Genomic DNA, 57671 nt, shown 5'->3' with positions numbered 1-57671 from the left:
TACCGCGCATTAAATCGATACGCAAATCGCGGCTACCGGCAACAGAATAGCGCCATGCCGTTGATTCTACATTATCTTTTTGCGTCAGCGCGGGTGCCATCTGGCTCATAAAAGTAACCTGTTAAGTGCGGCAATAAAACAACAGGGAAATTATTTAGATAGCTTAAATACGCCTGACTGGCAATGTTAGCGAGGCGAAAAGCGCAGCGCGAAAAATCGTTCGAATTGATATTAAATTAACTGCAACGAATTATTCCGCGTTGCGCTTTGCTGGAAACTTTTAATCAGCCATCTACACTTACATTACTTTTTGTTTTACCGGGAAGTTATTACGCCAGGCCGCGAAACAGGTCCGCCTGGGTATTATCTGATTTCTTATTATTACGGAATAAAGATAACAACCGCTATGGGCTTCTACTTTTCCCGATTTGAAGATCGCAAACCGCCCGAACCGCTGAAAACGCCGCGCTGGGCGATGATTACCTGGCAGATATTAGCGGTTGCGGCGCTGATTCTGGGTGCGAATTATATCTACTGGCGCTGGACGGCGTCGCTGAATATGGATGCCCTGTGGTACGCCATTCCGCTGGTATTAGCGGAAACGCTGGCGTGGATTGGCACGGTGTTATTTACCATCAACCTGTGGAAAGAGGAGGATCCGCCGCAAGCGCCGCCGCCACAGGAGATCAATGACTGCCTGGGCGCGGATGAAGCGGTCGAACCGCGTCCGGTGAAAGTGGACCTCTTTATCGCTACCTACTCCGAAGATGTTGAGCTGGTCAGGCTCTCCATCCGCGATGCGATGAAAATGGCGTACCCCTTTCCCCTCGATTACCGCGTGCATGTGCTGGATGACGGGCGACGCCCGGAGATGAAAGCCGTCTGCGACGAAGAGGGGGTCAATTACATTACCCGGCAGACCAACATCGGCTACAAAGCGGGTAACCTGCGCAACGGCCTTGAGCAGACCGACGGCGATTTTCTGGTGATTTGCGATGCTGACACCCGCGTCTTCCCGACCCTGCTCGCCCATACCCTCGGCTACTTCCGCAACCCGGATGTGGCGTGGGTGCAGACGCCGCAATGGTTTTACGACCTGCCCGCCGGGGAGAACCTCTCGCGCTGGCTGGAGCGAAAAACCGGCAAAGTGGGTTATGCCTTCGGCTGGCTGGCGCAGAAAATCGTTGGCCCGGTGACGATGGGCCGCGATCCCTTTTTTAACGATCCGCGCATGTTTTACGATGTGATCCTGCGCCGCCGTAACTGGGCCAACGCCGCCTTCTGCTGCGGTGCGGCGTCGGTGCACCGGCGCGAAGCGGTGATGCAGGCAGCGCTGCGCAGTTATGTCTGGACGGTGGAGGAGGAGATCGACCGCCATACGCGCGATATCCGCGATCCCGCCACCCGCGAGGCGCTCCAGGAGGCGATGCGCCCCCATGTCGCTTTCGATACCGAACTGACGCCCTATAAATTTCACGTCTCGGAAGATATCTACACTTCGATCCTGCTGCATGGCGATGCGGCGCGAAACTGGCGCTCGGTGATGCACCCGCGTATCGAATCAAAAATGTTATCGCCGCAGGACATGCTGACGTGGATGATCCAGCGCTTTAAGTATGCCGCCGGATCGCTCGATATTCTGTTTCACGACAACATCTTCAGCCGCCGCCGCTTTAAGCTCTCGCTGCCGCAAACCCTGATGTACGCCACCACCTTCTGGTCCTATATGGCCTGCGTCTGGAACGCCATTTTCCTGATTTCGCCGATTATCTATCTCTTCACCGGCATTCCGCCGGTGTCGGCCTGGTCGACGCCCTTTTATCTCCACTTCCTGCCCTTTTTTATCCTCTCGGAGCTGGCATTTATGTTTGGCACATGGGGCATCTCCGCCTGGGATGGGCGCGCATCCTATCTGTCGTTCTTCTCGATGAATCTGCGGGCGCTGAATACGGTGCTGCGCGGGGAGCAGATCAAGTTTCACGTTACGCCGAAGGAGCGCCAGACCGGACGCTTTCTCTACCTGGTGAAACCGCAAATCGGCATCGTGCTGCTCACCCTGACCGGGCTGATTTGGGGCGGCATTCAGGTGGCACGCGGCCAGGTGGATGACCCTTCTGGCTATGTCATCAATATCTTTTGGGGTGCCGTCAACATCGCCGCGATGTTGCCGCTGATCCTCGCCGCCATCTGGACGCCGGACGAAGAGGAGGCGCGAACATGAGAACGCGCGACGCACTGCTTTCTGCACGCAGTTACATCACTATCCTGCTCGGTTTTCTGCTCGGCTTCGCCATCGTGGTGTGGGTGGAAAAACAGATGCCGACCCGCGTTGAGAGCAGCGGCGGCATGGCGCTCAGTAAAGATTTCCCGCCGCTGCCCACCTCGCGTGCGCTCACCTTTGAGGAGGCGATCTGGGCGCGCGTGGCCTGGCAATATTACGTCAACAATACACAACCCAACGGGCTGCCGAATGCGCAGGATGGGCAGGCGTGGTTCAGCTTATGGAGCGCGGGCAGCTATCTGCTGGCGGTGATCGCCGCACAGCAGTTGCACATTCTCAGCGAAGCAGAGAGCGATGCGCGCATCAGCAATGCGCTGGCAACCCTTGGCGGGCTGCCCCTTACGCCGCAGGGCGTGCCGGCGGCCTACTATCACTCCGACACTTTGAAAATTCTTGGCAAGCCGGAAAGCTCCGCCATCGGCATGGGCCGCCTGCTGGTAGCGCTGCAAACCCTGCTCTGGCGCTCGCCGCAGCACGCCGAGGCGGTGCGCGATCTCTTTAACCGCTGGCAGGTGGGCGCGCTTATCGTTACCAGCGGCGCAACGCAGGCCGCCGCGCCGCTGCATCACTGGGCGCTGGCAAGCGACGAGCCGCGCAACAGCTTTGGCTATCGACTTTATGCCAGCCATACGCTGCGGCTGATTGACAGCGCCGCCGGGCTGGCGGTGACCAACCCGCCGGAAGGGCAGCAGATGATCGATATCGACGGCATTATGGTGCCCGATGAGGGGCTGCGCACGCCGTGGGGACGCCAGCCTTCGCTGATTAGCCTCCCCTATCTGTTAACTGGCCTTGAGCTGGGGTTTGATGCACAGAGCGCCGAAATCGCCTTTCGTATCATGCAGATCCAGCAGCGCCGCCACAGCCTGCGGGTGCGTAAACCACCTATCAGCACCGACTATGCCGAACCCGCGCCGGACTTTATCAATGACCTGCCCAACCGCCAGCCTATCGACAACGAGGCGCTACGCGATGCGCCGCCGGAGCTGACGGCGATCACCTCTACCCGTTCGGCCTTCGCCTGGTATGCCCTGTTTCGCAACAGCTGGAGCGAGGCCCTGCGCCAGCAAGCGCAGGTGCTGCAAGTGCCGGGCAAAGGGTGGCAGCGCGGGCATAACCTCAATAACAGCGTGAACAGTGTGATTGATGCCGACACCAATGCCATCGTGCTGGAGAGCCTGGCCTATATCGCCCACGGCCAGATGCTGTGCCTGGCCTGTTTTAATCCCGTGCCCCGTTCCCCTTCGTCAGCAGGAGCTACGCCATGAAGCTGAAAGCACTTCTCTTTTTCCCCCTGTTGGCCGGGTTTATGGCGCTCTGGATGACGCTGAGCCAGGCGCGCGCCGGCGATCTTCCGGCATCGGACTACGCGCCGCGCAGCGGCAAGCTGACGGCGCAAGAGATGACGATGGCGAGAAACGCCTGGCAATACTTTGTCGCCAACTACCAGCCCACCACCGGGCTGGTTAACGCGGTAAACAAATACCCCTCCACCACCATGTGGGACAGCGGCTCCTACCTTGCTGCGCTGACGGCGGCACGCGAACTGGGGATTATCGATAAAGCGGAGTTTGACCGGCGGATGCTCAAGATCCTCGCCACCATCAACAAGCTGGATCTGTTTCGCAATGAACTGCCCAACAAAGCCTATAACACCCTCACCGCGCAGAAGGTGAACTACACCAACAAATCGGGCGAGATTGGCTTCTCGGCGCTGGATATCGGCCGCATGCTGATCTGGCTGAAGGTGATCAAAGAGCGCTACCCGGAGTATGGCAACAGTATCGATAACATCGTGCTGGGCTGGGATTTTAGCCATGCTGTTGACCCGTGCGGCACGCTCTACGGTGCTTACCTCGAAAACGGTCAGCCGAAGTATGTGCAGGAGGGGCGTCTCGGGTATGAGGAGTATGGCGCCGCCGGTTTCCAGCTGTGGGGTTTCAACACCTGCCAGGCGAGCCGACCGCAGCCCTACGAGCTGGCGGAAATTTACTGCGTACTGGTGCCGTATGACACGCGCGATCCGCGTGCCACCTCGCAGCACAACTATGTGGTGACTGAATCCTATCTGCTCTACGGCCTTGAGTTCGGCTTTGATAACCCGAACGATCGCAACAACAGCCCGCGCAACTACTCCCATCCGTGGATGAAAAACTTCGCCGACCGCGTCTACCAGGCGCAGGAGAACCGCTACACCATTACCGGCGTGCTCACCGCCCGCTCCGAGCACCAGCTCGATAAAGCCCCCTACTTCGTCTATGACACGGTCTACACCGATGGCTATGACTGGAACACCATCACCGATAAAGGGCAGTTTATGCCCAGCGCTGCCGCCGTCTCGCTGAAAGCGGCGCTCGGCATGTGGGTGCTGTGGGATTCCCCCTACACCGATCGCCTGATGAGCGCCATCGAGAACGCCAACGAAGAGGGCAAGGGTTACTACGAAGGGCTGTATGAGAATGGCGACGGCCCGATCAAAGAGTTCACCGCCAACAACAACGGCATCATGCTTGAGGCGCTGCTGTTCAAAAAAGAGGGCAAGCTGCTGCAGTTCAACACTGATAACCCGAAAAACCGCAACTTCGCCCCATCGCTGTGGGAGAAGAAGCTGGTCGATCTGTTTGAGGAGAATAACGCCCGCCGCAACCGACCGTTCCTTGAGAGCACGCCGTCGGTGAAAAACTGGTGTCAGCAGACCGGCACCACCCAGCGCACAAAACCTGCCTGCCAGGCGTGCCAGTGCGCCTCCTGTAATGCGGATGAGCCTGTGAAGCTGCCGCCGGTGACTGCGCAATGTCTAAAACCGTAGTTCGCTGGCTGGCGATCCCTCTACTGCTGCTCGCCGCCGCCTTTGCGCTATTTAGCGAGGGCGGCGCAGGCTGGCGCTGGCTGACGAAAGGGGCGTGGAACACCACCGCGCGCGTCAGCAGCCTGACGCCGCAGGAGCGCGAGTGGGCCACTATTGCCTGGCGCTACTTCGTCAATAACACCCAACCGCAAACCGGGCTGGTCAACGGCAGCGACAAGCAGCCGCGCGTTACGCTGTGGCAGATGGGCGACACGCTTATCGCCCTGCTGGCAGCGAAAGATCTCGATCTGGTTGACGATAAGGAGTTTGACGCGCGCCTCACCCGCCTGCTCGGCACCCTCAACAGGCTGATGCTCACCGATACCCGAACGCCAGGCAGGCTCTACTCCAGCCAGACGGCGACCATCGTTGATTTTAGCGGCAAGCCGGTGAAGAGCGGCTGGTCGGCAAAAGATATGGCGCGGCTGATGCTGGCGCTGCGCCTGACCGCCGAGCGCGCGCCGCAGTACCGCGAGTATCTCGACAAAGTGATCCTGCGCTGGAATTTCTGCCCGGTCATGGATGGTGAAGGCGAGCTGTGGTCCGCCTCGCTGCAAAACGGCCAGCCGGTGGTGCGCGAAGAGCTGCGCCTCGGCGAGAGCGAATATGCCGCCAGCGCCTTCCGCCTGTGGGGTTTCCCCGCCGGGAAAGCGCTCACGCCGCCGTCGAAAAACGTCATCATCTACCAGCGCAGCCTGCCGGTGGATGCCCGCGATCCGCGCACTACCTGGCAGCCGTCGATCCTCTCAACGGTGCCCGCGATGCTGCCGGGGTTGGAGTTTGGCTGGCAGCCGCCGGGGCTGAGTGACGAGGTGCAAACCCTGCTGCGCGATAGGGCGCAGGGCGTCTGGCTGACGCAGAAAACGCGCTGGGAAAAAGAGAAGACCCTCACCGCCCGCGCCGACTTCACCCTCGCGCAGGCACCGTGGCACGTGGAGGATAGCGTCTGGGGCAATGGCTATGCGTGGAACACCCTCGGCGATGATGGAAAATATTACCCGCGGCTGGCGCAGGTGACGACCAAAGCAGTGTTTGCCCTGTGGGTGTTGTGGGATACCGCCTACACCAACGCTCTGATGGCGGTGACGGAACACCTGAACGATCCCGAACGCGGCTGGTTTGAAGGGCGCGTTGAAGCGACAGGCGATATCAACAAAATGGTGACGCTCTCCACCAACGCGATGGTGCTGGAGGCGCTGCTCTACAAAGCCAACGGCGGGCCGCTCTTTCGCGACGGTTTAATCGACGATGAGAGCTATTTCGTGCGCCGCACGACAGATGAATTTAACAAACCCGGCCTCTGCCTGCCGGGTGAACGCACCCCGAGGGCCGCGCCATGAAATTCTACCGCGATCTCTTTGAAGCGAGTCTGAGCCGCGTCTTCCCTGATGATGAGAAGCGCGCCTTCTTTAACGCCTTCTACACCACCTTTATGCACATGTCGCCGGAGACGGAGCAGCACTTCGCCCGCTTCGGGAGTGAAGAGGGGCAACAGCTGGTTTATAAGAGCTTCTTTGCCATGCTGGCGGTCGACGGCGCGCTGTTTGTGCCCGATTTCCTTGAGCGGCTGGCGCGCGAGCAGAGCACCGACGGCCTGCGCTTGCCGCCGCGCTTTTTTGCCCTCTGGCGTGAAGCGATGTTAATTACCGTGCGCCAGCGCGACCCGCAGTGCGATGAAGAGACGCTGACCGCGTGGGCAATGGCGATTGCGCCGGGGCTGGAGTACCTGCGCCGCCAGGCGGAACTGCACTACCAGGCCGGGGAGGCGTCATGACAACAGCCTGCCATTTTGACCTCAACGCCCTGCCCGCGGCGGTGCTGATCTACGATCGCCACGAGCGGCTGCTGGCGTGGAATGCGCAGGTAGAGGCGTTTTATCCGGCACTGACCGGTGGGCTAAAGCCGGGGGCGACGCTGCAAAGCCTGGCAGAGAAGTTTATCGACGCGGCCTATAACACCGACCCGAGCCGCCGCCAGACGCTGCGCGAGGCGATCATTCGCAACTGCCGCCAGGATAGCCACCGCGAAGTGCGCCAGGCCGGGCAGCGCCGCCTGTTTGTTCAGCATCAACGCCTGGCGGATGGCAGCATCGTCAGCCTGCACAGCGACATCACGCAACTGGATGAAGCCCAGCGCTCGCGCCAGCAGCTGCACGATGATTTCCTGCTCACCGCCGACTCTATTCATATTGGCATCTGGGACTGGCAGATCTCGGCCGACAATTTGCAGGTCAACGATACGCTGCTGACGATGATCGGCCTTCCGCGCAGCCAGTGGCACCATCCGGCGCGCTTTCTGCTCAGTCTGGTACATGAAGAGGATCGTGCCCGCCTGCGCCAGGCGATGCAGGGTTCAACCCGCCACCACGTTCCGGTGTTTGAGTGTGAAATCCGCGTTCGCCATCAGAGCGAGGAGTGGCGCTGGATGCTGCTCTCCGGCCAGGTGGTAACGCTGACCATGCAGGGCGACGCGGAGCGGGTGGTCGGCACGTTGCAGGATATCACCCGCCGTAAAGAGGCGGAGCTGCTGGCGATTGAGGCGGCGAAGGTGGCGCGTGATGCCAACGAGGCGAAGAGCGCCTTTCTGGCGAATATGAGCCATGAAATTCGCACGCCGATGAACGGTATTCTCGGCATGACGCAACTCTGCCTCGACACGCAGCTCAGCAGCGAGCAGCGGGAGTACCTCTCGCTGGTGATGAGTTCGGCACAGTCGCTGCTGCATATCATCAATGACATTCTCGACTTTTCGAAAATCGAGGCGGGGAAAATTATTCTCGATGAGGAGCCGCTGGAGATCCGCCCCTTTATCCAGGCACTGATCCGCCCGCATATGCCCGCCGCCAGCGAAAAAGGCATTGAACTGCTGGTCGATATCGATCCCGCCGTGCCGGAGGTCGTCTCCATCGATGGCCCCCGGCTGCGGCAGATCCTCACCAATCTGCTCGGCAACGCGCTGAAATTTACCCATCAGGGGGAAGTGGTGCTCGCCATCTCGCCGGGCGAGGAATCTGGTAGCTGGCGTTTTGCGGTGCGCGACAGCGGCATTGGCATTCCCGCCGAAAAGCAGCAGGCGATCTTCGAAGCCTTCAGCCAGGCAGACAGCTCCACCACCCGCCGCTATGGCGGCACCGGGCTGGGGCTGACTATCTCCGCGCGGCTGGTGAAGATGATGGGCGGCGAGCTGGCTGTAACCAGTGAACCGGGCGTGGGCAGCGAGTTCGCGTTCAGCTTAACGCTGGTAAGCCAGCCTGCCGCACTGGCGGCAATGCAGATGACGCGTTTTAGCGGCGAGCGGGTGCTGGTGGTGGATGATAACAGCACCAACCTGCGCCTGCTGGAGACGATGCTGACGCAGATGGGGCTGGTGCCGCACTGCGTCGATAACGCTCACCAGGCGCTGCGCCTGACGGCAGAGAGCGAACCCTTTCCGCTGATCCTGCTTGATGCGCAGATGCCGGAGATGGACGGCATTTCGCTGGCGCTGGAGCTTTCGGTGCTGCCGCAGGCGAGCCAGAGCCGCATCATTATGCTCAGTTCCATGAACCGCCACTTCGATGCGCGGATGCTTAAACGCATCGGCATCGCCCACTACCTGCATAAACCGGTGGCGCAAAGCGAGCTAAACCAGGCGATCGCCAGCGTGCTGGCACCGGGTCGCCTGCCGGAGCCTGTTGCCGTCGAACAACCTGTCGCGCCGCAAGTGGCAGCCAGCGCGCTGCGTATTCTGCTGGCGGAAGATAATCTGGTGAACCAGAAGCTGGCGCTGCGTCTGCTGGAGCGGCTCGGCCACCACGCCGAGGTGGTTGATGACGGGCGCGCGGCGCTCGATCGCTGGCATGAAGGGGGCTGGGATCTGATCCTGATGGATCTGCAAATGCCCGGCATGGATGGCGAAACGGCGATCCGCCTGCTGCGCGAAGAGGAACGGATGCACACGCTCAGCCACCAGCCGGTGATCGCCATGACCGCGCACGCCATGCAGGGCGATAAAGAGCGCTGCCTGGCAATGGGGTTTGATGGCTATATCGCCAAGCCGGTAAGCCAGCAGGCGCTGCACGATGAGCTGACCCGCATTACGCAACAGGACGATGAGGGTTTGCCCACGCAGAGCGCCCTGCTCGCCCAGTGCGCCGACGATGCTGAACTGGTTAACGAGCTGCTGGTGCTGTTTGCCGACAGCGTCGGGACGATGCAGGCCGCGATTGCCGATGCCATCCACACCAACGATCGCGACGGCCTGCGGCGCGCGGCGCATAAACTGCGCGGTGAGGCGATCGCTCTCGACTTCACCCGCCTGAGCCAGCTGCTGCAACAGCTTGAGAGCCAGGCCATCAGCCTCGATCAGCAGGCACTGGATAACCTGCACACGGCGCTTCGCGAGGAGTTTGTGCGCGTTGAGGCGTGGCTGCAACGCCGGGAGGCAAACCATGATGCGTAACGCGCTGCTGCTGTCGCTCTTACTCTCACCCCAGGCTTTCGCCACTGCGCTGCCCGTCACCTGGTCCCTTGCCGGAGAGTGGCGCGTGCACGATGCCAACGATCCCGCTTTCGATGGCGTCAGCGCCTCCAGCGCCGACTGGCGCACCCTGCGGATGCCCGCCAACTGGTACAGCGACGGGCTGGATCACCAGGGTGCGCTCTGGTACCGCCACAGCTTTACCCTGCCTGCGCAGTCTGCCGATACGCTGGCAACGCTGGTGTTTGACGGCGTCGACTACCTGGCTGATGTGACGCTGAACGGCCAGCGCCTGGCGCACCATGAGGGCTACTATCAGCGCTTCCCGGTCGATATCAGCCAGGCGCTACGCCGCCATAACCAGCTGACGGTGCGCGTCGATAGCCCGTTTGAAGATCCAAAAACTATCTGGCCGCTGCATAAAACGATGGTCAAAGGGGTGCTGAACCAGCATGACACCCGCCCTGGCGGTGCCTGGTCGGCGCAGGGGCAGGATGCCAACTCCGGCGGCATCTGGGCACCGGTCCGGCTGCACCTTAGCCGCGGGGCGGCCATCGATGAGATTATCCTGCGCCCGCTGTGGCAACAGGGGCTGGCGAAGCCGATGCTGCGCGCCGAGATCCGCTACCGGGCGAAACAGGCCGGGCCGGTGACGCTGCGCCTGGCGGCGAAGCCGGATAATTTTTATGGTCGTGACTACCGTCAGGAGTTTCCCGTCACACTTGAGGCGGGCGACAGCAAGGTGCTGACGGTAACGCTGCCGATGGAAGCCGCCAGGCTCTGGTGGCCGGTGGGTCACGGTAAACCCAACCTCTACCGCGTTCGCGCCTCGCTGATCGATCGGCAAGGGGTGATGGATACCGCCGTCACCCGTACCGGCCTGCGCAAGATGGAGGAAGCGCCGGATAACAAAGGCTGGCGCATCAACGATAAGCGCCTGTTTGTGAAGGGCAGCAACTATATCGGCTCGCCGTGGCTCGGCACCATGACGCGCGCCAGGTATCGCCAGGACTTCGAACTGGTAACGGGGATGAACGCCAATGCGATACGCGTGCATGGTCATGTCGCCGGGCGCGCGCTGTATGACGTCGCCGATGAGATGGGGCTGATGATCTGGCAGGATGTGCCGTTGCAGTGGGGCTATAACAACAGCAGCGAGTTTGCCGATAACGCCGCGCGCCAGACGCGGGAGATGGTGGCGCAGTTCGGCAACTCCCCGGCGATTGTCGCCTGGGGTGGACACAACGAGCCGCCGTGGAACTCGCCGTGGATGGAGAAACGCTTTAAAGACTGGAATAAAGATCTTAACCGCGAGCTGACGCAGAAAGTGGCGGACGCGCTGGCCGAGGACACCTCGCGTATCGTGCACCGCTACTCCGCCGTGGAGGAGCACTACTGGCAGGGGTGGTACTTCGGCACCATGCGCGATGTGCTGGCTCCGGCGAAAACCGGCATCATCACCGAGTTTGGCGCGCAAGCACTGCCGCGCCTCTCCACCCTCAAGACCATTATTCCCGCCAGCGAGATGTGGCCGAAGAGTACCGATGCGAAAGATCCCGGCTGGGATCGCTGGAAGTACCACAACTTCCAGCCGTTCCAGACCTTTGGTTTTGCCAAAGTGCCGCGCGGCGAGAATATTCAGCAGACCATCGATAATACCCAGCGCTACCAGGCGGAGCTGGTTGCAATGGCGGCAGAGAGCTATCGCCGCCAGCGTTATCAACCGGTTACCGCCCTGTTCCACTTTATGTTTGTCGAGACCTGGCCGTCGATAAACTGGGGCGTTGTTGACTATCTGCGTCAGCCGAAAGCGGGCTATTACGCGCTGCAAACCGCCTATCAACCGCTGCTGCCCTCTATCGAGCCGGTCACGGCAAACTGGCAGACCAATAGAGCGAATATCCTGCGGCTGTGGGCAATTAACGATAGCTGGTCGGCCTGCGAAAAGTGCACGCTAAAGTGGCGCATCACGCAAAACGACAACAGCCTGGAGAGCGGTGAGCTGCCGCTGACCCTCGAAGCGGACTCCGGCCAGATGGTGAAAGAGGTTTCGGTAACCCCCACCGCGCCCGGCGAAGCCAGGATCGCTTACTGGATTGAAGACCAGCAGGGCAAAGTGGTCGGTAAAAATGCGCGCGTGGAAGCAGTGACGGCCGCACCGTGACAGGTGCGGTCATAACCTTTACTCTGCCCGTTATCGCCATGTCCTTACCGTGGAGCATCGATGACAACAGAGAATCTGGCGCAAATGGGCGCCGCCCGGGTGGTGAAGCGGGTTAACGCCTCCGGAATAGCCGTGATTGAGAAAGCGCCGGTCAGCAAGGTTGAGTACGCCTTCTACCACCAGGTTGCGCCCGAGCTAAACCGCGCGGAAATTTTTACTCCAGCCTTACTGGCAGCCGATGCCAGCACGCGCGTCCTCACCCTTGAAGCGATCCCCTACCCTGTTAGCCAGCAAAATGTCGCAAACGACGCCATCGTGTCGATGCTGGCGCGCTTACACCGCTTTGCGCCGGATAAAAACTGGCACTATCACCCCCATCGCTGGCCCGACGCGCAGCTGGCGCTGAGCCTGCACCTGCTCGCTTTGCCGGAAGCAGCCGCCAGAGCGCTGCGCCGCTGCCAGCGCGACAGCGACAGGCTGTTTGCTGAAGCGGGCCTGATTTCCGGCGACAGTAACGCCGGCAACTGGGGGCAGCGCGAGAACGGCGAGTTTGTGCTGTTTGACTGGGAGCGGTTCAGCACCGGTCACCCGGCCATTGATTTAGCCCCGCTGATTAAAGGCATGGGCACGCCTGAAGAGTATCGACACCTCGCGGCGCGCTACTGCCGATTTAATCCGCGGTCAGAAAACGATCTCACACGCGATATTGCCTTAGCGAAAGCGTGGATTGTCAGCGAAGTGATTACACTCCTTCACAAGCGACAGAAAGCGGATTTTCCGCGTTTTCAGCACTGGTATCGCAGCTATTTGCCCGACTGGCTGAGGGAAGTGGAAAAAATCATTTGAGTCAAGAATTGAGACTGCCTGCGGGGGTATTCGGATAATAAAAGCCTAATAGCGGCAAAATATCATACGTTTCTCCCAACGCAATTGTTTACTCCTTATTTCTGGTAGGTTGTATTTAAGATTATACTCATTACCCTTTCAGTCAAATGGGATAGTCACGTATGAATAACTGATAGCGTAATGATATAAATGATAAGAATAACAAGGATCGTTAAACCGTCAGTTGAATTAACCGATTATGCCACGTCATTTTCGCCTTTTCGTACGCTCCTCGAAACCTATTTACCCGCCTCTATCCAAAATTTATATGCCCGCCCGGTTATCGCCGATGATGGTGCCGTTGAGTGGTATAGCGATATTAATGGTCAGCCGCGCCGCTTACTCGATCTGAGTGAAACCGAGCAGAGCCGCGCCCGCGCGGTGCTGGAACAGCGTCTCGACAGCGTTCGGGCCCTGCATCAGAAGCTGGCGCAAAGCGGGAGCGAACCAGAAACAATGCTGCGCCTGCTACAGGCGGCTAGTCACTCTCCTGCACCTGAGCAGGTGTGGGTAATTGACGGTCACCCGGTGATTGTTCCGCCTGCGGAGGGCACGCCCCGCGCCGCTGCTGCCGCAACCACTGCCGCTGCCGTCTCAAGCCGTCGCTGGTGGCCATGGCTTTTACTTCTGGCACTGCTTATCGCCCTGATTCTGTTGCTGTTGTCACGCTGTTCGCCACTGCACGAAACAGCAGCACCCGTCACGCCCGCGCCACCAGCTGTAACGCCCGGCGAGCCGGTGAAACCTGAAACGGCACCTGCGCCGCAAGCGCCGGTAAAACCCACCAAAGCGGTCTGCCCGGCGCAGCGAACCCAACAGCAAGCCCCTGAAATGGTGGTGATTATGGACGCCTCCGGTTCGATGGCCATCACCATGGATGCCACGCAGGATGAGTTGGTCAGCTGGAACCAGGGGAAATATGTCGAGAATATCGAACGTGAACCGCGCCGTATCTCGCTGGCGCGTAACGCGGCCAAAGGCATTATTGACACTATCCCGCGCGATATGAACATCAGCCTGGTGGCGGCGGAAAACTGCCGTCAGGTCTCCCTGTCGCCCAGCTTCCCCTTTGCCCAGCGATCGGCGCTGAAAAAGCGGATTGAAGGTATTCAACCGGTCGGTAAAACGCCTCTCGCCGAAGCCTTAGCGCTGGCGGGCAAAAAGGTGGATGGCGTGAACCGCGATGCGATCATTTTGCTGGTCTCTGACGGAGATGAAACCTGCGGCGGCGATCCCTGCCAGGTTGCCCGCGAGCTGAAAAAGAGTAAACCGCGCCTGCAGGTGAATGTCGTCGATATTATGAGCACCGGCGCAGGAAATTGTATTGCCAGCAGCACCGGCGGCAAAGTTTTTGCTGTAAACAATACCCGGGAATTTAAGCAGATCATGAAAAAGGCGATGCAAGAATATATTCCTGAGGGCTGCGAATAATATTCACCAGGAGAAACTATTAGGCACGCTGGTATTTTTTTGGCGCAATAAATGGCCGCGAAAAATTTCCCTTAGTGCTAAATAAAATGCGCTTAACGCCGATAACGCTTTACCGTTTTCGCATTTTCCCATGCTGAGATGAGCAATTTAAACCTCGCTGAAATAGCGTAGCAAGGGTTAATTCTGCTCATTTTTATCTTTTAGAAAACACAGGACCTGCCAACGTGAAAGAGATGTTTCTGTGCAGTGACAAGCTCAATAAATATCAGTCGATGGGCGAAAACGGGCAGGCTGTCCATATTTCTGCGCTGCAGTTGCGCGAAACGCTTCGCCTGCGCAAACAGGGCGCGGCGGCCGATGTGCTCGCCATTCCGCAAATTAGTGAACACGGCGAACGTATTGACTGGTATGCCCCTTTTCCGGGCGATGTCATTCCCTGGTCAGCGGCCACGGAGAGCGAACGTCAAAGCGCCCTGGCGCAACTGGAAACCACGCAGGCCACGCTGCGCCAGCTCAGCCAGGATTTCGCCCAGAGCAACCAGCCGGAGCAGCAGCTGTTTGGTAAGTTGCTGGAAAAAACCCTGCAATTTCCCGATCCCGAGCATGTCTGGCTGGTCAACGGCAAGCCGGTGATCAGCTTCTGGGGATTCGTCAACGCCCGCCATCAGGCACGGATCGATCCGCTGGATTGCTTACGTCCGCCGAAACCCGTTACGCCCGCGGCCCCGCAGCACAGCGCGCCGCCGATCAACGAGCCGGTGGTAACGCCGCCGAAGCGTCGCGGATGGTGGATCCTGCCCGCGTGGTTATGTTGGCTGTTACCGCTGCTTCTTTTAGCACTTCTGCTGCTGTGGCTGCTGCGCGGCTGCGTACCCGGCGTAACTATTCCTGGCTTTAGCGTTGAGCAACCGGCACTGCCTGATGCGCACCTTCCGGTTGCGGAGAATGGCGCCACCCTGCCCGTCACCTCCTCTGAACGTGTTGTTGGCACTACCGAGGGCGTGACTGCGCCAGTGGTGAGCGGCAGCACGACGGGCATCGGCCCGTTGAGTGATGAAGAGCGCGCCACAGCTACCCCGGAAAACGCCGCCGCCCTTAACGATCCCGCCGTGCCGGTCGCGCCTGAAACAGGCAGCGAACCTGCGCAAGCTGGCGTTGAGCCCGTGACGCCAGAGGCGCAGGTGAACGACCCGGCGCTGGCGGAACCCAACGCTACCACGGGCAATGCTACCGCGCCGGTGGAGGTGAAAAACCCGTTAAGCCTGCCGCCGGAAGCGCTGGCGCAGGGGCGTACCGATTTCCTCAATGGCCAATGGCGCGCAGGCGCAGGCATCCAGGATCAGCGTACCGGCAAGCCGCTGAGCCTCAACTACCAGATTAAAGATGGCAAAGGTGAAGTGCAGATGGTGCGCGGCGATGGCGTCTCCTGCCGCGGTGCGGTCAATGCCGCCATCCAGGCCGGCAAGCTGGCCATTAATAACCAGGGTGAAGCGCAATGTACCGATGGCTCGGTTTACCAGATGCCGGAGATCGTCTGTGCGCCCGGTGCTAAGAGCGTTGCCGACTGTAAAGGCAGCTACGGCACCAGTACCCTTTTTCCCCTTTCGATGAAGCAGGAGGCAAGTAACTAAATGCTGGCTGAGCTCACTGATTTTAAAAAACAGGTCAAACTTATCCGTGACAGCGGGATTCAGTTCCTCGACTTCGCTTTCTCCCTGCCCGCGCGTAAAGCCTACGGCGAGTTTTTGCGCCAGCAGGGCGAAGGTGCGGTGCTGCGCCTTATCTACAACGAGCGTGACGACAAGTTTCAGGTCCCGACGCCAGACGGCGAAACGCCGCGCAACGCCGAGCCGGAGTATGCGCTGGCGATTGAAGATTCCCTGAACCTTTATGCGGGGATCTGGTTGCCGCTGCCCTTCTTTCGCTTCAACCCACCGGGCGGCTTTTCTCACGGGCCGACTAACTGGTCGCGCGTGCAGTTTCATCAACTGCCGGAGCCGGATGAGAAAGGCAACACCTGGCGTGCAACGCTGATTTTCGATACCAAAATCTTTCCTGACCGCGAACATACACAATACCTGGCACCCGGCGAAGATGATGTCCGTTCCGGGGCCGGTTTTGCGCTGGCCTGCTTACCGCACCAGATGGGCGACTTCCTGACTCTTCCATGGATTGAGGAGTGGCTGAACGATGTCTATACCAGGCAGGCACACGCTGTGCTGCGTCAGCACCCTGAAGACACCGAAGAGAAGCTGGGGCTGAAAGAGCATCAGGCGCACTTCCTTAACCTGCTCGAGGTGCTGAAAAAGACCATCGCCATTCCAGAAGTACAGCTCAATGACGTGAAAATTCGTGATACCGCGATCCCCGTCGACCTGGTGCTGGATATTGGCAACTCACGCAGCTGCGGCGTGCTAATTGAGGACCATGCGGCGGATAACAAAGGCCTCTCCCAGCTTTATCAGCTGCAATTGCGCGATCTGAGCCAGCCGCAGTTTGTCTATAACGAGCCATTTGAGAGCCGACTGGAGTTCGCGCAGGCGGAGTTTGGCAAGCAGGACTTCTCGTCGAAAAGTGGGCGCAGCGACGCCTTTACCTGGCCGACCATCGGCCGTGTCGGCGGTGAGGCTTTCCGCATGGCGGCGCAGCGTTTAGGCACCGAAGGCTCAACCGGCCTCTCCAGCCCGAAACGCTATCTGTGGGACGATCAGCCCTACTCTCCGGGCTGGCGTTTCAGCCAGGCGTTTGTCAAATCGGATCGTGAACCGCTGGCAACCGCCGCACCGCTGCTCTATATGCTCAACGATCATGGCAAGCTGTTGATTCGCCTCAATGAAGATGAGCGGATGCCGGTCTTCTCGCCGGTTTACAGCCGCAGTTCATTGATGACCATGATGCTCTCAGAAGTGCTGAGCCAGGCGTTAATGCAGATCAACAGCCCGGCGCAGCGCCTGAAGATGAGCCACGCCAGCCATCCGCGTCGTTTACGCAACGTGATCCTGACCGTACCGCCGGCGATGCCGAAACCAGAGCGCGCCATTTTTGAAGCCTGCATGCATGACGCTATCCGCCTGGTGTGGAAATCGCTGGAGTGGGAAGAGATGGATTACGACGGCGAAGAGAGCGGCAATGCGAAGCAGCCGCACCCCGGCGTTCATGTGAAGTGGGATGAAGCGACCTGCGGACAGCTGGTCTATCTCTATAACGAAACGCAGACCAATTTCGGTGGCCGCACCGATGAGTTTTTTGCCGCCACCCGTCGCCCCGATAATCAGCAGGCGGAAGGGGAACAACGCAGCCTGAAGATCGCCTCCATCGACATTGGCGGCGGCACCACCGATCTGGTGATCACCCGCTATACGCTGGATGACGGTAAAGGCATTAACGTGCGTATTACACCGAAACAGCTCTTCCGTGAAGGCTTCAAAGTGGCGGGCGACGACATTCTGCTGGATGTCATCCGTCTCTATCTCCAGCCAGCCGTAAAAGCGGCGATGATGAAAGTCGGCCACAGCGATATCGCGGCAGAGTCGATGATGTCGCAGCTGTTCGGCAGCGAAGCGATCGAAGCGGGCAAGCAGGTGCTGCGCCAGCAGTTGACGCTGCAAATCTTCTCGCCGCTGGCGCTGGCCATTCTTCATCGATATGAAGAGTACAAGCCGGAGAGTGGCCGCGAAGTCCTCAACTATACCTTCCGCGAACTGCTCACCGGCACTACACCTACCGCCAAAGTGCAGGATTACGTTAACGACGTGGTGCGCACCGGCCAACTGGCGAATGAAGCGCCCTTCTCACTGCTCGATGTGCCGTTAGAGGTCGATCTCGCCCGTCTGCATAATGAGTTTATCGATCCACGCAGCGGCCGGATGAACATCTGCCATAGCCTGCGCGCCCTGTGTGAAGTGCTCTGGCACTACAACTGCGATGTGCTGCTGTTAACGGGACGCCCTTCACGCCTGCCGGGCATCCAGGCGCTGATTCGCCAGCTCCAGCCGGTGCCGCCGACGCGGGTTCTGCCGCTGCACGGGTATGAAACCGGCGGCTGGTATCCCTTCAACAAAAAAGGGTGCATTGACGATCCGAAATCCACCGCGGTGGTCGGCGCGATGCTCTGCCTGCTGGCGGAGAAGTCGCGTCTCAACAACTTCTATTTCCGCGCGGCAAACTTTACCGCCTACTCGACGATCCGCTACCTCGGCATGCTGGATGGCAACAACGTCATCAAAGACAGCAACGTCTTTTACAGCGATATCGACCTCGATGCCGCTGACTTCCAGCTCCCTCAGGGCCTGCCATTTGAGGCGCGCGGTGAAGTGCGTATCGGTTTCCGCCAGCTGGATAACGAGCGGTGGCCGGCCTCGTCGCTCTATACCCTGAAAATCAACAATCCGAACCTTGCCAGCGAACTTGCCGGCGATGCGGTGATGCGTATTGAGCTGATGGCGGAACAGGGCCGCGCGCGAAACGGCGAAGAGGCTGTGAGCCCGGAGCGTTTCCGTATTGAATCGCTGGAGATGGAGAACGCCAGACGAAACTACAGCCGCAAGGATGTGACCTTCCAGTTAAACACGATGGTTGGCAATGGCATGGGCGAAAGCCAGTACTGGCTGGATAGCGGGAGCATTAAGAGCTAATGAACAGCATCAATTCGAAGCAAATTATCCAGGGCTGGCAGGGCGTTGAACGCGGTGCCGGTGAAGCGATTGAGTGGATCAACGCGGTGCGCCAGGATGCGCCGCGTCTTAATACCGAAGCCGACCGTCTGACGATTAACCTCCGCCGCAGCCGTAACAAGGCACGCCGTCTGGCGCTGGCAGCGGCAAAACCGATGACCATCGGCTTCTTTGGCCTGTCGCAGGCGGGCAAATCCTACCTGATTTCCGCGCTGGCGGCGGGTGAAAACGGCAAGCTGGAGACCCGCCTCGGCGGTAAGCAGCTCGATTTTCTGACCCACATCAACCCGCCGGGCGGCGGCAAAGAGGCAACCGGCCTGGTGACGCGCTTTAGCCGCCGTCAGGTTGGCGGCGACGAGCGCTGGCCGGTGACGCTGCAACTGTTTAGCGAAATCGAGATGGGCAAAATTCTCGCCAACGCCTTTATCCATGATTTTAATCAGGAAAAATTTGACTGGCAGTATGACGAAGGGCGCATCAACGATCTGCTGGCCTCGCTGACCAAACGACGTCGCCCAACCCGCGTGGCGGGCATCAGTGAAGATGATGTCGTCTCGCTGTGGGATTACCTGAGCCGCCATGCGGAAAAAAGCCAGAGCCGCTTAGCGCTGCACTACTGGCCGCAGGCGATTACGCTGGCGCCGTGGCTGACGCCGGAGGATCGCGGCCAGCTCTTCTCCGTGTTATGGGGCGAGGTGGCAGAGCTGACCGAAGCCTATATCCGTTTTGCGCAAACCCTGCATCGGCTGGGCGGCGCGCAGGAAGTGTGGGCACCGTTAAGCACGCTGGTCAGTGAAGAGAATGGCCTGCTGGTGCAGCGCGACAGCATTATGAATGTCGACATGCTGGAGCGGCTGAATAAAGAGACCGATATCCGCATTGAGGTCTGCCCGGTGGTGGAAGGCCTGGCCGCAGCGCCCGTTACCCTGTCGCTGGCAGAATTAACGGCATTAACCGTTGAGTTGCATATCCCGCTGGTCGCCTCGACCCGCGAGCCTCTGTTTGAAACCGTCGATCTGCTCGATTTCCCCGGTTATCGCGGACGCCTCGGCGTTGAGTCGATGGATGACATTCGCCGCGCGGTTAATAGCGAAGAGAGCAACCCGCTGGCGCAGCTGATTTTACGTGGCAAAGTCGCTTATCTCTTTGAGCGCTATACCGAAAACCAGGAGATGAACGTCCTGGTGGTCTGTACAGCCTCGACCAAGCAGTCGGATGTGAAAGAGGTGGGCGGCGTGCTCGATGAGTGGATCCGCTACACCCAGGGTGCCGACGCCGAGGCGCGCGGCCGCCGTCTGCCGGGGCTAATTTGGGCACTGACCATGTTCGATCTGCGCATCAGCCAGGGGCTGTCGCAAGAGGAGGCAATCCTGCGACAGTCCTGGGGGCTGGGCGGGATGATCAAAATGGCGATGACCGAGCGCTTCGGTCAGTACAAATGGATGCAGGAGTGGCAGCGCGGCCAGGCGTTTAACAACACCTTCCTCGTGCGCAAGCCGCGCCAGCAGACGCCGTTTATTCGTATTAGCGACGGTAACGAAGCGGCGTTTAGCGAAGAGAACCTTCCGCAGTTACAGCTGATGCGCAAAACCTTCCTCGAAGATGAAGCGGTCAATCGCTATATCGCCTCGCCGGACGAAGCCTGGGACGCCATGCTCGAGCTTAACGACGGCGGGATGCGCCGCATGGCTGATTACCTCTCAACCGTTGCGCGCCCGGAAGTGAAGCTTGAGCGCATCGCCGAGCAGTTGCAGGAGATCCGCGATGAGCTGATCGAGGGCGGGTTAGGCAACTGGTATAAGCCAGACGGCGAAGAGGATGCGGCGAAAAAGGCGCAGATTGCCCGCGACATTCTGGATGTGCTGAAAAAACGCAGCGGTATGCACGGCGAGCTGTTGCTGCGCCTGGTGCCGACGCGCCGCGATTTGCAGGCACTCTATCTGCAACAAACCACACTGCCGGTGCAGGAAGAGACGCCTGAAGAGCTGGATATATTCGATATCGGTGTTGGCGCTGCCTTTGGGGCTGAAGCACCTGCGGCAACGACCTATAGCCACGAAATTGCCTTCGCGCATCAGAGCGTACAGCACTGGATCAACCATCTGCGCGGCTTGTCGGAAAGCCCGGCGTTGCTCAACTACATCAATTTACCGCGCCCGATTATCGACGCGCTGGCCGATGAACTGATTACCGCCCTGCTCCGTCTGCGCATCGAAGAGAAGCTCGTTGAGGTGATGACCAATACCGAGCAGGCCGGCGTGCTGCTGGAGCAGATGGTGGACCGCCAGGTGTCGCGCATCCTGCATGTGATGGGCGATTTTATTACCTGGCTTGGATACCTCGAGATGCCCGCAGCGAAACGCCCGACACGCTTGAATATGCCGGAGCAGCACATTTTCACCCGCCCCTCTCAGTGCGACAGCGTGGTGTGGAAAGACGACGAGCGTCTGGCGCGTTTAACGCCGCAACAACTGAACTACACCGCCATGTTCATTATCGACTGGCTGGTGGGGCTGGAGTCGCTGATTACCGAGAATGCGGGCCATTCGGCCGGTCGGGAGATCAGCGTGGCGCAGAACGAAAAACTGGGCGCCATCATCCGTCAGATTCAGACTTCACAGGAGTAATAGCAGGTGATCAAACCCGAACTTAAAGCCCTTCAGCCCGTCATCCCGGGCTATGCGCAACTACTGTTGAAAGCGTGGAAAGGGGGCATGGATGGCGTGATGATCTCGGTGCTGCGTAACCAGGATTCGCTCTATCTCGACAACGATGGCGGCTGGAGCAGCGCGGAAGTCTTTCTGGCGCTGCCGACGCTCACCCTTGACGAGGGCGTACCCACCGTGCAGGTCGGCCCGTCGCTGGTTGATCCCCTGCTGGCCAACCGCCAGGCAGCCTATCGCATCGCCATCAAAGATGACGCCTCGCGCGATATGGGGATCCTGATGATCAGCGAAGGCTTGCTCAGCTCCCAGGCGGGCGGCGAGAACCCGCTGCCGGTCAACACCCGTTCCCTGAATGACACCCCGCCGACGCCACCTGCCGTTGAGCCAACGCCGCCACCGGTACCGGAACCCGCACCGGTGGTTTCTGAGTCGCCTGCACCGCAGCCTGTCGAGGAGCCAAAAGCGAAGAGAGGTAAAGGGCTGATTATTGCACTGGTGGTGCTTCTGCTGCTGATCGCCGCCGCCGCTGCGGCATGGTGGTTTATGCGTAGCCCCGAAGCGCCAGCCGAAGAGACACCGCCACCTGCGGCAGCCCCTGCGGCCGCGGCGAAAGCCAGCGGCCCGTGCGGCGACGATCTGATGACCAAAGGCAATGAACTGGCATTTGTGAAAGGGTGCCTGCGCAGCCAGCCAAGCAGTGCGCAACTGCTGGAGGTGATCGCGAAAGCAAAAGCGGCGAAGCAGTGTGATGTCGCTCAACGCTTGTACGCCTATAAAGCGCAGTCTGGCGATACCCAGATGGCGATGCGTTATGCCGAAGAGTATGACCCAAAAACCGCACAGAGCGGGGGTTGCTTTAGCCCGGATGCGCAAACCGCCATCTACTGGTACGAGATTGTGGTCAACCAGGACTCACAAAACAGCGGGGCGAAAGCCCGTCTTGCCGAGCTGAAAAAATAGGATTAAAGGATGAAAACGAGAGTCTGGCTGGGCGGATTTCTGTGCTTAACGGCCACCACTATGGGCGCGCACGCCGCCGATCAAAAACCGCTGCTGCAGGAGGGGAAACATAGCCTTTATCAGCGTGTTCTCACCTACCCGGGCTGCCAGCTGGCACCGAAAGCGGGCGAGGCCGGTAAAGAGCAGCCGGCGTTTAGCCGCTTCTACGTTTATCAGCGCAGCAAGCAGGGCCAGGATGAGTGGCTGCAGGTCGGGCCGGATAGCTTCGGTCATGTTTCCGGCTGGCTTAAAGCCGCCTGTACCGTCGACTGGAAGATGCAGCTCACGCTGGCGTTTACCAACCCGGCGGGTCGCCACCCGATGCTCTTTTTCCGCGATAAGAGCGACGTCGAATCGTTGCTGAATAACCCAAAACCGGCTGCCGCGCTCGATCCGTTATTGGCCAATCTGAAGAGCAATAAACCCGTGCCGCAGGTGCTGGCGAAAGAGCCGGATTACATGGTCGATCAGCAGAAAAACTTCTATCTGCTGCCAGTGTTAGGCTCTGACGATGTCTTTACCGACAGCGGTTTCCAGGTGCGCGTGCTTAATGTCGCCTCGGTCAGTGAAAAAGCGCCGGAGAAAGCGGTAAAAGCGGCTGACGAGAAGAACATGATGAAGGGCTTTTCGGCGTCGGTAGTGTTTGTAATCGACTCCACCATTTCGATGGGCCCCTATATCGACCGCACCAAAGAGGCGATCGATAAGATCTATCAGCGCATTGAAAAGGAGCATCTCCAGGATCAGGTGAAGTTTGGTCTGGTGGCCTTCCGCTCCAATGTCAAAGCCGTGCCGGGGCTGGAGTATGACAGCAAGATGTACGTCGACCCCAACACGGTGAAAGATGGCAAAGATTTCCTCGCCAAAGTACACGATCTGAAGCAAGCCACGGTCTCCAGTAGCAAAGTGGAAGAGGATGCTTATGGCGGCGTGATGACGGCGCTTGATAAGGTCGACTGGACGCAGTTTGGCGCGCGTTACGTGATCCTGATTACCGACGCCGGCGCGCTGGAGGGCGGGGATAACCTCTCCTCCACGCATCTTGATGCCGCGCAGGTTCGCCAGGAAGCGGCCTACCGTGGTGTGGCGCTCTATACCCTGCATCTCAAAACCCCGAGCGGTAAGAAAAACCATGCCGCCGCCGAGGCGCAGTATCAGGATCTGACGCTCAACCCGTTCCTGCATAAACCGCTCTACTACCCGATCGACTCCGGCGATGTGAACAACTTCGGCGCTATGGTCGATAGCCTGGCGAATGCCATCACCGGCCAGATTAAAACCGCCTGGAGCGGCGAAGAGACGGCGGGCAGCGCGCTGGGTGCCAGCGAAGAGTATGCCGGTAAGAAAGCCGACCCGCTGCTGAGCGATGCGGACAAGCTGAGCAAAGCGATGCGCCTTGCCTATCTCGGCGAAAAACAGGGGACCCAGGCACCGCCGGTGTTTAAATCCTGGATCAGCGACCGCGATTTAGTGAACCAGAACATTCCCGCCACCGAAGTGCGTGTCCTGCTGACCAAAAGCGAGTTGAGCGATCTGAGTGATGTGATGAAGAAGATCGTCAATGCCGCCAACGAAGGGTTGATCTCGCCGGACGATATGTTCGCCAGCCTGCGTTCGCTGGCCGCAACGATGGGCAACGATCCGAACCAGGCGAAAAGCAAAAACGCCACACGTCTGGGTGAATTGGGTCTGCTGGGTGAATACATCGAAGGGCTGCCGTACCTGAGTGAAGTACTGAGCCTTGATGAAGAGACCTGGAAGAGCTGGGATGGCCTTGAGCAGGAGCGGTTTATTCGCCGTCTCAATACCAAACTGAACTACTACCAGCGCTATAACCAGGATGTTGACCGCTGGATCTCGCTGGCACCGGACAGCGATCCGCGTGACAACGTCTACCCTGTGCCGCTGGAAAACCTGCCGTAATGCTACACATACGCGAAATGGCGATCCGCCGCGGCGGCACGCAGGGCTACCGGGTCTCGCTACCGGAGCTGACGCTGGCGCCCGGTGAAGTAGTTGCGCTTACCGGCCCCAGCGGCTGCGGTAAGAGCACCCTGCTGGAGATGATGGGCGCGATCCTGCGCCCGGAACAGCTGTCGGAGTATCGCCTCGGCGAGCGGGATCTTACCCCGGCGCTGCTCGCGAATGATGAAGCCGCGCTGTCGGGTATTCGCGCGCGGGATCTCGGCTTTGTGCTCCAGCACGGCGGGCTGCTGCCGTGGCTGACGGTGCAGGAGAACATCACCCTCACCCGTCGGCTGGTCGGGCAAACGGTGCAATCGCCGTGGCTTAAGACCGCGATTGATCGGCTCGGCATTGCCCCGCTGCTGCATCAGCTGCCTTCCCGCCTGTCGATTGGCGAGCGTCAGCGCGTGGCGTTTGTGCGCGCTATCGCCCACCAGCCGCGCCTGCTGCTGGCAGATGAGCCAACCGCTGCGCTCGATCCCGATAACGCCAGCCGCCTGTTTGCGCTAATGATTGAGATGGTGCGGGCAATGGAGATGGCGGCGGTGATCGTCAGCCATGACTGGCAGCGGGTGAGCGAGTGCAATCTACGCTGTTATCGCGCCGTGATGCAGGAGGGGCAAAGTGTCTTCCAGCCTGCCTGAAACTCGCCCCAAGATGGGGCTACTACTGAATATGGCGCTGCGCGATCTGATCCACGATCGAAAAGTGGCGCTCTGTATTGTCTTCTCGCTGATCGCGGTGATCGCCCCGCTACTTCTCTTGTTTGGCTTAAAAAACGGTATCGTCAGCCAGCTGCGCCACGATCTGCTTGACGATCCACGCACGCGGGAAGTGCGGATGACCGGCAACGGTAACTACGATCTTGCGTGGCTCAACGCGCTCGCGGCACGCCCGGAGGTTGGCTTCTCAATACCGCTTACGCGATCGCTGAATACCCAGGCAGACCTGGTGCGCGACGGGCAACATTTTGCCGCTGGTGCAGAGGTGATCCCTTCCGCGAAAGGCGATCCGCTGCTGCGTGAGAGCGGAGTGCTGCCGCACGGCAGCACCGTGGTACTGAGCAACAGCGCTGCCCGTAAGCTCGACGTGAAAGCGGGCGACACGTTCCGGCTGTTCGTCAGCCGTAAACGCGACGGGCAGAACCAGCGCACATCGCTCTCCGTCAGCGTCGGTGCCATTCTCGACGAGGCGCGCTTTGCACGCCCTGCGCTGTTTGTCGACCTGCCTCTGCTGGTGGCGCTGGAAGATTATCGCGACGGTTTCCAGGCGCCGCTGCTCGGCGTTACCGACGGTGAAAACGCGCGCGAGCGGCATAACTTTGCGCGCGCACGGCTCTATGCCGCCACGCTGGATGATGTTGCCCCCCTGGCGCAATGGCTTGAGTCGCAACATATCGAAGCGATAACCCAGGCCTCGCAGATTGAAGCGGTGCGCGCCATCGATCGCGTGCTGGGGGTGATTTTCGCGGTAATCGCCTGGATCTCGGCCTCAGGCTGCATTGCGTCGCTTATTGGCGCGTTTATCGCCAATATCGATCGTAAACGCAAAGATATGGCAGTGCTGCGCCTGCTCGGTTTTCGCCGCCAGGCGGTGACGCTGTTTATCATGATCCAGGCGCTCTGCCTGACGGGCGTTGCGTTTATTGCTGGCCTGTTGATTTATGGCGCGGGCAGCGCGCTGTTTAACCACCTTCTGGGCGCTAATCTCCCCGAAAGCGCTTTTGTTTGTCACCTTGATCCTGGCCACTTTGCCGCCGCCTTCCTGAGCGTGCTGGCCGTGGCGCTGGGCGTTGCCGCGATTGGCGCGCTGCGGGCGTTAAAGATCGAACCTGCGGAGAGTTTACGTGAAATTTAACCTGTTACTGACGCTGGCTGCGGCCGGGTTAGGCTTTTCCTGCGCGGCAAACGCAACGTGGGATGAGAAGTTCTGGAACCCAAAACCCTTGGCCGATGATGTGATCCTGCCGCTGCCCTGCGATGGCGCAATGGCGTTTCGTAAGGTTGCTATTCCTCTGGATAAGCCGTTAGCCGATTACAGCATTACGCTTGGCGAAGAGGGCAACGAGTGGGGCTATATCGAACAGTCACGCCCGGACCATATCGCCGGTAGCTTCCCGCAAGAGAAGAAAGAGAAAGGCCGTTACTACCTGATGGCCAAATATGAGCTGACGGATTTGCAGTATCGCGCACTTTCCGGTGATTGCGCCAAACCCGATATCAAAGGTCGTCTGCCGAAGGTCAATATCGGCTGGATGGACGCCATGTCGATTGCCGATAAATACAACCTGTGGCTGCGAAAAGAGAAGCCGGACGCACTGCCGCAGGATGATAAGCAGCCAGGCTTTTTACGTCTGCCGACGGAAACCGAATGGGAGTTTGCCGCGCGCGGCGGGCTATCTGTCTCTTCGGCGGAGTTTCGCGATCGCCACTTCCCGATGCCGGAAGGCCTGAATGGCTATGTCTGGTTCGCGGGGGCGCAGTCAGCGAATAACAAACTCCAGCTTACCGGCCTGCTTAAACCGAACCCGCTGGGTCTGCACGATATGCTCGGCAACGCTGGCGAAATGATGTTTGAGCCGTTTCGCTTAAATAAACTTGACCGCCTGCATGGCAAAGCGGGCGGCTATATCGTGCGCGGCGGCAGTTACTTAACGCCGCAGGCCGATATTCGCAGCTCGCTGCGCGGGGAAGAGCCCTATTACACCGCGCAAGGCGAGAACAGCAGCAAAGCGAACGGCATGCGCCTGGTACTGGTCTCAACCACCCTCACCTCGCGGGATCGCATTAAAGAGATTGAAAAAGAGTGGCAGGCGCTGGGTACCGAGAGCAAAGCGGCGAAGAAACCGGGCGAAGGCGCGGACTCATTACAGAACCTGAATGCCATCTCCGCCAAAGTGCAGGATGAAGGCGTGAAAAAGGAGCTGGAGTCGCTGCGTAATGAACTACGAGCCAATAGCCAGCTGCGCGATGAGCAGCGCGACCAGGCGATCCGCACCTCTTTGCAACTGGGCGCCTTTTTGTGCACCAAGATGAAAGATGACGGCGAGTTTCTCGATCGCCTTAATCAGCTTTATAGCAAAACGTGTGCCGCCGGGAGCCAGCTCGATGCCAACTGTTCGCGTCGCCAGGAGCAGCTCGATCAGCATAAAAAAGCGCTGGAGTTTATCACCAGCTATTACGCCGACACGCTGGTGGATATGGGCACGACCTATAACAAGAGCCTGATCGATCCGCAGATGACCGTCGTGCAGCAGCAGATGGCGGCGCGCGGTAAAACCAATCTAAACGGTTACCTGAATACCTACTGGGGCAATCTTCAGGGCTACTGGAAAGATGGCAAAGTGGCGCGCGATGCGTGGCTGAGCGCTTGTAAAAAAAATAATTAAGGACATTCAGGAGAGAGTGGTGATGGTTGCTTTTAAACGGTTACGTACAGCAGTAGTGGCTGGGTTGATTGTGGTGCTGGCGGGTTGCCAGAGTTCGGGCGGTATGGGCGGCAGTGGGAGTGTCGATCCCCGTTTAGCCAATAACCAGGACGTCGAGTTTTTTAATAAATCGGGCGTCATGGCCTGTGCTGGCGGCGCGCTGCTCGGCGCACTGGCCTGTGCAGCAAGTAACTCAAGCAATAAGGCGGTGTGCATGATTGCCGCCGCGGTGGCAGGCTGCGGCGTCGGGGTTGGTGCTAACGCCTACCTTGATAACCAGCGTAAAAAATATGCCTCGCAGGAGGAGCAGTTGAATGCCTCCATTCGCGATATCCAGGCGGAAAACACCCGTATCCAGAATGCGACTAACGTGGCGAAATCGGTTATTGCCAGCGACAAGCTGACGCTGGCGAAGCTTGAGAAGGACATTGCTGCAAGAAAAGTGAAGAAAGATGCACTGCAACAGCAGGTTAAAGGCGTCGATGCCAACATCGCTTATCTGCGTAACACGCTGACCGATATGAAAAAACATCAGCAGCAGTGGCAGGATATCTCCTCTGATATGCACAGAACCGGCGGCGATACCAAGAAGCTCGACGCTGAAATTGCGCAGATGCGCGATCAAATTGGCTCGTTGCAGGGTGAACTCGACAGCCTCTATACCCAACGTACCGCACTGAAAGTTAGCTGAGGATCACGCTATGCATAAGAAGATTTTAATGATGTTGAGCGCGCTGTTACTGGCTGGCTGCGCGACAAATGCGCGTGATTGTGACCCGACCGCCGGCGACGTCAGCATTATTACCAAATTTAACTGTAACTACTCCGGCACCTGGGATAAGCGCGTTGAGCAGAAGCAGCAGACCCTGCAACATGAGCAGCAGTTAAACAAGGAGTTCAACGCGGTCTATGCGGCGATTGAACAGGAGAAGCAGCAGAGCAATGCCAGCGTCGCCAGCAAGCGTAAATCACAGCAGGCGCTGCAACGTTCGATGAATAACCTGATTGCGCAGCTGAAGCAGAAAAACGCAGGCCGGGCCGATGTGCAAAAACAGATCGCCGCGCTTGAGAAGAAGATGAAAGAGGCGCAAAACCGCCCTTCCGCTTCCGAGATGGAAAAACAGATGGAGCTGCAGAAATTGCAGGGTCAGCTGTCGGAACTTCAGCAAACCTTAGCGACGCAATAAACTTCGCCCGCCGGCGCTGCGTCGGCGGGATGACACTATCAGGAACCCATGATGAAACGCATCTCTATGATTGCGATATTGCTCGCTGCAATGTCCGTAGCAACCTATGCGCAGGCGGAAATCCCCGACCCGGATTTGATATTTAACTGTGATTTGCCGAATGAGAAAGGCGTTGTTATTCGCCTGAAGGATAACGTCCCGACTTACTATTACGGCTCTATTGAGCAAGTCGAGATGACGCTACCGCGCATCGAAGGTGATAAAACCCAGGTCCGCGTTGGTGAGATGACCTTCGCTGGGGGCGGCTCCCTCTACTACCGCTTTATTAACGGCAACTTCAGTTATGTGGTCTATAGCGGGATGGGCAGAGGATGGGAGTTCACCGGCCTGAAAGTTTACCAGGGCAAAAAACGCATTATGAAGCGCGAATGTACTAACGGCGGCTTTTTGAACACGAATTATCGCGGTGAAAATCTTGTGAAAGAGAGCGATACCGGCGATGACGATACCTACGGCTATGCCGATTAACAGTGGACGGAACAGATGATCTCACGCCGTTATTTGTGGCCGTTTTTACTGCCTCTTGTGATGCTAAAACCCGCGCTGGCCATTGAGATTTGGCACTCGGATACGGTATGGGCTAACCAGGGGATGTGCAGCGCAACTTTTACTCTCGATAGCGGCACGGAGCCGGTCGGCCAGCTGGATATTGGTATTGAACTGGTTAACGCACGCCAGGAAGTCGTGAGCGTGGATCACTTAGTCGTTGCGCCCTTTGGCACCTCAGAGGCCACGCGCTATCAGTCAACCTCTGCTGAAGGGGAGCACTATTGCGATGATACGTTAAGCATCCGCATTACTTCACTCGCTGAGGTCGACAACGGCGTGCAGAAGCGGTTACCTCTTTCGCTTATCACGCCGCGCCACTTCACGCCATTTACCATCGTGACGGCGCCACGAGATAAGTAACTCCGACAGAAAAAAAGCGCGCCGGTAAGCAATAACGGCGCGCTTTTTTTGTTCTAACCCTTAGCGCTTCGTGAGCGCCAGCCGAATACCTAGCGCAATAAACGTGGTGCCGACAATGCGGTCGAGCAGCTTTTGCAGGCCCCTGTTTTGCGAAACCGCGCCCGCCGCACTGCCTGCCAGCAGGGCGAAAGTGATATCGGTCAGGAACGCAATTAGCGCGTAAGCGAAGCCAAGAATAAGAAATGAGGCAGCATGCTGATTGCCATCCGCCACCACGAACTGCGGGAAGAATGAGATAAAGAAGAGCAGCACTTTCGGGTTGGTGAGCGTGGTGATAAACCCACGGGAGAGCAGCGTGCGGGTGGTCACTTTCCCTTTGCTGGGCGCACTCTCCTCACCCTCAGCGCGCGGTCTGGCGAATGTGCCGAGGATCATCTTACTGCCGAGGTAGAGCAGGTAGGCTGCGCCGAGGTATTTAATTACCGTAAACATCAGCGGTGAGGCGGTGATGAGCGCCGTTAACCCGACGGCGCTGGCCACGGCATGCGTACAGCTGCCCAACGCCACCCCCGCCGCGGAGATCACCCCGGCGCGACGCCCGTTAGCCACGCTTTGTCCGATGACATAAGCCATGTCCGGCCCTGGCGTCACCGACAACAGAAAAACTGACAGGGCAAACAGCCCAAAATGTGTAATATCCAGCATCACTCCCTCCCTATTCAGAAGCATAAGTTAACATCGGAATGAGGCAGTAATCCATACCTGGAATGAATAGTTATGCCGCCAGAAGAATAGTTATGCTTTTCATAACTGACCTCTGATGGCACTTAATAGGGATGAAAATTGTGAAGACGGTTGAAATATTACAATACACCTTGCGTCCGGGAAGCGCCGCGGCGTTTCACGCCATCATGCAGGAGATCAGCGTTCCCCTTCATCAGCGCCACGGCATTGATGTCGTGAGGTTCGGCAACTCATTGCACGATCCCGATTGCTACTGCCTGATCCGCGCTTTTGCCAGCCCGGAAAGTATGACTGCGGTGCTGGAGGCCTTTTATGCCAGCGATGCGTGGCGCAGTGGCCCGCGAGAAGCGATTGTGAGCAGCATTGAAACGAGCCTGAAAACGGTTATGACGCTGTCGGCGGAAGGTGTGGAAGGGCTGCGATAACTACCAGAGCCAGGGGAATGACATCAGGGCGGTGTCAGGCATAATTCGTGCTGATTCAGATTTCCCATATCCGCAGATAAGCTCACTTTTCAGAGAGACGCTATGAATACCAGGACACTGTTTTTAGGTTTTTTTCTGTTTGCCGGCTCGCTGAATAGCGCGATGGCGGACAGCTGCCGGTCTAACATTTTTGGCGGAGAGGATTGCCGCTATGACGATGGCACAACATCCAGCAGCCGCTCTAACATTTTTGGTGGGCAGGACACGAAATATAGCGACGGAAGAACCTCAAGCAGCAGAGCCAATATCTTTGGCGGCCAGGATACGAAAAACAGCGACGGTAGCTCTTCCAGCAGCCGTGCCAATATCTTTGACGGCCAGGACACGCAAAATAGCGATGGTAGCTCCTCCAGCAGTCGCGCGAATATCTTCGACGGTCAGGATACGAAAAACAGTGATGGCAGCTCTTCCAGCAGCCGTGCCAATATCTTCGGCGGCCAGGACACCACCCATAATTAATCGCTTTCCGGCACCAGTGCTGACGGGCGACGTGCTGCCTGGCGGTGCTAATGCCGCGACGCTTCGCTTTACCCGCCCGCTGTAACGGCAATAAAATCTGGCCGCAATAAGCGTCATTATATAAACGTGAAGGATGCGTTGCAGAAAGCAGGGAAATGAAGAGAGAGAAAATGCTGGAGCGGGCGAAGGGAAATCACCCCCGCTCCAAAGATCTCGTAAGCCCATGGATTTATTAACAAAAACTTGATGCATTGTAGGAGATTTTTGTAGGGGGAACTACAACTTTCTTACAATGCCATCCCTCAAAGCGGACAGTTTTCGAGACTCCGGCAAAAGTAATAGTTCTTTGAAGATGCAACAGAAATACGATTTAACTCACGTACTTTATTAACATTGATCTTAGTATCTGGAGCATTAGCAAAGAACACATGCTGAGGAGACACTGGAATAAAAGGCGTTAAACCATCACTATCTCCAGGATAGTAATCAGCAGCTAAAAACTCCCCCTTAGCAGCCGTCCATAATCCCCATCTTATTGGTTTCATGAAATGGCTAGCTTTATCGATCATCATTTGTATCTCAATACCTTTAGCGAAGTGATGCGAAAGTTCTCCACCTTCTGCAATAAATATTGCGTGCTTACTTTCCACAATCTCTTGCTGATCGATAGTTAACCCCCCTCCTGTAACACCATTAAGTAGTAAATCTTTTTTCTCATCATCTCTTGCAGACCCTCTAAGGCGCCACAAATGGAAATAACGAGTTATAGCGTCATGATTTCTATTTATGATGGTGGTATCAATACTATCGATCACCTCAAAAAATGCGGTTTCTATACTATTCATATAACCTTTTTCAGCACGTTGATCCCAAGCTCTTTTTGCACAAAAAATCGCGGCATCTGGCTTACGCTGCACCCATTGCGAAACTGATTTATCAAAAACGGAAATCTTGTTGTTTGCGTTGGCAAACTTTTTTATACAGTGTGCCGCATGGATATGTTGATCAACAGATAACTGATGAGGGTTTCTTTTTTGGACTCTTCTAAAAGTTGGCTGTGTCATGGTCTCTCTTTATCTTAAAGTGATACGGAACGCCTATGTAACGCACCTGTATTTCGAGGTTTTTTCGCCCTTCCAGAAGCAAGAAGTATGTTCAACCGGGGACAGTCAATCGTCTATATATACTGTTCATTCATACAGAATCCAGAATTTATAAACTTATACCTGACGCTACTTTCTCAGTTTGTCCCAACGCACCGCTGACACAATGCCCCAGTTGCCACTGGCATTGGGCCTACGCCATTTTGCTGTCTCAATGCTACGGAGATACTCAAGAGCTTCAGAAAACGTGCCAAAACGCTTCTGAGCCGCTTTATCACCTACGCCAAACGAGCCATCACGGGTGCTCGCCAAACCGGAGTGAAAACAGGAACCATCGGCTGCGTATGGAACCAACAGTTCCGGATCGTTATCTTCTGATGAGTCAGACGCTAACAACTGCCACGGCTCAACATTGAGAGCGTTAGCCAGCACCTCAACCGCATCCAGAGACGCATTAGAACCACCGCGTTCAATGCGGCTCATATAGCTACGTGCGAATCCACACCGATCAGCAAACGCTTCCTGGCTCATTCCGGTGGCAATGCGCAGTTCTTTTACCCGCTCGCCAAACTGTATTCTCAGAGATTTTTTCATGCACTGAATGTGCAATTTTGACCACTGTAAGGCCACGCTCCCTATGAGACATTTTGAATCCATCCTCACGTCAGCGAGCTTAGTCACTCGCATTCATCGCCTGTATCATGACAATCCTTGTTGATTCAAAAAAAAACACCAATAGGGACATTTAAAACCCGATAAGTATGATGATCGTCATCGGTTGGGCATCACCAGCGTTCGCTATCAGGCGCGATGTGGTTTGGAAAGTGAGGGAATCATGGCGGGAGCAGACTTTTTATTACCGATTGCAGCGGGAGCCGCGCTTAGCTAGGCCAGCTATAATGTGGTCGCTCATGTTGTATCAAAACGGCAGATCAGCACGCTTCGCGCAATTGCATGGGGGGGCTCTGGGCACTCTCTCATTGGTGCTGGGCGTATGCGCCTTTTCCGCTGTAGGTGCAGAACAACCGCTAACAAAACAAAATGCCTTATGTTCAGGTAACAGCCCGGAATGCTATGCGAAAACGCACCACAACCCGGTCAAGGGGTGCAAACAGGTAATGGATGAGAAAGCGAATTTTCGCCATGTGTGGCAGGAAAGCGAAGCGCAATCAGTTTTCAACACTTACCTATGGCACGATGAGACAAAGAGAACGATGCAGGCATTTGGACAACGGGCTAAGGCAATCAACAGGCTGGGAATGCAGACCCCACTGCAATACTGTTGTATTTTCAACGCCAACACTGGGGACGTTATCGCGGCCTCCTTTGAATAATTTGAAGCAGATTTGACTTTAGGAGGTCAACATGCATATGGAGTTATCGATATAAAAAAGGTAGTCTCCTAAAACACAAGCACTCACATTTATTATGATAGGAAGCAAGGCATGCAAAATTTAATATTCATTGTAGAAGAAGAACTATTTGATGAGAACTCCACTGAAGATATTATCACCACTTTAATTACTAACGGAGAAGAAATTGAACTTGAAAAAACGGCAAGGAATAACAAAAACGCCTCAGCGATAAAAAACAGAAAAGAAATAGAAGACAAAGAAAATAACATTTTAAATAATCAATTTGCAAGTTTATCACTTGCTATAGCAGCCCGATTACTCCCATTGCCTATTGCAGTCCTCGTTAACGCAGCTCCAGCCGCATACTCATTATATCAATTATTCTCAAAAAAAGATGAAGGTGATATTTCAGCAGTCAACCTTAAACAATCAGCAAATTCATTTGATAAATATTTAAAACGTATAAGCATAACACCAGAAATGGCAGCGCATAAAAATTACCATTTTCAACCTGGGCACCCTCAAGTTAACTTAGCATATATTAGGCATCCACTTTCAGAATATAACGAAACTAAAAAAAACTTATACATCCCAAGTGATAACCTTGATGATATTTTACTACAAGAACGTGAAGCCGAAATGGTTAGAGTATTTGTAACCCTAGGTGCAACCAAGATTGAATTTCATAAAGAAAGCTTAGAAAAAAAATCAAATTCAGTAAGAGCAAAACTGGAGGGTGGCATTCCTTACGGTTCAGGCGAGGCCGAAATATCAACTAATTCAGCCTCTATAGGAATTGATACAAATAAACGAGTAATTAAATTATCTGAACGTCAATGGAAGCAAGACACTCAAATAGATAGATCACAGTTTAGTTGGTTATCATTTGAGCCTTCATGGGAGGCAATTGTATTTGCAAGAGAAAACGGTGGATGTCTTAGTGCAGAGTTAGAACTGAAAAAGAAAACTGTTTTTTCTTCAAGCCAAGAGGGGAAAGCAGGAATTGGTGCCAATCTGTTTAATGGTTCGGCAAGTGCAGGAGTGACACTTAATAATGAGGAAGACGAAATCTATACGGTGCATGTAGAATTTAGCAAACCTGTTTAAAATTCACATCAAATTTTAGAGTTAACTTAAATAATCGCTGACGGCTATCGATTACTTATTGCAATAGCTGTCAGCTAGCAGCCACATAAAATAACCCATTCAATAACTCAAACAATAGCCACTATCGTTGCTCTAGAAACGCCGTATTTACGCGCTAAAGCACTGACACTGTTTCCAATATTCTTTTTCTCGATAATCGATCTACGGGCTTCTGTGGCGACTTTGGACGGTCTTCCCAGCTTCTTCCCTTCGACTTTTGACCGCGACAAACCCGCTTGGGTCCGCTCAATCAGCAGATCACGATCCATCTCCGCAACCGCTGCCAGCATAAAAGGATTCAGAGCTTACGGCTGGTCATCATCCCCCTACCGGTGAGGTTCAGTATCGGTGCTTTCTTCATCCTCCATCATGGATTCGATAAAAGCCCGTTGCTCTGGTGTCAACTCCAGCTCATCCAACCGCTGCTGGAGTTCGACATTCTGGCGCTTCCCTGCGTCTTTTTTTTTGCCGTAGCCCATGTCCGGCCCGATTTTAGCATTAGGATTAATCTCAGACTATCAATCATGCCGGGTCGGTTCAACCAGTAGCGGACATTCAGTTATTCAGTTCCTTAGTTAGTTCTGCTTCACCAGTAGCAGCATCAAAGCGCAGGTAAAAGAGATCACTATTCATCTGCTCAGGCTTCATCCATATCTCCGCCTCCTTCGAACCGCCTTTCTGTCTGGTGTAGCCCAGCTTAGTCAAATAAGCCCTCAATACCCCGACGTCAGATACTCCCCTAAAAATGATCGTGCTTGACGGGGCGTATCCATCTCCGGGGTGCGACTCAAAGTAATAATCGTTCGATATACGCGGAGCCTTTTCAATATCTTTATCAGTCAGGGAGTGATAATTGAAATAATCATTTTCAGTGTATGTGGTAGCTTCATTGATACCGGATGCAACAAAATAGACAAATAGCCAGCAGAGGATAACAACCGTAATTAATACCAAGACGCTCCATTTAAAGAATTTACAAATCATCACTTCACCTTTGTGTAACCAAGTGACATTCCATTGTCTGTAATAACTTTGACAACACCAGAGGTAAGATCGTCCCACGGCCTCAGACATGTCATAAAATGCGGTAGGTTCACCGTATACGGCTGGTGACGCACACACGGATCTTCCGGGTCAGGGAACAGAATCGGACGGAAACCATGATTTTTATGGGAACCAATAGCACCGTAATGATCCCAGCGACGAACAGCGGCATCATAACTGACAGGTTTAAGGCGGTAGCCGTACCGTCCCGGCATGATAGCTCGATGGAATCCGAACAGATCAGAAACCAAGTCTTCACCACTAAAGCCACTATCAGTGTACCAAGAGAAAGCTCGTAGGCTTTGTAAGCCTTCAAATCGAGCTGCTGTGTTCATCATCATCGCCAGCATGATTCTGTTAATGTCTTCGGTACTCCGGCCACGTTTAATCTCCCAACGAGAGAACTTGCCTACGCCGAATTGTGAATTGAATTTCACAAAGTGCATATCCTGCCGATACATCACTATGTAGGAAGGCTTACCGCTACGCTCCCCCGCGATAAACTGGCTTTTAAGCTCCATGATATCACTACCACGAGCATGCCCCATGTCAACCCAGCCAAGCACCTCAGTATAAACGATCCCCCTGCGCAAAACGTCAAACTGCTCCCCATCCTTTATCTCCGCTCTGGTGCTCATTTTTCCATCTCCTTGATAGATTTATGTTGCCAATGTTATAGCCTATTTTTAAGCCAGTCCAGACGGCAGGAAAAGCAAGCCTAATGCCCGATTGGTGATACAACATCAAGCGGAGCGCAGCGACATCATCAGGGTTATGTCAGACAGCGGGGTTTATCAGGGCGCTCGTGTATCGCTAAGGAACCGTGAGCCAGACAGAGACAGAGCCTGCATATCGTTCGCAGGTACGAAATCACCATAAACCTGTTTATCCCCTGCAACATCATCTCGACGCGTGGCATAAAGGAGCATCGGGCGAAATGCGCCTCGCTGTAAGTCTCAGGGAATCGTGCCGTGTGTGCGGCTTTCAGTTCATGTTGGGCTATCGCGGGATGACCAGTGGAACGACCGCCAGCGCTTTGCTAAACGCCCTGTTCACCGTTCAAAAAATCGCGGCAACTATCAGGGTAAATAGCGGTGCTTTGGTCACATTGCCTTAGATCTAACTCATTGAGTCATAAGACTTTTAAAGGACTGGAGCGGGCGAAGGGAATCGAACCCTCGTATAGAGCTTGGGAAGCTCTCGTTCTACCATTGAACTACGCCCGCTTTCGAAGTGCTCAGGCATTATAGACCTTACATCGCGTCTGACAACCCACCGATGCGCTAACAGGTTAATTTCTCGCCTGTTAGCGCGCAGATTAACACTTCGGTACGCTGCCCTGCGGCGGTAAGTAGCGCAGCGGATCGATGGCCGTCGCGCGATAGCGCAGCTGGAAGTGCAGACGCACGGAGTCGGCGTCGCTGCTGCCCATGGTGGCAATCTTCTGCCCGGATTTGACGCTCTGGCCGTTATTCACCAGCAGCGTCTCATTGTGCGCATAGGCAGTGATGTAATCTTCGCTGTGCTTAATCATGATCAGGTTGCCATAGCCGCGCAGCTGGCTGCCGACATAGACCACTTTCCCGGCACCGGCGGCGTAGATCGGCTGCCCGCGCGACCCGGCGATATCAATACCTTTATTACCGCCATCAGAGTTGGAATAGGTGAGGATCACTTTCCCGCTGGTCGGCCAGCGCCAGCAGCGTTGCCCAACGGGCGGCCAGGAGGCTTGCGGCACCGATGAGGAGGGGCGCGCTTTCGCCAGCTTGCCGGAGGAGGAGCCTTTCGACGCCCCTTTCACCTTCAGCCGCTGCCCCACTTCGATGGTGTAGGGCGGCGAAATGCCGTTCATGCTCGCCAGCTCTTTTACGCTGGTACCGGTAATGCGCGAAATGCGGTACAGGGTATCGCCGCGCTTGACCGTGTAGGTCGCGCCTGCGTAGCTTCCGGTCGAATTATTCCCCGCACAGCCCGCCAGCAGCAGCGTAAATGCCAGGCATATGACCATGCAAAATGGGTTTTTCATCAGGCGTCCTGCGCGCAAAACCATTCCTCGAATAAATTAACGGGCGACATATCATAGCAGCCATACGTGGGATGCCAACCCTTTCACAGGGCAATAAAAAAGCCCCGGCGCGTGAACGTCGGGGCTTCTGGCGATTAGCGGTTATTTAACCGGACGCATCGCCGGGAAGAGGATCACGTCGCGGATGGTGTGGCTGTTGGTAAACAGCATTACCATACGGTCGATACCGATGCCCAGACCCGCTGTCGGCGGCAGACCATGCTCCAGCGCGGTGACATAGTCTTCGTCATAGAACATCGCTTCGTCATCGCCCGCGTCTTTCGCTGCCACCTGGTCGGCGAAGCGCTTGGCCTGATCTTCGGCATCGTTCAGCTCGCTAAAGCCGTTACCGATTTCACGGCCGCCGATAAAGAACTCAAAGCGGTCGGTGATTTCCGGGTTGTCGTCGTTACGGCGCGCCAGCGGAGAGACCTCTGCCGGGTATTCGGTGATGAAGGTCGGCTGAATCAGGTGCGCTTCCGCCACTTCTTCAAAGATCTCGGTCACGATACGGCCCAGACCCCAGCTCTTCTCAACTTTGATACCGATGCTTTCAGCAATCGCTTTCGCGCTGTCGAAGTTATCCAGATCGCCCATCTCGGTTTCCGGACGGTACTTCTTGATCGCTTCGCGCATGGTCAGCTTCTCGAACGGCTTACCGAAGTCGAACACCTGCTCGCCGTAAGGCACCTCGGTGGTGCCGAGAATATCCTGCGCCAGCGTGCGGAACAGGGATTCGGTCAGCTCGATCAAATCTTTGTAATCCGCATACGCCATATAGAGCTCCATCATGGTGAACTCTGGGTTATGGCGTACGGAGATGCCTTCGTTACGGAAGTTACGGTTGATTTCGAACACGCGATCGAAGCCGCCGACCACCAGACGCTTGAGATAAAGCTCCGGCGCGATACGCAGGTACATGTCGAGATCGAGCGCGTTGTGATGGGTGATAAACGGACGCGCAGAGGCACCGCCCGGGATCACCTGCATCATCGGCGTTTCCACTTCCATAAAGTCGCGGTTGACCATGAACTGGCGAATGCCGGCCATGATGCGGGAGCGAATTTTGAAGGTGTTGCGCGACTCTTCGTTAGCGATCAGATCGAGGTAGCGCTGACGATAGCGCGCTTCCTGATCCTGCAGGCCGTGAAACTTGTCCGGCAACGGGCGCAGGGCTTTGGTCAGCAGACGCAGCTCGGTGCAGTGGATCGACAGCTCGCCGGTCTTGGTCTTGAACAGCTTGCCGCGCGCGCCGAGGATATCGCCGAGATCCCATTTTTTGAACTGCTCGTTGTAGATGCCTTCCGCCAGATCGTCGCGGGAAACATAGAGCTGAATACGACCGCCCACATCCTGCAACGTGACAAAGGAGGCTTTGCCCATAATGCGGCGCGTCATCATACGACCCGCAACGGCAACTTCAATGCCGAGCGCTTCCAGCTCTTCATTCTCTTTGCCGTCGAATTCGGCGTGCAGCTTGTCAGAGGTCTGGTCACGACGGAAGTCGTTCGGGAACGGAACGCCCTGCTCGCGCAACAGCGCCAGCTTCTCACGGCGGGTTTTCAGTTCATTATTAAGATCGACTGCCGCGTCAGCGCCCTGTGCTTGTTGTTCAGACATGTTGGTTCCTCATAGCCCTGCTTTCAAACTTGCTTCAATAAATTGATCCAGGCTGCCGTCCAGCACCGCCTGCGTGTTGCGGGTTTCAACCCCGGTGCGCAGATCTTTGATGCGGGAGTCATCCAGGACATAAGAACGGATCTGGCTGCCCCAGCCGATGTCGGACTTGGTATCTTCCATCGCCTGCTTCTCAGCATTTTTCTTCTGCATCTCCAGCTCATAAAGCTTCGCTTTCATCTGCTTCATGGCCTGGTCTTTGTTTTTATGCTGAGAGCGGTCATTCTGGCACTGCGTGACCAACCCGGTCGGAATGTGGGTAATACGCACCGCGGATTCAGTACGGTTAACGTGCTGACCGCCCGCGCCGGAGGCACGGTAAACGTCGATACGCAGGTCAGCCGGGTTGATTTCGATATCGATATCGTCATCCACTTCCGGGTAGACAAACGCGGAGCTGAACGAGGTGTGGCGACGGCCGCCGGAGTCAAACGGGCTTTTACGCACCAGACGGTGCACGCCGGTTTCGGTACGAAGCCAGCCGTAGGCGTAATCACCAATGATCTTGATGGTAACGGATTTGATCCCCGCCACTTCACCTTCGGACTCTTCGATGATTTCGGTTTTGAAGCCGCGTGCTTCGGCCCAGCGCAGATACATGCGCGTCAGCATGCTGGCCCAGTCCTGCGCTTCGGTACCGCCGGAGCCGGCCTGAATATCGAGGTAGCAGTCGGCGCTGTCGTACTCGCCGGAGAACATGCGGCGGAATTCAAGCTGCGCCAGCTTCTCTTCCAGCCCGTCCAGCTCGGCGACGGCCTCGTTGAAGGTCTCTTCATCGTCGGCTTCAACGGCCAGTTCCAGCAGGCCCGCAACATCTTCCAGCCCCTGGCGCATCTGATCCAGCGTCTCAACGATAGCTTCGAGCGAGGAGCGCTCTTTGCCGAGCGCCTGTGCGCGCTCTGGCTCATTCCATACGTCCGGCTGTTCCAGCTCGGCGTTTACTTCTTCCAGACGCTCTTTCTTGGCGTCATAGTCAAAGATACCCCCTAAGAACGTCGGAGCGCTCCGTGAGGTCCTGAATGCGATTTTTTACCGGATTAATTTCAAACATGGTCTGTTTTCTTTTATTGGACTTGTCAAAAAGCGGTGATAAGGGCGAGATTCTACCGGATCTATGCCCTTATTTGTAGCGAATAGTGGCGCTAAAGTGGCCAGAGGTTTTCGATGATCAGCTGCACGCTACGGTTGCCGCGAAACTCGTTAACATCGAGTTTATAAGCGATTTTCACCTGCCGTACGCCGTTGTCCGGCCAGATGGCGGTATCGACGTTAAAGGCGATCCCGTCGAGCAGCGGACCGCCGCCAACCGGCTCCAGCATCACTTTTAAATGACGCTCGCCCACCAGCCGCTGCTGCAACAGGCGAAACTCGCCGTCGAACATCGGTTCCGGGAACATCTGCCCCCACGGGCCCGCCTCGCGCAGCATCTCTGCCACTTCAAGCGTCATCTCCTGGGCGGTCAGCGGCCCGTCGGAGAGAATTTCGCCCTGCAACAGCGCCGGGTCTAGCCACTCGGTGACCAGATCGCCAAAGCGCTGCTGGAAAGCGTCAAAATTGGCCTCTTCAAGCGTTAATCCTGCCGCCATCGCGTGGCCGCCGAACTTCAGCATCATGCCGGGGTAGAGCGTGTCGAGCCGCTCCAGCGCATCGCGCATATGCAGCCCCTGAATGGAGCGCCCGGAGCCTTTCAGCACGCCTTCACCGGCGGGCGCAAAGGCAATTACCGGGCGATGAAAGCGCTCTTTAATGCGCGACGCCAGAATGCCGACCACGCCCTGATGCCACTCGGGGTGGTACATCGCCAGCCCGCCGGGCAGCGTCTCACTACTGCGCTCAAGCTGCTCGCACAGGGTCAGCGCTTCCGCCTGCATGCCCTGTTCAATCTCTTTGCGCGTCTGGTTAAGCGCGTCGAGATCGCTTGCCAGCTGGCGCGCTTCACCGAGGTTGTCGCACAACAGCAGCGCTACGCCGACGGACATATCATCCAGACGCCCGGCGGCATTGAGGCGCGGGCCGAGCGCGAAGCCGAGATCGCTTGCCGCCAGCTTGTGCGCCTCGCGGTTGGCAATCTCAAGCAGCGCTTTAATACCCGGTCGACAGCGGCCGGCACGAATACGGCTCAGCCCCTGCCAGGTCAAAATACGGTTATTGGCATCCAGCGGCACGACGTCCGCCACCGTGCCCAGCGCCACCAAATCGAGCAGCTCAGCAAGGTTTGGCATCGCGATGCCGCGCGCCTCAAACCAGCCGTTGTCGCGCAGGAAGGCGCGCAGCGCCAGCATCAGATAGAAGGCAACGCCAACGCCTGCCAAAGATTTCGACGGGAAGTCGCAGTCGCGCAGGTTGGGGTTAACAATCGCCTCGGCCTCGGGCAGCGTGTCGCCGGGCAGGTGGTGATCGGTAACGACAACCGGAATACCTAATTCATGCGCACGGGCAACACCCGCATGGGAGGAGATGCCGTTATCCACGGTCAGGATCAGCTGCGCGCCGCGGGCGTGGGCCTGATCGACCACTTCCGGGCTGAGGCCGTAGCCATCATCAAAGCGGTTAGGCACCAGGTAGCTGACGTTGTCGCAGCCCAACGAGCGCAGCGCCAGCACGCTCAGCGCGGTGCTGGTTGCGCCGTCGGCGTCAAAATCCCCGACCACGATAATGCGCAGCCCTTCGCGCATGGCGTTGTAGAGGTGCGTAACCGCATCATCGATGCCGGTCAGCTGCTGCCAGGGAAGCATCCCTTTTACGCTGCGTTCCAGATCGCGGTCGCTCTTCACGCCGCGGCTGGCATATAAGCGACGCAGCAGCGGCGGGAGCGAATCCGCCAGCACTGCCGCGTCATCCACCTCACGGCGGCGAAGTTGTATCTCAGCTTTCACGGGAATTACTTACCGCCCGTCGCTTTCTGGTGCTGGTCGAGGAAGGCTTTCATCTCGGCGGGTGCCTGGTAGCCCGGCACAACGTAGCCATCGTTCAGCACAATGGCTGGCGTACCGTTTACGCCAAACTGCACGCCCAGCGCGTAGTGGTTAGCGATGCTGATATCGCAGCTGGCAGGCTTAACGCCTTTGCCTGCCATTGCATCATCAAAGGCTTTCTTCGGATCTTTCGCGCACCAAATCGCCTTCATCTCTTTTTCCACCTCGCTCGGCACGCCCTGGCGCGGGAAGGCGAGGTAACGCACGGTAATACCCAGCGCGTTGTAGTCGGCCATTTCGCTGTGCAGCTTCTGGCAATAGCCGCAGGTGATGTCGGTAAAGACGGTGATGACGTGCTTCTCTTGCGGCGCTTTGTAGACAATCATCTCTTTTTCCAGCGCGTTAAGATGCGGCAGCAGCATTTTGGTAGTGACGTTGACCGGCTGCGCGCCGCTGACGTCATACATCGGCCCCTGAATGATATGTTTGCCATCTTCGGTGACATAGAGCACGCCGCTGTTAGTCATCACGGCTTTCATTCCGGCAACGGGAGCGGGCATGATGTCGGAACTCTGCACACCCAGCTTCGCCAGCGACTGCTTTATCGCCGCATCATCGGCATGGGCCGCGCCGGTGAACGCAGCCAGCAGGGTGAACATGATTAAACCTTTTTTCATAACAGATCCTTAGATTGTCAGCACTCACGCCCGCGGGTGGTGCTGTTGATGAAGCTTGCGCAGCCGCTCGGTGGCGACATGCGTATAAATTTGCGTTGTCGAGAGATCCTGATGCCCCAGCAGCATCTGCACCACGCGCAGATCCGCGCCGTGGTTGAGCAGATGCGTGGCAAAAGCATGGCGCAGGACGTGGGGCGAGAGCTTTTCGCTGTCGATCCCCGCCAGCACCGCATAGTGCTTGATGCGATGCCAGAAGGTCTGGCGCGTCATCTGCTGGCCGCGCTGGCTCGGGAACAGCACATCGATCGAAGCACCGTTAAGCAGCCACGGACGCCCATATTCAAGATAGTGCTCAACCCAGTAGATCGCCTCTTCGCCCAGCGGCACCAGGCGCTCTTTGTTGCCTTTACCGATAACCCGCAGCACGCCCTGGCGAAGGCTGATATCGCTCATCGTCAGCCCCACCAGCTCCGTCACGCGAAGACCGGTCGCATACAACACCTCAAGCATGGCTTTATCGCGTAACTCCAGCGGTTGGTCAACCACCGGCGCCTGTAACAACCGCCCAACCTGCGTTTCGCTTAAGTCTTTCGGCAGGCGCTGCGGCAGCTTAGGGGAGGCCAGTTGGGCGCTCGGGTCATCCTGGCGCAGCTTTTCGCGATAGAGATACTGGAAAAAACGCCGCACGGCGCTCAGCAGACGCGCCGAACTCGTGGCTTTATAGCCCCCTTCGACGCGTTCGGCGAGCAGAGCCTGCAGCTCGTCGCTCTGCGCGCGCTCCAGGCTGCTGCCCCGATGATGAAGCCACTCCACGACGCCCTTCAGATCGCGACGATAGGCGCTGAGGGTGTTTTCCGCCAGGTTGTTCTCCAGCCAGAGCGCATCAAGAAATTGTTCGATACGTGCGAGATCTTCTTCCATCCGCCCTCTCCTTCTCTCAATCGCTGCATTATGCCTGATTGAGACCTGATTCTGGTACACTGCGTGCAAAGACACATCAAGAACCGAGATGTTTACGTTATGAATATTGGTCTGTTTTATGGTTCCAGCACCTGCTACACGGAAATGGCAGCGGAGAAGATTCGCGACATTATCGGGCCGGAACTGGTCACGCTACACAATCTGAAAGACGATGCTCCCGCCCTGATGGAGCAGTACGATGCGCTGATCCTCGGCATTCCGACCTGGGATTTTGGCGAACTGCAGGAAGACTGGGAGGCCGTCTGGGAGACGCTCGACACGCTCAACCTTGATGGCAAAATTGTGGCGCTCTACGGTATGGGCGACCAGCTCGGCTACGGCGAATGGTTCCTCGACGCGCTGGGCATGCTGCATGACAAGCTGGCACCGAAAGGCGTTAGCTTCGTCGGCTACTGGCCAACCGAAGGCTACGAGTTTACCAGCAACAAACCGGTTATTGCCGACGGGCAGCTGTTTGTCGGCCTGGCGCTGGATGAGACCAACCAGTATGACCTGAGCGACGCGCGCCTCGAAGCCTGGTGCGAGCAGATCCTGACGGAGATGGCAGAGCGCTTCGCCTGATCCCTGCGACGTTGCCTTTAGTGCAGCCCCTGCGCCGGTTTTTGTAAAATCATCCGGCGCAGATCGCGCCACTCCTGCGCATCCATACTGTCTGATGCCAGCCAGAGATGCTGCCGACGCCCATCCTCCTCGCGACGCAAACGCAGAATCATCCCGCTACGCAGCATCCAGGGCGTACCAACAATATCCCACTCTTCGCCCTGCCAGCGCAGGCGGGAATCCATCAGCAGCTTAATCTCGCCATGACAGGCGTTGATGCGCCGTTGGCTCCGTACGGAGTCAAACACCACCAGCGAAAGCAGCAGCAGCCATACCGGCGTGTAGCTCAGCGGCCAGGGCATCAGCAAGATGAGTGCGGCTACGAATCCATGGAGCAGTAAGGAGAGCCACTGTGCGCGCCAGGAGACGCGTAACTCAGATTGCCACAGGACCACGATCCCGATTCCGTGTCTGGATTAACTGCACCATTCTTTGCAACTCCGCATCTTGTGGCTTGCCATGGTTCATAAGCCAGTTAAATAAATCGGGATCGTCATTTTCCAGCAGGCGGACAAAGAGACGTTTGTCATCATCGCTTAGCGAATCGTACTCATGTTCGAAAAAAGGCATGATGGAAATATCGAGCTCGCGCATTCCGCGACGGCACGCCCAGTGAATACGGGCCTTGTTAGTAATATCCATGTGTATCTCCCTGTTCGGCATGATGGGCACATTGTAACGTGTTTTTAATATATCTTTTGCGGAATATTTCACTGCACGGGCTGGCTTCCAGAATAATTCGCCTTCTCTGCAACGATTTCATTCCGCTGCGTAATATCTCGCAATGCCATCACAATGGCACAAATCGCATGCTTTATCGCTTGCAATGGACACCGGCTCTTTTACCATTAACACCCAACACAGCGTTAAGCTAATCAGGACATTAATATGGCTTTTACTCCTTTTCCTCCGCGCCAGCCGACCGCTTCTTCACGTCTGCCGCTGACGCTTATGACGCTCGATGACTGGGCGCTGGCAACCATTACTGGGGCCGATAGCGAGAAGTATCTGCAGGGCCAGGTGACGGCAGATGTCTCGACACTGGCGGCCAATCAGCATCTGCTGGCGGCGCACTGTGATTCTAAAGGCAAAATGTGGAGCAATATGCGGTTGTTCCACGATAAAGAGGGGTTCGCGTGGCTGTTGCGTCGTAGCGTGCGTGAAACCCAGCTGCGCGAACTGAAAAAATATGCCGTCTTCTCCAAAGTGACTATCGCTGCGGACGACGAGCGCGTTCTGCTTGGTGTGGCCGGTTTCCAGGCGCGGGCCGCGCTGGCGAATCTCTTCTCCACCCTGCCGGAGAGCGAAAATCAGGTCGTGCAGGAGGGTGAAACCACGCTGCTGTGGTTTGCTCATCCCGCTGAACGCTTCCTGTTAGTGACCGATGCCGCCACGGCCGAAATGGTCACCGAGAAGCTGCGCGGCGAAGCCCAGCTCAATAACAGCCAGCAGTGGCTGGCACTGAATATCGAAGCGGGTCTGCCGGTCATTGATGAAGCGAATGTCGCGCAGTTTATTCCGCAGGCGACCAACCTGCAGGCGCTGGGCGGCATCAGCTTTAAGAAAGGGTGCTATACCGGCCAGGAGATGGTAGCGCGAGCAAAATTCCGCGGGGCCAATAAACGCGCGCTGTGGTACCTGGCAGGAACCGCCAGCCGCGTTCCGGAAGCGGGAGAAGATCTCGAACGTAAGATGGGCGACAACTGGCGTCGTACCGGCACCGTGCTGGCTGCCGCACAGCTGGATGATGGCCGCGTGATTGTTCAGGTGGTGATGAATAATGACATGGAGCCGGACAGCGTGTTCCGCGTGCGCGAGGATGCTAATACGTTGAGCATAGAGCCGCTGCCCTACTCGCTCGAAGAGTAAGCGGTTCTGAGCCGGGCAAGGCATCTGCCCGCCCGGCCACCACGCAGGGTTTAAATCTGGCCGACATAAAGATAGATGGCGAGGAAGTGGCAGACGCTGCCGCCAAGGACAAAGCCGTGCCAGATGGCATGGTTATAGGGAATGCGTTTACAGACGTAAAAAATGACGCCAAGCGAGTAGATCAGGCCGCCCACGGCAAGCAGCGTGACGCCGCCCGGTGAAAGACGCGTGGCAAGCTGGTAAATCACCACCAGCGAGAGCCAACCCATCGCCAGGTAGGTGACCAGTGACAGCACCTTAAAGCGGTGCGCGATCGTCAGCTTAAACAGTATGCCCAGCAGTGCGAGGCTCCAGATTACAACCATCAGCCCGCGTGCCAGCGGTGAATCCAGGCCGACCAGCAGGAACGGCGTGTAGGTACCCGCAATCAGCAGATAGATGGCGCAGTGGTCAAATTTCTTCAGCCATATTTTGGCGCGGGGATGCGGAATGGCGTGATAGAGCGTCGACGCCAGAAACAGCAGGATCATGCTGCCGCCGTAAAGCGCGTAACTGGTGATGGCAAGGGTATTGGCATGAGTGTCTACTGCCTGTCCCAGCAGCAGCACCAGCCCGACAATACCGAACACCAGCCCGATACCGTGGCTGATGCTATTGGCAATCTCCTCTGCCAGTGTATATCCCTGTGCGATTAATGGTTTTTTGACCATAGGTAACTCCAGGAGAACTCAAAAAACGTTGCGCTACTAGAGTAACTGAGAATAATTCCAGTGCACACCTGTACGCTAAAATATTTCGCCTATCAATACCCCACTGCATGAGGTTCGGCTAAAAGTCGGGGCACGCGCGCCGCAGTTGTGGCAGCATGAGGCACATTTGCAGGCAGGCCCGCTAAGGGCTGGCTACATTATCAGCAGCAAAGGACACCGCCGTGACGATGTTTACCCACTCCGCCATCGCCAGCCTCAACACCCTGGAGATGATGGTCTACAACTTTGTGGTCAAAAACCGCGACAAAGTGATGTACATGACGATCCGTGAACTGGCCGATGCGGCGGGCGTCTCGACCACCACGGTGCTGCGCTTTTGCCGCAAGCTTAACTGCGAGGGGTATTCGGAATTTCGCGTGCGCTTTAAATTGTATCTGGAGCAGAACGAGCCGCCGCAGGCTAATTTCGGTGCCAGCGAAGTGATCAGCTTTTTTAAAAGCGTGAATAACGACGAATTCGATAAATTACTCGATAACACCGTCGACATCATATTATCCTCCGAGCGTATTATCTTCGTCGGAGCGGGCACTTCAGGGGCGCTGGCGAAATATGGTGCACGATTTTTCTCAAATATTGGCAAATTCAGTAACCATATTGACGATCCCTATTTCCCGGTAACCAACGATATGGCGAAAAACGCACTGGCAATTGTGCTCTCTGTGTCCGGCGAAACTGAGGAGATCCTGCGTTTTGCCAGCCAGTTCAGCCTGCATCACTGCAAAGTTCTCTCAATTACCAGCCATGAACATTCACGTCTGGCGAAACTCGCGGATTACAATATCTCCTGGCACGTGCCGCAAATGCGTATTTCCGGCGGGTACGATATTACGACACAAATTCCGGTAGTTTATATTCTCGAGTCGCTGGGACGTAAACTGGCGAAGAAAATAGCATAAAAAAACAGGGTGTTTTTTCGGTGTAACAAATTACCGCAGCGGCAATTTGTTATATCGTGACATTCATTTCCCCTTTGCTAGACTCGTTGGCAGCCAATATGACGAGAAGAGCAACGATGAAAAAATTGACCTTACCGAAAGATTTCTTGTGGGGCGGCGCCGTTGCCGCGCATCAGGTAGAAGGCGGCTGGAATAAAGGCGGCAAAGGCCCGAGCATCTGCGACGTGCTGACCGGCGGCGCACACGGCGTCCCGCGTGAAATCACGTCGCAAGTGGAAGCGGGAAAATACTACCCGAACCATGAGGCCGTTGATTTTCATGGTCATTACAAAGAGGACATCAAACTCTTTGCCGAGATGGGCTTCAAATGTTTCCGAACCTCAATTGCCTGGACCCGCATCTTCCCGCAGGGCGATGAGTTGCAGCCCAATGAAGAGGGGCTTAAGTTCTACGACGATGTGTTCGATGAGCTGCTGAAGTACAACATCGAGCCGGTCATTACCCTCTCTCACTTTGAGATGCCGCTGCACCTGGTGCAGGAGTACGGCGGCTGGACCAACCGTAAAGTGGTTGATTTCTTTGTGCGTTTCGCCGAAGTGGTGTTTGAGCGCTACAAGAACAAGGTCAAATACTGGATGACCTTCAACGAGATCAACAACCAGCGCAACTGGCGCGCGCCGCTGTTCGGCTACTGCTGCTCCGGCGTGGTCTATACCGACCACGAAAACCCGGAAGAGACGATGTACCAGGTGCTGCATCACCAGTTTGTCGCCAGCGCGATGGCGGTGAAGATTGGTCACCGCATTAACCCGTCGATGCAGATTGGCTGCATGCTGGCGATGGTGCCGCTCTATCCCTTCTCCTGTAAGCCTGAAGATGTGATGTATGCGCAGGAATCAATGCGCGAGCGTTATGTCTTTACCGATGTTCAGCTGCGCGGTTACTACCCCTCCTACGTACTTAACGAGTGGGAGCGTCGCGGCTTTAACATCAAAATGGAAGCCGGTGATGAAGCGATCCTGCGCGAAGGGTGCTGCGACTACCTGGGCTTCAGCTACTACATGACCAATGCGGTAAAAGCCGAAGGCGGCTCGGGTGATGCGCTCTCCGGTTTCCAGGGCAGCGTGCCGAACCCGCATGTGAAAGCCTCCGACTGGGGCTGGCAGATTGACCCGGTTGGCCTGCGCTACGCTCTTTGCGAGCTCTATGAGCGCTACCAGAAACCGCTGTTTATCGTTGAAAACGGCTTTGGCGCGTACGACAAAGTCGAAGAGGATGGCAGCATTAACGATGATTACCGCATCGATTATCTGCGCGCGCATGTGAAAGAGATGGTCGAAGCCGTCACCTATGATGGCGTGGATCTGATGGGTTACACCCCGTGGGGCTGCATTGACTGCGTCTCCTTCACCACCGGACAGTACAGCAAACGTTACGGCTTTATCTACGTGAACAAGCACGACGACGGCACCGGCGATATGTCACGCTCACGCAAGAAGAGCTTTAACTGGTACAAGGAAGTGATCGCCAGCAACGGCGAGAACGTGTGATCGATTGAGGCGTTGCCGGATGGCGGCTACGCCTTATCCGGCCTACAAGAGCGTTGAGCTGCATTCGATTTGTAGGCCTGATAAGCGAAGCGCCATCAGGCATAAAAACGCTACTTTCCCCCGGCCAGATCGATAAAGCTTCCTGTCACATAGGAGGCTTTATCGCTTAACAGCCAGGCAATCGCCTGCGCCACCTCTTCCGGCTGCCCGCCGCGCTGCATCGGAATGGCGCTGCTGACGCGATCGACGCGTCCCGGCTCGCCGCCGCTGGCATGCATCTCCGTATAGATAAACCCCGGACGCACGCCGTTTACGCGGATGCCGCTTGCCGCGACCTCCAGCGACAGACCGGTGGTTAACGTATCCACCGCACCTTTTGACGCCGCATAATCAACATACTCTCCCGGTGAGCCAAGCCTTGCCGCGGCTGACGAAATATTCACAATCGCGCCGCCCTGCCCACCATGCTGCGTCGACATGCGCTTTACCGCTTCGCGACAGCAGAGGAAATAGCCCGTCACATTCGTCGCCAGCACTTGGTTAATGCGCGCCGCACTCAGCGCTTCAACCCGGCTCTGCTGAAACAGAATACCGGCGTTATTGACCAGCGCGGTCAGCGGTAGCCCCTCTTCGTCAATACGCGCAAACATTGCTTCAACCTGACTTTCATCGCTGATATCCGCCTGCACCGCAAACGCCTTGCCGCCCCGGGCCAGGATCTCTGCCACCACCTCATCGGCGGCGTCGCGCTGACGATGATAATTCACTGCCACAGTGTAGCCCTCTTGTGCCAGTAACCGCGCAGTTGCGCGACCAATTCCACGGCTTGCGCCGCTCACTAAGGCAATTGCCATCATCTTCTCCCAAATAGAAAGGGCGCCGAAGCGCCCTTAAAGATAGTGTGATCAAGCGATTATTGATATTCGCTCATCGGCACGCAGGAACAGAAAAGATTACGGTCGCCATAAACATCATCCAGACGTTTCACAGTCGGCCAGTATTTATTGACTGCGCCCGCCGGGAAGACCGCCAGCTCGCGGCTGTAAGCATGGTTCCACTCGCTCACCAGTTCATGCTGGGTGTGCGGCGCATTGACCAGCGGGTTATCCTCCAGCGCCCATTCGCCCTGTTTCACGCGCTCGATCTCAGCACGGATCGCCAGCATCGCGTCGATAAAGCGATCCAGTTCGACTTTGCTTTCAGACTCTGTCGGTTCAACCATCAGCGTACCGGCAACCGGGAAGGACATGGTCGGCGCATGGAATCCGAAGTCAATCAGGCGCTTGGCGATATCCAGCTCGCTGATGCCGGTCTCCTCTTTCAGCGGGCGAATATCGAGAATGCACTCATGCGCCACACGTCCATCACGGCCGGTGTAGAGCACCGGGAAGGCCTCTTTCAGGCGGCTGGCGATATAGTTGGCGTTGAGGATCGCCACCTGGCTCGCCTTTTTCAGACCTTCGGCGCCCATCATGCGGATATACATCCAACTGATCGGCAGGATCGACGCACTGCCAAACGGTGCGGCGGAAACCGCGCCCTGACGCGTCAGCATGCCTTCAATTTGCACCACGCTGTGGCCCGGAACAAACGGTGCCAGATGCGCTTTGACGCCAATCGGCCCCATGCCCGGGCCGCCGCCGCCGTGCGGGATACAGAAGGTTTTATGCAGGTTGAGGTGCGACACATCCGCGCCGATAAAGCCCGGCGAGGTGATGCCGACCTGCGCGTTCATGTTCGCGCCATCGAGATAAACCTGGCCGCCAAATTGATGCACCACTTCGCACACTTCGCGGATCGTCTCTTCATAGACGCCGTGCGTTGACGGGTAGGTGACCATAATGCAGGAGAGGTTTTCACCCGCCTGCTCGGCTTTCGCGCGCAGATCGGCCAGATCGATGTTGCCATTCTTATCGCAGGCTACAACCACCACCTGCATGCCCGCCATCTGCGCCGAAGCAGGGTTGGTGCCGTGAGCTGAGCTTGGGATCAGGCAGATATCGCGATGCCCTTCATTGCGGCTTTCGTGGTAGTGGCGGATCGCCAGCAGACCGGCGTATTCACCCTGTGCGCCGGAGTTCGGCTGCATACAGAGCGCATCGTAACCGGTCAGTTTCACCAGCCAGTCGGAGAGCTGCGCGATCATCTGGTGATAACCTTCCGCCTGCTCCGGCGGGCAGAACGGGTGCAGTTCCGCAAATTCCGGCCAGGTGATGGGGATCATCTCCGCTGCGGCGTTAAGCTTCATGGTGCAGGAGCCGAGCGGAATCATCGCCTGGTTGAGCGCCAGATCTTTGCGCTCAAGCGAATGCATATAGCGCATCATCTCGGTTTCGCTGTGGTAGCGATTGAACACCGGGTGGCTAAGGATCGCATCGTCGCGCACCATCTCAGCCGGCAGAGAGCGGCTGTCGAGGGCCACCTCTTTATCCAGCGCGTCGATCTCAAGGCCATGTGCGTCGCCGAGCAGAACGCTGAACAGCGCCAGCACATCGTCGCGGGTGGTGGTTTCATCCAGCGTAATGCCTACGGCGTTAAGAATGTCACTGCGCAGGTTGATCTCATGGGTTTCGGCACGCGCCAGCACCGCAGCTTTATCCGCCACTTCAACGCAGAGCGTGTCGAAGTAGTGCGCGTGGCGCAGTTTCAGGCCGCCGCGCTGCAGGCCAGCAGCGAGAATATCGGTCAGGCGATGGATACGCCCGGCAATACGTTTCAGCCCCTGCGGACCGTGGAACACCGCATAGAGGCTGGCGATATTGGCCAGCAGCACCTGCGAAGTACAAATATTGGAGTTAGCTTTCTCACGGCGAATATGTTGCTCGCGGGTCTGCATCGCCATGCGCAACGCCGTGTTACCGGCCGCGTCTTTGGAGACGCCGATAATGCGCCCCGGCATCGAGCGTTTGAATTCATCTTTCGCGGCAAAGAAGGCGGCATGCGGGCCACCGTAGCCCATCGGCACGCCGAAGCGCTGCGCGGAGCCGAAAACAATGTCGGCGCCCTGTTTGCCCGGCGCGGTCAGGTGCACCAGCGCCATCAGATCGGCGGCAACGCTGACCACGATTTTGCGCGATTTTAACTCGGCAATCAGCGCGCTGTAGTTGTGCACTTCGCCGGTGGTGCCCACCTGTTGAAGCAGCACGCCAAAGAGATCCTGGTGATCGAGGGCTTTCTCTGCCTCATCGACAATCACCTCAAAGCCGAAGGTTTCCGCACGGGTGCGCACCACATCCAGCGTTTGCGGGTGGATATCAGCCGCGACGAAGAAGCGGTTCGCGCCTTTCAGTTTGCTGACGCGTTTTGCCATCGCCATCGCTTCAGCGGCGGCGGTTGCTTCATCCAGTAGCGAAGCGGAGGCGATATCGAGGCCGGTCAGATCGAGCGTGACCTGCTGGAAATTGAGCAGGGATTCAAGACGCCCCTGCGACACTTCCGGCTGATAAGGAGTGTAAGCGGTGTACCAGCCCGGGTTCTCCAGCATATTACGCAGGATCACCGGCGGCAGCTGCACGGCGGTGTAACCCATGCCAATGTAAGACTTAAAGCGCTTGTTACGGCGGGCCAGGGTTTTCAGTTCAGCGAGCGCGGCATATTCGGTGGTGGACTCCCCCACCTGCGGCGGTTCGGCGAGCTGAATATCTTTCGGCACGATCTGCCCGATCAGCGCGTCGAGCGATTCTGCGCCAACGCTGTTCAGCATCTCCTGCTGTTGCGTGGTGTCCGGGCCAATATGCCTGCCGATAAACGCGGCGTGATGTTCAAGCTGGCTTAAAGTCTGAGTCATGAGCGAGGATTCCTGAAACGTGCGGTAATAGATAAAACGAAGATCTGGCTTGCCGGAAAGCGTGACGCTTCACCGGCCTGTTGATGGACGTAAAGGTTGGCCGGAGACGCGTCGCGCCATCCGGCACACCATTATTCGTCTTCTAACAGGGCGCTGTAGCCGGTTGCGTCTAACAGCGCTTCGACTTCTGCCTCATCGTTGGCCTTGATTTTGAAGATCCAGCCTTCACCATACGGCGCGCTGTTCACCAGCTCCGGCGAGTCATTCAGGCTGTCGTTGACCGCAACGATTTCACCGCCAATCGGTGCATAAATATCGGATGCCGCTTTTACCGACTCCGCCACGGCGCAGTCATCGCCAGCGCTAACGGTGGTGCCGACGTCCGGCAGGTCAACAAACACCATATCGCCCAGCAGCTCTTGCGCATGCTCGGTGATACCAACGGTGTAGCTGCCGTCCGCTTCTTTACGCAGCCACTCGTGTTCTTTGCTGTATTTCAGATCGCCTGGTACATTGCTCATTGTTTTCTCTCCAGAAAAATAACGTTACGCGACCGCTTTGCCGGCGCGCACAAAAACAGGTTTGGTGACTTTGACCGGCATTTCGCGGTTGCGGATCTGCACTACGGCGGTCTCACCGATCCCTGCCGGAACGCGGGCCAGCGCAATGCTGTAGCCAAGCGTCGGCGAGAAGGTGCCGCTGGTGATCACCCCTTTCTGCACATTGCCCTGCGCATCGGTGAAGTGCACCGGCAGTTCATTACGCAGTACGCCTTTTTCGGTCATCACCAGGCCAACCAGCTGTTCGGTGCCTTTTTCGCGCTGCTGCTCAAGGGCATCACGTCCGATAAAGTCGCGATCCTGCGGCTCCCAGGCGATGGTCCAGCCCATGTTGGCCGCCAGCGGCGAGACGCCTTCATCCATCTCCTGCCCGTAAAGGTTCATGCCCGCTTCCAGGCGCAGCGTATCGCGCGCGCCGAGCCCGCAGGGTTTTACGCCCGCATTCAGCAAGCCTTGCCAGAAGTCGGCGGCTTTTTCATTCGGCAGGGCAATTTCATACCCGGCTTCACCGGTGTAACCGGTAGTGGCAATAAAGAGGTCGTCCGCTTCCACGCCGAAGAAGGGTTTCATGCCAGAGACCGCTTCGCGCTGCGCGTCGGTAAATAGGCTGGCGGCTTTCTCCTGCGCATGCGGGCCCTGCACCGCGATCAGCGAGAGGTCGTCGCGCACGGTGATGTCGATGCTATAAGGTTCGGCGTGTTGGGAAATCCAGGAGAGGTCTTTTTCGCGGGTGGCGGAGTTAACAACGAGGCGGAAGAAATCTTCGGTGAAGTAGTAGACGATCAAATCATCAATCACGCCGCCCGAGGCATTAAGCATACCGCTGTAGAGCGCTTTGCCGGGCTTGGTTAACTTCGCTACATCGTTTGCCAGCAAATAGCGCAGAAATTCGCGGGTCCGGCTGCCTTTCAGGTCAACGATGGTCATGTGAGAGACATCAAACATGCCAGCATCGGTGCGCACCGCGTGGTGCTCATCAAGCTGCGAGCCGTAATGCAGGGGCATCATCCAGCCGTGGAAGTCGACCATGCGGGCGCCGCATTGAGTATGTTGTTCAAATAAAGGGGTCTGCTGAGCCATCTTTTCCTCATCGAATACGCTGAGCTATCACGTTTTTCGCAACGCCTTTCCGGCGGCAAAAAAGCGTGTCGATGCCCTGTTACAGGCGGTGACGCAAACGTTCTCTTTGGCCTGAACTTATCACCGAAAGGTGCGCTTAACCATAAGGAAAAACCGGTCATCACATTAGCTTATGACCAAAATGCCCTGAGATAACCGCAGTGGAATATAGCGAAAAATCCCTGCAACAGGCGGATAAGAGGTCACTTCTGCGCGCTTATTGGACTGGTAATTAGCATTTACTGCCAGTTAAAAGCAAAAAAGCGCGTGAGCCAAAATTAACGACATGAGAAAAACTAATCTGAGAATGGGGGTGAAATTAGAATATTTCAAATGAGAGGGGAGCTTCCCTTCCCGGGGCCGGGAAGGGAAAGTGTGACGCAGTTAACGTAACCACTCCGGCAGATCGTTAAGCCCTAAAGCCTGACGCAATAACTGCGGTTTAACACCGGGGAGGGTATCAGCCAGTTTCAGGCCGATATCACGCAGCAGCTTTTTCGCCGGATGCGCACCGGCAAACAGTTCGCGAAAACCCTGCATGCTCGCCAGCATCATCGCGGCGCTATGTTTACGGCTGCGCTCGTAGCGGCGCAGGTAGAGATGCTGACCGATATCTTTGCCGTCGCGGCTTAAGCGCCGCAGCTCAGCAATCAGTTCTGCGACATCCATAAAGCCGAGGTTAACGCCCTGGCCTGCTAAAGGATGGATGGTGTGCGCCGCATCGCCCACCAGCGCTAACCGATGCCCGGCAAACTGCCGCGCGTAACGTCCGGTTAACGGGTAAGTCTGGCGTTCGCTCTCCAGCTCGCACAGACCGAGGCGGTTATCGAAGGCCACGGTCAGCGCCTGGTTGAACGCCTCAGCGCTGCTCTCCTGCATCGCCTTCGCCTGCTCTGGCGGAAGCGACCAGACGATCGAGCATAAATGCGGATCGTTCAGCGGCAGAAACGCGAGGATGCCATCATTATGGAAAACCTGGCGCGCGACAGCCTGGTGCGGCTCGGCGGTGCGGATCGTCGCCACCAGCGCGTGGTGGTGATAATCCCAGTAGGTGAGCGGAATATCCGCGCGGTTGCGCAGCCACGAGTTAGCGCCGTCAGCACCCACCACCAGACGCGCCGTCAACATGGTGCCCTCTTTCAGGGTCAGGAACGCTTCGTTCTCTCCCCAGGCGACCTGCTGCAACTCTGCTGGCGCAATCAGCGTGACATCTTTGCACTGCTGCGCCTGCTCCCACAGCGCATGGTGAATGCGCGTGTTCTCAATGATGTAGCCCAGGTGGCTGTAACCCATGCTCAGATCGTCAAAGGAGATGCGCCCGAAGCTGTCTTTCTCCCACACTTCCATGCCGTGATAGCAGCCGACCGGCCCGGCAACGATGTTTGACCAGACGCCGAGGTGCGTCAGCAATTTTTCACTGGCGGCGTTAATCGCCGAGACGCGTAGCGCCGGAGGGGCATCCGCAGCCTGCGGCTCGGGAACCGTTTGTTCCAGCACCGCCACGCGCAGCCCGCTCCCTTGCAGGCCGCAGGCTAATGCCAGACCCACCATGCCGCCGCCGACAATCGCAACATCAACACTCTGCACTCTTAGCTCCTTAACGGGCGACCCAACCGAGGGTTCGTTGCGCCAGCGCATCACGCGCCGGGGTAAATAGTTCCATCGCCATCAACCCGAGGTTGCGCCCAACGACCAGCGGCGCCCAGCGGTTGGCGAAGAGATGCACCAGCCCATCCGTCACGCCGATGGTGGCAGCTTTATCTGCCTGCCGACGCTGGTTGTAACGCAGTAACAGCGGATAGCTTCCCACATCACTCTGTTCGATAAAGGCGTGAGAAAGGGTTTCCGCCAGCGTCATCACATCGCGCATGCCAAGGTTGAAGCCCTGCCCGGCAATCGGATGCAGCGTCTGCGCG

Annotated in this window: 50 protein-coding genes, 1 tRNA gene and 2 pseudogenes (2 of these 53 running past the window's edge); 29 read left to right on the top strand and 24 right to left on the bottom strand. The window is 56.8% G+C overall.

Features of this window, described 5'->3' with window-relative positions; genetic code table 11:
* On the bottom strand, window positions 1-109 hold the 5' portion of the coding sequence (gene opgC, locus IAE48_RS16285) for an OpgC domain-containing protein (RefSeq protein WP_200134979.1). The gene continues 1109 nt to the left of window position 1, outside the view; the window shows 109 of its 1218 coding nt (coding positions 1-109); its start codon is at window positions 107-109; the stop codon falls past the left edge of the window.
* Window positions 110-406: 297 nt separating this feature from the next.
* Between opgC and IAE48_RS16280 the strand changes: the two genes are divergently transcribed.
* The 21 genes from IAE48_RS16280 to IAE48_RS16180 all read left to right on the top strand — a co-directional run bounded on the left by IAE48_RS16280 (window position 407) and on the right by IAE48_RS16180 (window position 29953).
* Window positions 407-2221 (top strand): glycosyltransferase, encoded by a 1815-nt coding sequence (locus IAE48_RS16280; RefSeq protein ID WP_200134978.1) that lies wholly within the window; start codon window positions 407-409, stop codon window positions 2219-2221.
* The gene (locus tag IAE48_RS16275) at window positions 2218-3549 is read left to right on the top strand and encodes a DUF3131 domain-containing protein (protein ID WP_200134977.1); all 1332 of its coding nucleotides are present in this window, start codon (window positions 2218-2220) and stop codon (window positions 3547-3549) included. The genes IAE48_RS16280 and IAE48_RS16275 overlap by 4 nt, the downstream gene beginning before the upstream one ends.
* The gene (locus IAE48_RS16270; protein ID WP_200134976.1) at window positions 3546-5090 is read left to right on the top strand and encodes a DUF3131 domain-containing protein; all 1545 of its coding nucleotides are present in this window, start codon (window positions 3546-3548) and stop codon (window positions 5088-5090) included. The genes IAE48_RS16275 and IAE48_RS16270 overlap by 4 nt, the downstream gene beginning before the upstream one ends.
* Window positions 5075-6469 carry a DUF3131 domain-containing protein gene (locus tag IAE48_RS16265; RefSeq protein ID WP_200134975.1) on the top strand — a complete coding sequence of 465 codons (1395 nt, stop codon included), beginning with the start codon at window positions 5075-5077 and terminating at the stop codon, window positions 6467-6469. Before IAE48_RS16270 ends, IAE48_RS16265 begins: the two co-directional genes overlap by 16 nt.
* Window positions 6466-6903, top strand: coding sequence for a globin (locus tag IAE48_RS16260; protein ID WP_042718272.1), 438 nt, complete (start codon window positions 6466-6468; stop codon window positions 6901-6903). The genes IAE48_RS16265 and IAE48_RS16260 overlap by 4 nt, the downstream gene beginning before the upstream one ends.
* Window positions 6900-9569: a response regulator gene (locus IAE48_RS16255; RefSeq protein WP_200134974.1), complete on the top strand. Its 2670-nt coding sequence runs from the start codon at window positions 6900-6902 to the stop codon at window positions 9567-9569. Before IAE48_RS16260 ends, IAE48_RS16255 begins: the two co-directional genes overlap by 4 nt.
* Window positions 9559-11751, top strand: coding sequence for a glycoside hydrolase family 2 protein (locus tag IAE48_RS16250; RefSeq protein WP_200134973.1), 2193 nt, complete (start codon window positions 9559-9561; stop codon window positions 11749-11751). The genes IAE48_RS16255 and IAE48_RS16250 overlap by 11 nt, the downstream gene beginning before the upstream one ends.
* 60 nt (window positions 11752-11811) lie before the next feature.
* The gene (locus IAE48_RS16245; RefSeq protein ID WP_200134972.1) at window positions 11812-12597 is read left to right on the top strand and encodes a phosphotransferase; all 786 of its coding nucleotides are present in this window, start codon (window positions 11812-11814) and stop codon (window positions 12595-12597) included.
* A gap of 189 nt (window positions 12598-12786) precedes the next feature.
* Window positions 12787-14067 (top strand): VWA domain-containing protein, encoded by a 1281-nt coding sequence (locus IAE48_RS16240; protein ID WP_200134971.1) that lies wholly within the window; start codon window positions 12787-12789, stop codon window positions 14065-14067.
* Between the two features lie 233 nt (window positions 14068-14300).
* A complete protein-coding gene (locus IAE48_RS16235; protein ID WP_200134994.1) occupies window positions 14301-15698 on the top strand; it encodes an SrfA family protein in 1398 nt (465 codons plus the stop codon).
* Complete coding sequence (locus tag IAE48_RS16230; RefSeq protein WP_200134970.1) at window positions 15699-18701, top strand: virulence factor SrfB; 3003 nt, start codon at window positions 15699-15701, stop codon at window positions 18699-18701.
* Window positions 18701-21367, top strand: coding sequence for a putative virulence factor (locus IAE48_RS16225; RefSeq protein ID WP_200134969.1), 2667 nt, complete (start codon window positions 18701-18703; stop codon window positions 21365-21367). The genes IAE48_RS16230 and IAE48_RS16225 overlap by 1 nt, the downstream gene beginning before the upstream one ends.
* Before the next feature lie 6 nt (window positions 21368-21373).
* Window positions 21374-22366 carry a hypothetical protein gene (locus tag IAE48_RS16220; RefSeq protein WP_200134968.1) on the top strand — a complete coding sequence of 331 codons (993 nt, stop codon included), beginning with the start codon at window positions 21374-21376 and terminating at the stop codon, window positions 22364-22366.
* A gap of 9 nt (window positions 22367-22375) precedes the next feature.
* The gene (locus IAE48_RS16215; protein WP_200134967.1) at window positions 22376-24328 is read left to right on the top strand and encodes a vWA domain-containing protein; all 1953 of its coding nucleotides are present in this window, start codon (window positions 22376-22378) and stop codon (window positions 24326-24328) included.
* Window positions 24328-25014: an ABC transporter ATP-binding protein gene (locus IAE48_RS16210; RefSeq protein WP_233631612.1), complete on the top strand. Its 687-nt coding sequence runs from the start codon at window positions 24328-24330 to the stop codon at window positions 25012-25014. Before IAE48_RS16215 ends, IAE48_RS16210 begins: the two co-directional genes overlap by 1 nt.
* Window positions 24995-26227: an FtsX-like permease family protein gene (locus IAE48_RS16205; RefSeq protein WP_200134966.1), complete on the top strand. Its 1233-nt coding sequence runs from the start codon at window positions 24995-24997 to the stop codon at window positions 26225-26227. Before IAE48_RS16210 ends, IAE48_RS16205 begins: the two co-directional genes overlap by 20 nt.
* Complete coding sequence (locus IAE48_RS16200) at window positions 26217-27758, top strand: SUMF1/EgtB/PvdO family nonheme iron enzyme (protein WP_200134965.1); 1542 nt, start codon at window positions 26217-26219, stop codon at window positions 27756-27758. The genes IAE48_RS16205 and IAE48_RS16200 overlap by 11 nt, the downstream gene beginning before the upstream one ends.
* A 22-nt stretch (window positions 27759-27780) precedes the next feature.
* Entirely contained in the window at window positions 27781-28488 is a 708-nt protein-coding gene (locus tag IAE48_RS16195; protein ID WP_076769169.1) for a hypothetical protein, read from the top strand.
* 10 nt (window positions 28489-28498) lie between these two features.
* On the top strand, window positions 28499-28984 hold the full coding sequence (locus IAE48_RS16190; protein ID WP_200134964.1) for a hypothetical protein: 486 nt from the start codon (window positions 28499-28501) through the stop codon (window positions 28982-28984).
* Window positions 28985-29032: 48 nt separating this feature from the next.
* Window positions 29033-29512 (top strand): hypothetical protein, encoded by a 480-nt coding sequence (locus IAE48_RS16185; RefSeq protein ID WP_232045216.1) that lies wholly within the window; start codon window positions 29033-29035, stop codon window positions 29510-29512.
* 15 nt (window positions 29513-29527) lie between these two features.
* Window positions 29528-29953, top strand: a complete 426-nt coding sequence (locus tag IAE48_RS16180) for an IrmA family protein (protein WP_200134963.1) — start codon at window positions 29528-29530, stop codon at window positions 29951-29953.
* Between the two features lie 60 nt (window positions 29954-30013).
* Here the strand turns inward: IAE48_RS16180 and IAE48_RS16175 are convergent, their stop codons facing one another.
* Window positions 30014-30658, bottom strand: a complete 645-nt coding sequence (locus IAE48_RS16175) for a LysE family translocator (protein ID WP_200134962.1) — start codon at window positions 30656-30658, stop codon at window positions 30014-30016.
* Window positions 30659-30798: 140 nt separating this feature from the next.
* Between IAE48_RS16175 and IAE48_RS16170 the strand changes: the two genes are divergently transcribed.
* Window positions 30799-31122 carry an NIPSNAP family protein gene (locus tag IAE48_RS16170; RefSeq protein ID WP_200134961.1) on the top strand — a complete coding sequence of 108 codons (324 nt, stop codon included), beginning with the start codon at window positions 30799-30801 and terminating at the stop codon, window positions 31120-31122.
* 102 nt (window positions 31123-31224) lie between these two features.
* Window positions 31225-31641 (top strand): hypothetical protein, encoded by a 417-nt coding sequence (locus tag IAE48_RS16165; protein ID WP_200134960.1) that lies wholly within the window; start codon window positions 31225-31227, stop codon window positions 31639-31641.
* Between the two features lie 302 nt (window positions 31642-31943).
* Here the strand turns inward: IAE48_RS16165 and IAE48_RS16160 are convergent, their stop codons facing one another.
* Both IAE48_RS16160 and IAE48_RS16155 read right to left on the bottom strand, forming a co-directional pair.
* A complete protein-coding gene (locus IAE48_RS16160; RefSeq protein WP_200134959.1) occupies window positions 31944-32705 on the bottom strand; it encodes a hypothetical protein in 762 nt (253 codons plus the stop codon).
* Between the two features lie 168 nt (window positions 32706-32873).
* Window positions 32874-33338, bottom strand: coding sequence for a helix-turn-helix domain-containing protein (locus tag IAE48_RS16155; protein WP_200134958.1), 465 nt, complete (start codon window positions 33336-33338; stop codon window positions 32874-32876).
* 307 nt (window positions 33339-33645) lie between these two features.
* Here IAE48_RS16155 and IAE48_RS16150 point away from each other — a divergent pair.
* Window positions 33646-34078 (top strand): annotated as a pseudogene (locus IAE48_RS16150) (hypothetical protein).
* A 111-nt stretch (window positions 34079-34189) separates the two neighbouring features.
* Window positions 34190-35206 (top strand): hypothetical protein, encoded by a 1017-nt coding sequence (locus IAE48_RS16145; protein WP_200134957.1) that lies wholly within the window; start codon window positions 34190-34192, stop codon window positions 35204-35206.
* Window positions 35207-35313: 107 nt separating this feature from the next.
* Here the strand turns inward: IAE48_RS16145 and IAE48_RS16140 are convergent.
* The 11 genes and pseudogenes from IAE48_RS16140 to xerD all read right to left on the bottom strand — a co-directional run.
* Window positions 35314-35535: pseudogene (locus IAE48_RS16140) on the bottom strand (recombinase family protein); the annotation flags it as partial.
* 36 nt (window positions 35536-35571) lie between these two features.
* Complete coding sequence (locus IAE48_RS16135; RefSeq protein WP_200134956.1) at window positions 35572-35724, bottom strand: hypothetical protein; 153 nt, start codon at window positions 35722-35724, stop codon at window positions 35572-35574.
* Between the two features lie 76 nt (window positions 35725-35800).
* Window positions 35801-36229: a hypothetical protein gene (locus IAE48_RS16130; RefSeq protein ID WP_232045215.1), complete on the bottom strand. Its 429-nt coding sequence runs from the start codon at window positions 36227-36229 to the stop codon at window positions 35801-35803.
* Window positions 36229-36927 carry a hypothetical protein gene (locus IAE48_RS16125; RefSeq protein WP_200134955.1) on the bottom strand — a complete coding sequence of 233 codons (699 nt, stop codon included), beginning with the start codon at window positions 36925-36927 and terminating at the stop codon, window positions 36229-36231. The genes IAE48_RS16130 and IAE48_RS16125 overlap by 1 nt, the downstream gene beginning before the upstream one ends.
* Window positions 36928-37441: 514 nt before the next feature.
* Window positions 37442-37515: transfer RNA gene (locus tag IAE48_RS16120), tRNA-Gly, on the bottom strand.
* Window positions 37516-37607: 92 nt separating this feature from the next.
* Window positions 37608-38339 (bottom strand): amidase activator ActS, encoded by a 732-nt coding sequence (actS, locus tag IAE48_RS16115; protein WP_094193196.1) that lies wholly within the window; start codon window positions 38337-38339, stop codon window positions 37608-37610.
* Between the two features lie 117 nt (window positions 38340-38456).
* Entirely contained in the window at window positions 38457-39974 is a 1518-nt protein-coding gene (lysS, locus tag IAE48_RS16110) for a lysine--tRNA ligase (protein ID WP_076769171.1), read from the bottom strand.
* Window positions 39975-39983: 9 nt separating this feature from the next.
* Window positions 39984-41082 (bottom strand): peptide chain release factor 2 gene (gene prfB, locus IAE48_RS16105; protein ID WP_124967331.1). Its coding sequence is split into 2 segments (ribosomal slippage): window positions 39984-41006 and window positions 41008-41082, totalling 1098 coding nucleotides; the frame shifts between segments, so codons are not numbered across the junction.
* Between the two features lie 91 nt (window positions 41083-41173).
* Entirely contained in the window at window positions 41174-42907 is a 1734-nt protein-coding gene (gene recJ / locus IAE48_RS16100; protein WP_200134954.1) for a single-stranded-DNA-specific exonuclease RecJ, read from the bottom strand.
* Window positions 42908-42912: 5 nt separating this feature from the next.
* Entirely contained in the window at window positions 42913-43623 is a 711-nt protein-coding gene (gene dsbC, locus IAE48_RS16095) for a bifunctional protein-disulfide isomerase/oxidoreductase DsbC (protein WP_200134953.1), read from the bottom strand.
* A 24-nt stretch (window positions 43624-43647) separates the two neighbouring features.
* Entirely contained in the window at window positions 43648-44544 is an 897-nt protein-coding gene (gene xerD, locus IAE48_RS16090) for a site-specific tyrosine recombinase XerD (protein ID WP_023480693.1), read from the bottom strand.
* Window positions 44545-44643: 99 nt separating this feature from the next.
* On the opposite strand from xerD, the gene fldB reads away from it, so the two are divergent.
* Window positions 44644-45165 (top strand): flavodoxin FldB, encoded by a 522-nt coding sequence (gene fldB, locus IAE48_RS16085; protein ID WP_094422004.1) that lies wholly within the window; start codon window positions 44644-44646, stop codon window positions 45163-45165.
* Between the two features lie 17 nt (window positions 45166-45182).
* Here the strand turns inward: fldB and IAE48_RS16080 are convergent, their stop codons facing one another.
* Window positions 45183-45599, bottom strand: a complete 417-nt coding sequence (locus IAE48_RS16080; RefSeq protein ID WP_042718300.1) for a protein YgfX — start codon at window positions 45597-45599, stop codon at window positions 45183-45185.
* Window positions 45580-45846 carry an FAD assembly factor SdhE gene (gene sdhE / locus IAE48_RS16075; RefSeq protein WP_023480982.1) on the bottom strand — a complete coding sequence of 89 codons (267 nt, stop codon included), beginning with the start codon at window positions 45844-45846 and terminating at the stop codon, window positions 45580-45582. The genes IAE48_RS16080 and sdhE overlap by 20 nt, the downstream gene beginning before the upstream one ends.
* Before the next feature lie 246 nt (window positions 45847-46092).
* Here sdhE and ygfZ point away from each other — a divergent pair, with 246 nt between their 5' ends.
* Entirely contained in the window at window positions 46093-47073 is a 981-nt protein-coding gene (ygfZ, locus tag IAE48_RS16070; RefSeq protein WP_200134952.1) for a tRNA-modifying protein YgfZ, read from the top strand.
* 50 nt (window positions 47074-47123) lie between these two features.
* Here ygfZ and IAE48_RS16065 read toward each other — a convergent pair whose 3' ends face one another.
* Window positions 47124-47783 (bottom strand): hemolysin III family protein, encoded by a 660-nt coding sequence (locus IAE48_RS16065; protein ID WP_200134951.1) that lies wholly within the window; start codon window positions 47781-47783, stop codon window positions 47124-47126.
* 227 nt (window positions 47784-48010) lie between these two features.
* Between IAE48_RS16065 and IAE48_RS16060 the strand changes: the two genes are divergently transcribed.
* Entirely contained in the window at window positions 48011-48739 is a 729-nt protein-coding gene (locus IAE48_RS16060) for a MurR/RpiR family transcriptional regulator (RefSeq protein WP_200134990.1), read from the top strand.
* Window positions 48740-48855: 116 nt separating this feature from the next.
* A complete protein-coding gene (locus IAE48_RS16055) occupies window positions 48856-50289 on the top strand; it encodes a 6-phospho-beta-glucosidase (protein ID WP_042718305.1) in 1434 nt (477 codons plus the stop codon).
* A 110-nt stretch (window positions 50290-50399) separates the two neighbouring features.
* Here IAE48_RS16055 and IAE48_RS16050 read toward each other — a convergent pair whose 3' ends face one another.
* From IAE48_RS16050 to ubiH, 6 genes are all read right to left on the bottom strand, one after another.
* The gene (locus tag IAE48_RS16050; protein WP_200134989.1) at window positions 50400-51143 is read right to left on the bottom strand and encodes an SDR family oxidoreductase; all 744 of its coding nucleotides are present in this window, start codon (window positions 51141-51143) and stop codon (window positions 50400-50402) included.
* 59 nt (window positions 51144-51202) lie between these two features.
* Window positions 51203-54076, bottom strand: coding sequence for an aminomethyl-transferring glycine dehydrogenase (gene gcvP, locus IAE48_RS16045; RefSeq protein WP_200134950.1), 2874 nt, complete (start codon window positions 54074-54076; stop codon window positions 51203-51205).
* Window positions 54077-54207: 131 nt separating this feature from the next.
* Window positions 54208-54597 carry a glycine cleavage system protein GcvH gene (gene gcvH / locus IAE48_RS16040; RefSeq protein ID WP_023481002.1) on the bottom strand — a complete coding sequence of 130 codons (390 nt, stop codon included), beginning with the start codon at window positions 54595-54597 and terminating at the stop codon, window positions 54208-54210.
* Between the two features lie 24 nt (window positions 54598-54621).
* Window positions 54622-55716: a glycine cleavage system aminomethyltransferase GcvT gene (gene gcvT, locus IAE48_RS16035; RefSeq protein WP_200134949.1), complete on the bottom strand. Its 1095-nt coding sequence runs from the start codon at window positions 55714-55716 to the stop codon at window positions 54622-54624.
* Window positions 55717-56139: 423 nt separating this feature from the next.
* Window positions 56140-57342 (bottom strand): FAD-dependent 2-octaprenylphenol hydroxylase, encoded by a 1203-nt coding sequence (ubiI, locus tag IAE48_RS16030; RefSeq protein ID WP_128482141.1) that lies wholly within the window; start codon window positions 57340-57342, stop codon window positions 56140-56142.
* 10 nt (window positions 57343-57352) lie between these two features.
* Window positions 57353-57671, bottom strand: the final stretch of a protein-coding gene (ubiH, locus tag IAE48_RS16025; protein ID WP_200134948.1) for a 2-octaprenyl-6-methoxyphenyl hydroxylase. The gene runs 860 nt beyond the window's last position; 319 of the gene's 1179 nt are visible here — the last part of the coding sequence; its start codon lies beyond the right edge, outside the window; it ends in the stop codon at window positions 57353-57355.

It is taken from the genome of Kosakonia sp. S57 (assembly GCF_016516575.1).
Lineage (GTDB): Bacteria > Pseudomonadota > Gammaproteobacteria > Enterobacterales > Enterobacteriaceae > Kosakonia > Kosakonia cowanii.
The sequence above is the reverse complement of the archived record's forward strand: the minus strand, read 5'-3'. Positions and strand labels throughout refer to the sequence as shown.

Excerpts from the sequence above, each read along its gene's own strand:
- IAE48_RS16280 (WP_200134978.1), top strand. The coding sequence starts at position 407 with ATGGGCTTCTACTTTTCCCGATTTGAAGATCGCAAACCGCCCGAACCG.
- IAE48_RS16275 (WP_200134977.1), top strand. The coding sequence starts at position 2,218 with ATGAGAACGCGCGACGCACTGCTTTCTGCACGCAGTTACATCACTATC.
- IAE48_RS16270 (WP_200134976.1), top strand. The coding sequence starts at position 3,546 with ATGAAGCTGAAAGCACTTCTCTTTTTCCCCCTGTTGGCCGGGTTTATG.
- IAE48_RS16265 (WP_200134975.1), top strand. The coding sequence starts at position 5,075 with ATGTCTAAAACCGTAGTTCGCTGGCTGGCGATCCCTCTACTGCTGCTC.
- IAE48_RS16260 (WP_042718272.1), top strand. The coding sequence starts at position 6,466 with ATGAAATTCTACCGCGATCTCTTTGAAGCGAGTCTGAGCCGCGTCTTC.
- IAE48_RS16255 (WP_200134974.1), top strand. The coding sequence starts at position 6,900 with ATGACAACAGCCTGCCATTTTGACCTCAACGCCCTGCCCGCGGCGGTG.
- IAE48_RS16250 (WP_200134973.1), top strand. The coding sequence starts at position 9,559 with ATGATGCGTAACGCGCTGCTGCTGTCGCTCTTACTCTCACCCCAGGCT.
- IAE48_RS16245 (WP_200134972.1), top strand. The coding sequence starts at position 11,812 with ATGACAACAGAGAATCTGGCGCAAATGGGCGCCGCCCGGGTGGTGAAG.
- IAE48_RS16240 (WP_200134971.1), top strand. The coding sequence starts at position 12,787 with ATGATAAGAATAACAAGGATCGTTAAACCGTCAGTTGAATTAACCGAT.
- IAE48_RS16235 (WP_200134994.1), top strand. The coding sequence starts at position 14,301 with ATGTTTCTGTGCAGTGACAAGCTCAATAAATATCAGTCGATGGGCGAA.
- IAE48_RS16230 (WP_200134970.1), top strand. The coding sequence starts at position 15,699 with ATGCTGGCTGAGCTCACTGATTTTAAAAAACAGGTCAAACTTATCCGT.
- IAE48_RS16225 (WP_200134969.1), top strand. The coding sequence starts at position 18,701 with ATGAACAGCATCAATTCGAAGCAAATTATCCAGGGCTGGCAGGGCGTT.
- IAE48_RS16215 (WP_200134967.1), top strand. The coding sequence starts at position 22,376 with ATGAAAACGAGAGTCTGGCTGGGCGGATTTCTGTGCTTAACGGCCACC.
- IAE48_RS16210 (WP_233631612.1), top strand. The coding sequence starts at position 24,328 with ATGCTACACATACGCGAAATGGCGATCCGCCGCGGCGGCACGCAGGGC.
- IAE48_RS16195 (WP_076769169.1), top strand. The coding sequence starts at position 27,781 with ATGGTTGCTTTTAAACGGTTACGTACAGCAGTAGTGGCTGGGTTGATT.
- IAE48_RS16190 (WP_200134964.1), top strand. The coding sequence starts at position 28,499 with ATGCATAAGAAGATTTTAATGATGTTGAGCGCGCTGTTACTGGCTGGC.
- IAE48_RS16185 (WP_232045216.1), top strand. The coding sequence starts at position 29,033 with ATGATGAAACGCATCTCTATGATTGCGATATTGCTCGCTGCAATGTCC.
- IAE48_RS16180 (WP_200134963.1), top strand. The coding sequence starts at position 29,528 with ATGATCTCACGCCGTTATTTGTGGCCGTTTTTACTGCCTCTTGTGATG.
- IAE48_RS16175 (WP_200134962.1), bottom strand. The coding sequence starts at position 30,658 with ATGCTGGATATTACACATTTTGGGCTGTTTGCCCTGTCAGTTTTTCTG.
- IAE48_RS16165 (WP_200134960.1), top strand. The coding sequence starts at position 31,225 with ATGAATACCAGGACACTGTTTTTAGGTTTTTTTCTGTTTGCCGGCTCG.
- IAE48_RS16160 (WP_200134959.1), bottom strand. The coding sequence starts at position 32,705 with ATGACACAGCCAACTTTTAGAAGAGTCCAAAAAAGAAACCCTCATCAG.
- IAE48_RS16155 (WP_200134958.1), bottom strand. The coding sequence starts at position 33,338 with ATGAAAAAATCTCTGAGAATACAGTTTGGCGAGCGGGTAAAAGAACTG.
- IAE48_RS16145 (WP_200134957.1), top strand. The coding sequence starts at position 34,190 with ATGCAAAATTTAATATTCATTGTAGAAGAAGAACTATTTGATGAGAAC.
- IAE48_RS16135 (WP_200134956.1), bottom strand. The coding sequence starts at position 35,724 with ATGGGCTACGGCAAAAAAAAAGACGCAGGGAAGCGCCAGAATGTCGAA.
- IAE48_RS16130 (WP_232045215.1), bottom strand. The coding sequence starts at position 36,229 with ATGATTTGTAAATTCTTTAAATGGAGCGTCTTGGTATTAATTACGGTT.
- IAE48_RS16125 (WP_200134955.1), bottom strand. The coding sequence starts at position 36,927 with ATGAGCACCAGAGCGGAGATAAAGGATGGGGAGCAGTTTGACGTTTTG.
- actS (WP_094193196.1), bottom strand. The coding sequence starts at position 38,339 with ATGGTTTTGCGCGCAGGACGCCTGATGAAAAACCCATTTTGCATGGTC.
- lysS (WP_076769171.1), bottom strand. The coding sequence starts at position 39,974 with ATGTCTGAACAACAAGCACAGGGCGCTGACGCGGCAGTCGATCTTAAT.
- dsbC (WP_200134953.1), bottom strand. The coding sequence starts at position 43,623 with ATGAAAAAAGGTTTAATCATGTTCACCCTGCTGGCTGCGTTCACCGGC.
- xerD (WP_023480693.1), bottom strand. The coding sequence starts at position 44,544 with ATGGAAGAAGATCTCGCACGTATCGAACAATTTCTTGATGCGCTCTGG.
- fldB (WP_094422004.1), top strand. The coding sequence starts at position 44,644 with ATGAATATTGGTCTGTTTTATGGTTCCAGCACCTGCTACACGGAAATG.
- sdhE (WP_023480982.1), bottom strand. The coding sequence starts at position 45,846 with ATGGATATTACTAACAAGGCCCGTATTCACTGGGCGTGCCGTCGCGGA.
- ygfZ (WP_200134952.1), top strand. The coding sequence starts at position 46,093 with ATGGCTTTTACTCCTTTTCCTCCGCGCCAGCCGACCGCTTCTTCACGT.
- IAE48_RS16065 (WP_200134951.1), bottom strand. The coding sequence starts at position 47,783 with ATGGTCAAAAAACCATTAATCGCACAGGGATATACACTGGCAGAGGAG.
- IAE48_RS16060 (WP_200134990.1), top strand. The coding sequence starts at position 48,011 with ATGTTTACCCACTCCGCCATCGCCAGCCTCAACACCCTGGAGATGATG.
- IAE48_RS16055 (WP_042718305.1), top strand. The coding sequence starts at position 48,856 with ATGAAAAAATTGACCTTACCGAAAGATTTCTTGTGGGGCGGCGCCGTT.
- IAE48_RS16050 (WP_200134989.1), bottom strand. The coding sequence starts at position 51,143 with ATGGCAATTGCCTTAGTGAGCGGCGCAAGCCGTGGAATTGGTCGCGCA.
- gcvP (WP_200134950.1), bottom strand. The coding sequence starts at position 54,076 with ATGACTCAGACTTTAAGCCAGCTTGAACATCACGCCGCGTTTATCGGC.
- gcvH (WP_023481002.1), bottom strand. The coding sequence starts at position 54,597 with ATGAGCAATGTACCAGGCGATCTGAAATACAGCAAAGAACACGAGTGG.
- gcvT (WP_200134949.1), bottom strand. The coding sequence starts at position 55,716 with ATGGCTCAGCAGACCCCTTTATTTGAACAACATACTCAATGCGGCGCC.